Genomic DNA, 54,880 nt, shown 5'->3' with positions numbered 1-54,880 from the left:
GCTTCGAGGCGCTGGCCCACCACGCGCAGCAGCATGTCGCCCATGTCGTGGCCGAGGGCGTCGTTCACGGTCTTGAAGCCGTCGAGGTCGAGGCACAGCACGGCACATTGCTCGCCGGTCTGGCGCACGCTCTCGAGTGCCGTGTCGAGCTCGATGCGGAAGCGGTGGCGGTTGCTGAGGTTGGTGACGCTGTCGAAGTGGGCGAGCTGCCACACGTGCTGCTGCGCCTCGCGCGCCGCAGTGACGTTGGCGACCACGCCGCGCCATCCACCACCATCGACCGGCTTGGCGGTGAGCGACCACCACACCGTGCGCTGGTTCAGCCACACCGGCAGCTCGACATGGCCGAAGGGCGTGCCGTCTTCGAAGTGCTGGGCCAGCTTCTTGAGCGCGGCGGCGCCTTCGCTGGCACTGGCCACCGGCAGGCGGCGCTGGCGGCGCGCCAGCACTTCCACCAGCAGCCGGCCTTCGAGCGCGCTCTGCGAGCGGCTGAAGAGCCGCGCCATGCGGCGCGAGACGCGCACCAGCCGGCCTTCGGCGTCGACCTCCCAGAGCACGTCGGCCGCGTTCTGCTCGAAGTCGCGCAGCAGCAGGCCGATGGTTTCGCGGTGCTCGTCGGCGCGTAGCTCGGCCACCATGCGCGCCTTGAACATGCGCGACCACGACAGCACGCCGTAGAGCATCACCAGCAGGTAGGCCAGCAGCAGCACGGCCAGCGTGCCGGCCGCATCGGAACGGAGCTGGCCCAGTGCGATGGCCGCACCGACCGACACGAGCAGGGGGAACACCGTGCCGGCGCGGCGGATCGGCGCCAGCGCCGTGGCCCCGGCGCAGACGATGCCCACGGTGATGGCGGTGAGCACCAGGAACTGCGAAGGCGAGGCCACCGCGGCGAGAAAGGGCAGGGGCACGGCCCAGAGCAGCCCCAGCACGACGGCGTGCAGCGTGACGCGGTTGGTGGCGCGGCGCGAGGCCTGGGCGGGTGGTTCTCCGGTGCGCCCGCGCAACCAGGCGCGCGCGCCCCAGCCGACGCTCAGCAGCACGAGGCCGACCCAGGTCAGCAGGGCCCAGGGCGGGGCGGTGTCGCGGAAGGTCCAGCTCAGGGTGGTCGCACCGACCAGGTTGGAGACCGCCACCACCGGCGTGAGCGTGAGCACCGCCTGCACCTGCATGGCGCGCAGGCGGCCGCGCAGGTCCTTGGCCGGGGAGCCGGCCAGCTCCGACGGCTCCGCCTCGGTGAGCGGCGAGCTGTCGACGACGGAGGCCAGGGTTTCTCGCACGGTGGGGACGGCAGGGTGGGGCAGCGAAGGGCGAGGATTGCCGCTGCTGCGAGTGCGCGCAAGGGCGCCAGCGCACGCGCGCAAGGCAGCGCGCGAAAAGTGCCGCTTTTCGAGGCGGCGTGTGGCGCCCCCGCAAGCGCGGGGTGAGGCCGTACCCGTGCACTGTTTCACGCCGCTTCCTAGAATCGCCGCCTCCTTCCTCACCACCCTCGGAGACTCGCATGCTCAGCAAGGACCTGGACAGCCTCACCCCGACCCGAGACTTCAACCGCCGCGGCTTCATGCAAACGGCCGTGGGCAGCGGTTTCGCCGCCGCCGTGCTGCCGGTGGCCGCACAGACGATCAAGACCGACACCACCGGCCTCACCGCCGGCGAGGTGACCATCCCCGTCGGCGACTTCAAGATGCCCGCCTACCGCGCGGCGCCGGCCGGCAAGACGGGCCTGCCGGTGATCCTCGTGATCTCCGAGATCTTCGGCGTGCACGAGCACATCGCCGACGTGGCGCGACGCTTCGCCAAGCTCGGCTACCTGGCCATCGCCCCCGAGCTCTTCGTGCGTCAGGGCGACGCCAAGTCGTACACCGAGATCGCCAAGCTGATGAGCGAGGTGATCGCCAAGGTGCCCGACGAACAGGTGATGCGCGACCTCGACGCGACGGTCGCCTGGGCCCAGGGCAATGGGGGCGACACCGCCAAGCTGGGCGTGACCGGCTTCTGCTGGGGCGGCCGCATCACCTGGCTCTACACCGCGCACAACCCGGCCGTGAAGGCGGGCGTGGCCTGGTACGGCCGACTGGTGGGCAACAGCACGCCGCTGACGCCGGCCCACCCGGTCGAGCTGGCTGGCAAGCTCAACGGCCCGGTGCTGGGCCTCTACGGTGCGGCGGACACCGGCATTCCCGTTGACACGGTTGATAAGATGAAAGCCGCCTTGAGCACTGGCAGCGCTGCGGCCAAGAAGTCGGAGTTCGTGGTCTACCCCGACACGCCGCATGCCTTCCACGCCGACTACCGGCCGAGCTACCGCAAGGAAGCCGCCGAAGACGGATGGAAGCGCGCGGTGGCCTGGTTCAAGGCGAACGGCGTGGCCTGAAACCTGCGTCTTTCGAAAACGAGCCGCGCACCTCGCGCGGCTTTTTTTGCGCGGGCCGAGGTTTCTCGCGGCTTTTTTGTGATCCGATGACCCTCCTCTACATCCTCGCGGCCACGCTCGCCGGCGGCCTGCTCTCGGTGCTGATCGCCGCCAGCCTCACGGTGGGCGTGCTCAGCCGCGTGGTGCACCACCTGGTCAGCCTGTCGGCCGGCGTGCTGCTCGCCACCGCCTTGCTCAACGTGCTGCCCGAGGCCTTCGAGAGCAACGCGAGCCCGCAGGCGCTGTTTGCCACGCTGCTGGCGGGGCTGATCTTCTTCTTCCTGCTCGAGAAGGCCGAGCTCTACCGCCACAGCCACCATCACGAGGGCGACGGCCACCACCACCATCACCACTTCGACAAGCATCAGGCCGGCCGCGGCGGCTGGAGCGTGCTGCTCGGCGACAGCATCCACAACTTCTGCGACGGCGTGATCATCGCGGCCGCCTTCCTGACCGACACGCAGGTGGGCATCGTGACGGCGCTGGCGATCATCGCGCACGAGATCCCGCAGGAGGTCGGCGACTACATCGTGCTGCTGAACGCCGGCCTGAGCCGCTCGAAGGCGTTGCTCTACAACGCGATGTCAGGCCTCGCAGCGGTGGCGGGCGGGGTGCTCGGCTACTTCATCGTTGGCCCGTGGGTCGACCTCTTTCCCTACCTGCTGGTGGTCGCGGCGAGCAGCTTCATCTACGTGGCAGTGGCCGACCTCATCCCGCAGCTGCAGCACCGACTGTCGGCACGCGACACCATCGCCCAGCTCGCCTGGCTGGCGGTGGGCATGGTGATCATCGCGCTGGTGGTGCGGGGGATGCACCACCACTGACCCGGGCCTAGCGCACGACCAACACGGGAATGTTGGTGTGCGTGAGGACCTTCTGCGTCTCGCTGCCGAGCAGCAGGGCGGTCACGCCCCGGCGGCCGTGCGAGGCCATCACGATCAGGTCGCACTCGTGGCGCTTGGCGTGCTCGATGATGGCTTCCCACGGGTGCAGGGCTTCCACGGTGTGGCCTTCGCAGGCCAGGCCGCTGGTGCCGGCCAAGTCACGCACCTCCTTGACTCGCGCGGCGGCGATGCGCTCCTGCGCGTCGAAGAACTCCTGCGGCGGCGTGGGCTGCATCTCGGAGATGGCGCTGTAGGGGAAGGGCTCCTTCACGCTCAGCGTGTAAAGCTTCGCGTTCACGGACTTCGCCAGCGTGATGGCGGTGGCCACGGCCTTTTGGGTGATGTCCGAGCCGTCGGTGGGAACCAGGATGCGGTTGAACATGATCAGCTCCAGTGGCGAACGGAGGCGTTCAACGCGAAGGTAGTCCCACCGCGGCGGCGGGTCAACGGGGCCGAAGAGCGGGCTGACGTAGGTCAACCCTTACGGTCGCGGGCCCTTGGAGACTGGCCGGGTTGGTTCACTGCACCACTCGCTCCAGGACCCGGCATACAGGCGCGAACGGCCGAAGCCGGCCACTTCCATCGCCAGCAGGTTGTGGCACGAGGTGACGCCCGAGCCGCAGCTGTGCACGACCTGGCGCTCGTCGGGGAGGAGGGCGTCGAACTCGCGCTTGAGCTGATCGGCCGGCTTGAAGCGGCCATCGGGCTGCAGGTTGTCCTTGAAGAAGCGATTCACGGCGCCGGGAATGTGGCCGGCCACCGGGTCGAGCGGCTCGACGTCGCCGCGGTAGCGCTCGGGGGCGCGGGCGTCGAGCACGAGCACCTCGCTTAGGCGCTGCTGCAACTGCGAGGCATCGATGCGCGGCATGGCGGGCGGCAGCTCGGGGTAGGGCGCCGTTGCACGCGGGGCGGGCACATCGGCCGTGAGCGGTGCGCCGGCCGCGGTCCACGCCTGCAGGCCGCCATCGAGCAGCGCCACCGCGTCATGGCCCATCCAGCGCAGCACCCACCAGGCCCGCACGGCGAACATGCCGGCCTGCCGGTCGTAGACGACGACCGGCAGCCCCGGAGCGATGCCCGTGCGGCCCATCCAGGCCGCGTAGTCGGCACGTTCGCGCAGCGGGTGGCGGCCGTTGCGGCCGGTCTTCGCGCCCGACAGGTCGCGGTCGAGGTGCGCGTAGTGCGCGCCGGGCAGGTGGCCTTCGGCGTAGCTGCGTTCACCGGCGGTGGGGTCTGCGAGGTCGAAGCTGCAATCGAGCAGCACGGTCTCCGGGCGGCGGGCCAGCAGGTCTCGCAGGTCGGTAGCGCTGATCAAGGGGTGCATGGGCTCAGCTTTCGGTGGGGGTGGTGGTGTCCTTGAAGGCGGTGCGGCTGCGCAGCAGCGTGGCGCCCAGGCCCGAGGCGACGATGAAGCACATGCCCAGCACCGCCATCCAGGTGATCTTGTCGTTGAAGAGCAGCGCGCCGTAGAGGAACGAAAACGCGATGCCCAGGTACTGCAGGCTGGCGTTGACGAGTGGCCGGCCCACGCCGTAGGCGCGCGTCATCATCATCTGCGCCACGGTCGCAAGCACGCCCACGGCGAGCAGGAGCACGGGGCCTTGCCAGGTCGTGTGGGTGGACAAGCCGCCGCTTGCGAGCGCCGTGACGAGACCCAGCAGCATGCCGCCCACCGAGAAGTAGAAGACGATGCGGTAGACCGGCTCGCCGGCGCGGCCGAGGGCCGTTACCTGCAGGTAGGCGGTGGCGGCGAGCACGCCCGACATCAGGCCGATGAGGCCGTGCCAGAGCTGGTTCTGCTCGATGGTCGGCCGCAGGATCAGCGCCACGCCGATGAAGCCCAGCAGCACGGTGGCGACCAGCCGGCCGTCGACCTTCGACGTGCCCAGCATCACTGCGCCGCCGATGAGGAAGAGCGCCATCCACACCGACGACATGTAGTTGAGCGTCATCGCGGTGGCGAGCGGGAGGTTGCCGATGGCGTAGAACCACAGGCCCAGCGCAAGCACGCCGCTCACGCTGCGCCAGAAATGCATCGCCGGCACCGGCGTGCGCAGCGTGCCGCCCTGGCGCCTGGCCACCAGGAACAGCACGACCGCGCCCACCATGCCGCGGTAGAAGACGATCTCGGCGGTGTCGTAGAGCTCGCTGGCGAGCTTCACGCACACGCTCATGGTGGCGAAGAGGAAGGACGCCAGCACCATGAGCGCCGGCGCGGAGAGTCTTCCCATCAGCCGCGGTAGTTCATCGCGCGGCGATACCAGGCGTGGAACTCTTCCATGCCGTCTTCCATCGGCGACTGGTAGGGGCCGGCCTCGTTGTCACCGCGCTCCCACAAGGCCTTGCGGCCCGCATCCATGCGCATCGCGATCTCGTCGTCTTCCACGCAGGTCTCCATGTAGGCCGCCTGCTGCGCCTCGACGAACTCGCGCTCGAAGGCGGTGATCTCCTCGGGGTAGAAGAACTCCACCACGTTGAGCGTCTTCTGCGGGCCCTTGGGGTAGAGCGTCGACACCACCAGCACGTGCGGGTACCACTCGACCATGATGTTCGGGTAGTAGGTGAGCCAGATGGCGCCCTGCTTCGGCGGCTGGCCGTCGCGGAACTTCAGCACCGCCTCGTGCCACTTGAGGTAGGTGGCCGAGCCGGCCTTCGCGAAGCCCTTGTTCACGCCCACCGTCTGCACCGAGTGGTGGCGGCCGAATTCCCAGCTCAGGTCGTCGCAGGTGACGAACTGCGAGAGCCCCGGGTGGAAGGGGCCGACGTGGTAATCCTCGAGGTAGACCTCGATGAAGGTCTTCCAGTTGTAGTCGCACTCGTGCATGTGGACCTTGTCCAGCACGTAGCCGCTGAAGTCGAGGTCGGCCCGCGGGCCGAGCGTGGCGAGCTCCGCAGCGACGTCGCGGCCGTTGTCCTCGAAGACCATGCCGTTCCACGTCCGCGTCTTGTAGCGGTTGAGGTGCAGGCAGGGGTCCTGCTGGAAATGCGGGGCGCCGATCAACTGGCCCTTCAGGTCGTAGGTCCAGCGGTGCAGCGGGCAGACGATGTTCTGCCCCGTGTGGCCGCGGCCTTTCATCATCACCGCCTGGCGATGGCGGCAGACGTTGGAGATCAGCTCGATGCCCTGGGCGGTGCGCACCAGGGCCCGGCCTTCCCCTTCCTGGGGCAGGGCGTAGTGGTCGCCGACCTCCGGCACGGCGAGTTCGTGCCCGAGGTAGCGCGGGCCGTGCTGGAAGATCAGCTCCATCTCGCGGCGATGGAGGTCGTCGTCGAAGTAGGAGGAGACGGGGAGCTGGAGGCGAGGTTGCTCCAGGTGAGAGGGCCCCAGAGCGGGGAGAGCAAGGCTCAGGTCAGACATGATCCCGAGGTTTCCTTTTGACCGATGGTGAACGTGCCACCCAGGGCCGCAAGCCTCGGGTGGGGCTCATCGCTGCGCACGGCGCGGACGGGTTCGGTGCGATGCCTAAGCCCGGTCATTCAGCGAGGGACGCGGATTGTACCCAGGGGTGTCGATGGCCCTTTTGGGGGTGCGTGGTTGACCTGCATCACCTCTGGCGCTAGGCGTTTGCCGGGGCCCGCCCGCGGGTGCCGGCTGACTACAATCCCGGCTTTGCGCACCAAGATGGCCAAGACTCCTACCACCCCGCCTGCCAGCCCGGCGCCTCAGAACTACGAAGACGCCCTGGCCGAGCTGGAAGCCCTGGTGGCGGCCATGGAGGGCGGACAACTCCCGCTCGACGCCCTGCTGCAGAACTACCGCCGCGGCGCCGACCTCCTGAACTACTGCCGCGAGCGGCTCGACGCCGTGGAGCAGCAGGTGAAGGTGCTCGAAGAGGGCCAACTCAAGCCTTGGAAAAACGAATGATGGGCGTCGATTTCGAGACGTGGTGCCGGACCCAGCTCGACACGGTCGAGTCGGCACTGTCGGCCTGGGTGCCGCTGCAGGCCCCGGCCGGCCTCGGCCAGGCCATGCGCTATGGCGTGCTCGACGGCGGCAAGCGCCTGCGCCCGCTGCTGGTGATGGCCGCGGCCGAAGCGGTGCATGGCGCGGAAGGCGAGGCCGCCCTGCGCGCGGCCTGCGCAGTGGAACTGATTCACGCCTACTCCCTGATCCACGACGACATGCCCTGCATGGACAACGACGTGCTGCGCCGTGGCAAGCCCACGGTGCACGTGCAGTTCGGCGAAGCGCAGGCCATGCTGGCCGGTGACGCGATGCAGGCCCTCGCCTTCGAGGTGTTGACGCCCGACGAGGGCGTGCCGCCTGCACTGCAGGCCCGGCTGTGCTCCTTGCTGGCGCGTTCGGCGGGCCACGCCGGCATGGCCGGCGGCCAGGCGATCGACCTCGCCAGCATCGGCGTCACGCTCGACGAGCAGTCGCTGCGCGACATGCACCACCGCAAGACCGGCGCGCTGCTGCAGGGCAGCGTGCTGATGGGCGCTGCCTGCGGCCAGGCCAGCCCCGCTGCGTGGCAGGCGCTGTCGGACTATGGCGACGCCATCGGCGTGGCCTTCCAGGTGGTCGACGACATCCTCGACGTGACCCAGGCGTCCGAAACGCTGGGCAAGACCGCTGGCAAAGACCAGAACGCGAACAAACCCACCTACGTGTCGGTGCTGGGCCTCGATGCGGCCCGGCAGCACGCCCGCGAGCTGCGCGAAAAGGCGCTCGCGGCGCTCACCCGCAGCCACCTGCCCGACGTGCAGCGGCTGGCCGACCTCGCCAACAAAGTGGTGGACAGGGACTGCTGAGATGACGACCAACAACCACGCACTGCTCAACACCATCCAGAGCCCGGCCGACCTGCGCAAGCTCTCCCGGCTCGAGCTGAAGCAGCTTGCCGTCGAACTTCGCGACTACGTGCTGCAGAGCGTGTCGCAGACCGGCGGCCACCTGTCGTCGAACCTGGGCACCGTGGAGCTCACGATCGCCCTGCACCACGTCTTCAACACCCCGCACGACCGCATCGTGTGGGACGTCGGCCACCAGACCTACCCGCACAAGATCCTCACCGGCCGCCGGGACCGAATGTCCACGCTGCGCCAGTACGGCGGGCTGTCGGGTTTCCCGCGGCGTGACGAGAGCGAGTACGACACCTTCGGCACCGCCCACTCGTCGACCTCGATCTCGGCCGCGCTCGGCATGGCGGTCGCCGCCAAGATGCGCGGCGAAGACCGCCGCTCGGTGGCGGTGATCGGCGACGGTGCGATGACCGCCGGCATGGCCTTCGAGGCGCTCAACAACGCTGGCGTGGCGGGCGCCAACATGCTCGTGGTGCTGAACGACAACGACATGTCGATCTCGCCGCCGGTCGGCGCCCTCAACCGCTACCTGGCGCGCCTGATGAGCGGCAAGTTCTACGCCGCGGCGCGCGATACGGCCAAGACGGTGCTGAAGAATGCGCCGCCCTTGTTCGAGCTGGCCCGCCGCTTCGAGGAGCACGCCAAGGGCATGGTCGTGCCCGGCACGATCTTCGAAGAGTTCGGCTTCACCTATTTCGGCCCGATCGACGGGCACGACCTCGATTCGCTGATCCCCACGCTCGAGAACCTGCGCGACATGAAGGGCCCCGTGTTCCTGCACGTGGTCACCAAGAAGGGCATGGGTTACAAGCTGGCTGAGGCCGACCCGATCGCCTACCACGGCCCGAGCAAGTTCAACCCGGCCGAAGGCCTGAAGAAACCCGCCACGCCGCCCAAGCCGACCTTCACGCAGGTGTTCGGCCAGTGGCTGTGCGACATGGCGGCGGCCGACGAGCGCCTGGTCGGCATCACGCCCGCCATGCGCGAAGGCTCGGGCATGGTCGAGTTCGAGCAGCGCTTCCCCAAGCGCTACCACGACGTCGGCATCGCCGAGCAGCATGCCGTGACCTTCGCCGCGGGCCTGGCCTGCGAGGGCCTGAAGCCGGTGGTGGCGATCTACTCCACTTTCCTGCAGCGCGCCTACGACCAGCTGATCCACGACGTGGCACTGCAGAACCTGCCGGTGGTCTTCGCGCTCGACCGCGCGGGCCTGGTGGGCGCCGACGGTGCCACGCACGCTGGTGCGTACGACATCTCGTACCTGCGCTGCATTCCCAACATGAGCGTGCTGACGCCGGCCGACGAGAGCGAGACACGCCAGCTGCTGACCTCTGCCTTCAAGCAAAACCATCCGACGGCCGTGCGCTACCCGCGCGGCTCGGGCGCCGGCGTGGCGGTGCAGCCCACGCTCGACACGCTGCCCTGGGGCCAGGGTGAAGTGCGCCGCCGCGGCGAGCGCATCGCGATCCTCGCCTTCGGCACGCTCCTCTACCCGGCGCTGGCTGCGGCGGAAAACCTCGGCGCCACGGTGGCGAACATGCGCTTCGTGAAGCCGCTCGATGTGGCGCTCGTGACCGAGCTCGCGCGCAGCCACGATGCCATCGTGACCGTGGAAGAGGGCTGCGTGATGGGCGGTGCCGGCAGTGCGGTGCAGGAAGCGCTGCAGGCGGCCCGCATCGAAGTGCCGGTGCTCAGCCTCGGCCTGCCCGATGAATTCATCGAGCATGGCGACCCCGCCAAGCTGCTCAGCTTGTGCGGCCTGGACGCCGCCGGCATCGAGCAGTCGATCCTGAAGCGCTTCGGTGCCCGCCCCGCGCTGATCCGCCCCGCTGCCAATCATTGAGAGACCTGTGTCGTCGGGGCCGGGTGGGCCTCGGTTAGCATGCCCGCCCATATGAACTGGCCCTACGAATTGCAGATCGGCTGGCGCTACACGCGAGCGGGCCGTGCCGGCCGCCGCAACGGCTTCATCTCCTTCATCTCCGGTGTCTCGATGCTGGGCATCGGGCTCGGTGTGGCGGCGCTCATCATCGTGCTGTCAGTGATGAACGGCTTCCAGAAGGAGGTGCGCGACCGCATGTTGTCGGTGGTCTCGCACGTGGAGGTGCTCGAAGGGCGCGGAGCCGGGCTGCCCGATTGGCAGGCGACCGCGGCCGAGGCGCGCAAGAACCCGCAGGTCGTCGGTGCTGCACCGTTCGTGTCGGCACAGGCCCTGATCGCGCGCGGCGACGAGATGCGCGGCGCCGTGGTGCGCGGCATCTCGCCGAACGAGGAAGCCACCGTCACCGACCTCGCCGCGCAGCTGAAAGACACCACGCTCGCGAAGCTCGTGTCGGGCCAGTGGGGCATCGTGCTCGGCAGCGAGCTCGCGCGCCTGCTCGGCGTGCGTGAAGGCGACAACGTCACCATCCTCGCCCCCGGGGGCCAGGTCACGCCGGCGGGGGTGGTGCCGCGGCTCAAGCAGATGACGGTCGTCGGCACCTTCGACTCCGGTCACTACGAGTACGACAGCACGCTGGCGCTCATGCACCTCGACGACGCACAGCGGCTCTTCCGCGTCGAAGGCCCGACCGGCGTACAGCTGCGCCTGAAGGACCTGCACGAAGCCCCGACCGTCGCCTACGAGCTGAGCGCTGCGATGGGCGCGCAGTACTACGTGCGCGACTGGACGCGCACCAACCGCAACTGGTTCGCCGCCGTGCAGCTCGAGAAGCGCCTGATGTTCATCATCCTGACGCTGATCGTCGCGGTGGCGGCCTTCAACCTCGTCTCCACCCTGGTGATGACGGTGACCGACAAGCGTGCCGACATCGCCATCCTGCGTACCCTCGGCGCGAGCCCGCGTTCGATCATGGGCGTCTTCATGGTGCAGGGCGCGGCCTCGGGCGTGATCGGCACCTTGGCCGGCGTGGCAGGCGGCCTGTTGATCGCGTTCAACGTGGGCACCATCGTGCCCTTCATCGAGCGGCTGCTGCAGACGAGCTTCCTGCCGGGGAGCGTCTACCTCATCAGCCAGATGCCCAGCGAGCCGCAGTCGGGCGACATCGTGCCCATCACGCTGATCTCGCTGCTGCTGGCCTTCGTGGCCACGCTCTACCCGAGCTGGCGCGCGAGCCGTGTGCAACCGGCCGAGGCGCTGCGCTATGAGTGAATCGGTCATCGAGGCCCGCGGCCTGCACAAGCGCTTCACCGAGGGCGGCCTGGACGTGGCCGTGCTGCAAGGCGTCGACCTCAGCGTGCATCGCGGCGAGACGCTCGCGATCGTGGGCGCATCGGGGTCCGGCAAGAGCACGCTGCTGCACCTGCTGGGCGGCCTGGAGTCGCCGACCCAGGGCCAGGTGAAGCTCGCAGGACGCGACTTCGCCGCCATGGGCGCCAGCGAGCAGGGCGCGTGGCGCAACCAGCACCTGGGCTTCGTCTACCAGTTCCACCACCTGCTGCCGGAGTTCACCGCGCTCGACAACGTGGCGATGCCGCTGCGCATCCGCCGCCTGGGCACCGCCGAGGCGCGCGAACAGGCGCGCGAGGTGCTGGCCCAGGTGGGCCTGGCCGAACGGGTGGACCATCGCCCCTCGCAGCTCTCGGGCGGCGAGCGGCAGCGCGTCGCCATCGCGCGTGCATTGGCCGGCCGCCCGGCCTGCCTGCTGGCCGACGAGCCCACCGGCAACCTCGACCGCCGCACGGCCGACACCGTGTTCGAGCTGATGCTCGGCCTAGCGCGCGACCGGGGCATGGCGCTGGTGATGGTCACGCACGACGAAGCGCTGGCCGGCCGTTGCGGCCGTGCACTGCACCTCACGCTCGGGCAACTCGCGACCTGAGCAGCCGCCGGGGCGGGGAGACCCCACGGCGCACCCGCTGTCGCTAGACTTCCTGCAGGTCCCGGCTCGGGGCCTCCACGGAACACCCCATCGTGCCGACCCTACGCCCGCGCCCGGTCCGTGCCCTGACCCGATGGTTGGTGCTTGCGACCATCGTGCCGGGCTGGGCGCTGGCGTTGGCGCTGGTCGTCTCGGCTTACCAGCGCGAGCGCGACAACCGCCTCGAGGCCACGGTGCAGCGCGCCCGCGCGCTGGTGCAGCAGGTCGATCGCGAGCTGAACACCAACATCGCCGTGCTGCAGACGCTGGCCACCTCGACCCTCATCGACGAGGGTGACGACCGCGGCTTCCATGAGCGTGCGACCGAGGTGCTCAAGATCAGCGGCGGCGACAACATCGTGCTCTTCGACCGCGACCTGAAGGCCCGCGTGAGCGTGGTGCATGCCTTCGGCACACCCCTGCCACCGCAGAAGCAGGATCGCTTTCCGAGCGTGATGGCAACGCGCCGGCCCGCGGTGTCGGACCTGTTCGTCGGCCAGGTGTCCAAGCAGCCCCAGGTGGCCGCGGCGGTGCCGGTGGTGCGCGGCGAGCAGGCCATTGCGCGGCTGGAGATGGTGTTCAAGCCGGCGCGTTTCCAGCAGCTCCTCGACGGGCAGGGCTTCCCGCCGGAGTGGACGGCCGGCGTGTTCGATTCGACCGGCCACATCGTGGCGCGCAACCGCGATGCCGAGCACCACGTCGGCCGCCCCGCGGTGCCGGTCGTGCTGGCGCAGCTGCGCGAGCGCGACCACGGCATCTTCGAGGGGCGCACCAGCGAAGGCATCGACACGATCGCCGGCTTCGTGCGCTCGCCTGTTCACGGCTGGAGCGTGGTGATCGGCATGCCGCTGAGTGCGCTGCATGCAGAGCTCGCGCGGCGCCTCGGCCTGGTGGTGCTGGCGGGCCTCGCCCTGTTGCTCCTCGGCTGGTGGCTGGCCAACCTGATGGCGCGCCGCATCAGCGAGCCGGTGCAGGCCCTGGTGGCCCCGGCACTGGCCATCGGGCGCGGCGAGCCGGCCCTGCCGCCGCCCAGCCCGCTGGCCGAAGCCAACGACGTGGCACAGGCGCTGCAGCAGGCGCAGGCGCTGCTGCAGCAGCGCGAAGACGCCCGCCTGCGGGCCGAAGCCGCGCGGGCCGAAAGCGAGTCGCTGCTGCGCCTGGCCCTTGATGCCAGCGAGATCGGCGACTGGGACATGGATCTGCGCACTGGCGAGATCAAGCACTCGGCGCGCCACGACCGCTCGTTCGGCCACATGGAGCCGCGGGCGCAGTGGACGCTCGACGACTTCTGGCGCCAGGTGCATCCCGACGACCGTGAGCGCGTGAACGGGTACATGGAGGAAGTCCGGCGCAGGCGCATGCCGCGCTGGCGCCAGGAGTTCCGCGTCATCTGGCCCGACGGCAGCGTGCACTGGCTGGCCACGAGCGGCATGCTGGTGATGGACAAGGGCGTGCCGGTGCGGCTGCTCGGCATGGTGATCGACATCACCGACCGTGTGGAGGCCGAAGCGCTGCGCGTGCAGCGTGTGCAGCTGGAGGCCGAGAACCGGCAGATCCTCGAGGCGAGCCGCGTCAAGAGCGAGTTCCTCGCCAACATGTCGCATGAGTTGCGCACGCCCTTGAATGCGGTGATCGGCTTCGCCGACATCCTGCGCTCGCCGCTGCTGCCGGCCGACTCGCCGCGGCGCGACGAATACCTCGGGCACATCGCCAATGGCGGCCGCCACCTGCTGGAACTGATCAACGACGTGCTCGACCTCGCCAAGGTCGAGGCCGGCAAGCTCGAGCTCGTGCCCGAGCCGGTCGACCTCTCCGCGCTGGTGGGCGAGGTGACGGGCATGCTGCACGCCGAGGCCGGGCGAAAGCGCATCACCGTCGAGGTGTCGCTCGCACCTGAGCTCGACGACCTGGTGCTCGATTCGTCGAGGCTCCGGCAGGTGCTCTACAACTTCCTCTCCAACGCGATCAAGTTCACGGATCCCGGCGGCCGCGTGCAGGTGCGTGCAGGGCCGGATGGCGAGGGCTGGTTCCGCATCGAGGTGGAAGACAACGGCATGGGCATCGCACCGGCCGACCAGGGGCGGCTCTTCACGCCTTTCCAGCAGGTGCATGCCGGCCTGACCAAGACCCATGGCGGCACCGGCCTCGGCCTTGCGCTGACCCGTCGCCTAGCCGAGCTGCACGGCGGAAGCGTCGGCCTCCGGAGCGAGCCGGGCGTGGGCAGCGTCTTCCACGTGCGGCTGCCGCGCCGCCTGCCGGTAGTGCCGTCCGCCGAAGGGAGCGCGCCATGAACGAGCCGCGTGTCCTGATCGTCGACGACAACCCGATCAACCTGGAGCTCGCCTCGCTGGTGCTGAAGACCTCGGGCTTCGAGGTCGCCACCGCCGATGGCGCCCAGAGCGCGCTGCGGGCGCTGGCGCAGCGGCGGCCCGACGTGCTCTTGCTCGACATCCAGATGCCGCACGTCGATGGCCTGGCACTGCTCGGCCAGCTGCGCGCCGACGCCTCCATGGCCGGCCTGGTGGTCGTGGCCTTCACCGCCTATGCGATGAAGGGTGACCGCGAGCGACTGCTGGCCGCAGGCTGCGATGGCTACATCAGCAAGCCGATCGAGGTGGCGAACTTCGCCGCGCAGGTGCGCAGTTTCCTCAAGCCCTGAAGCTTCAGGCCACGCGCCCGAACCACCACACCGACAGCCCCGCCGACAGCATCACCAGCAGGGCGGCGCCGGCAGCGAAGAGCGCGGTGATCTCGGTCTCCTTCTTCTCGACGACGAGGCGCGAGCTGAGCGACTGGTAGACCTTCTTCAGGTCGTCGGCGGTGCCGGCGTAGAAGTACTCGGCGCGGGTGAGGTTGGCCACGTTCTTCAGCGTCTCTTCGTCGAGCCGCACGCGCATCGACCAGCCTTCGAAGCCGATCGTCTCGCCTTCCTTGGTGCCGATGCCCACCGAGTAGACCTTGATGCCGCGGTCGGCGGCCATCTTGGCGGCGTCCACCGGGTCGGGGCCGGTGGTGCGCTGGCCGTCGGTGAGCAGCACGATGGCGGCGGAGCTGAAGGAGCCCGGCGCCACTGGCGTGAATTCCTTGGGCGGCTTGTCGCCGGGGCCGACCGGCATGTTGCGCGCGCCGGTGATCTGCGAGAGGTCGATGCCGGCCTCCGGGAAGATGGTGGCGAGCGAGAGCACGATGCCGCTGCCGATGGCCGTGCCACGCTGCAACTGGAAACGGTCGATCGCGGCCACGATGTCTTCACGGTTCAGCGTGGGGGGCTGCACCACGGCGGCGGTGCCGGCGAACGAGACCACGCCCACCCGCACGTTGCTCGGCAGGTCCTTCAGGAAGGCCTTGGCCGCCTCTTGCGCGGCGACCATGCGGTTGGGCTGCACGTCGGTCGCACGCATGCTGCCCGACACGTCCATCGCGAGGATGATGGTCTCCTGTTGCAGGGGCAGCGTCACCACGGCGCGCGGGCGGCTCGCCGCCACCAGCAGCGTGGCCAGTGCCAGCAGCATCAGCACCGGCGGCACGTGGCGGCGCCAGCCTGGGCCCTTGCCGGCCACCTGCTTCACCAGCGCCAGGTTGGCGAACTTGAGGGTCACCTTCTTGCGGCGATTGAGCAGCCACCAGTACAAAAGGATCAGCAGCGGCAGTGCCGCCAGCGACCACAGGAATTCAGGCCACACGAAGCTCATGGCTCCCTCCGGTGGAATTGCCTTTCAGATGTGCGGGCATGCCTGCCCCCGAGTTGAGCCGCATGCGCTGCTTGCGCAGCTCGACGAAGCGCAGCAGCGTGGCCAGCAGCTCTTCGTCGGTTGCGAGCTCGAGCGTGTCGACGCCGGCGCGCGCCAGCGATTCGCGCAGGGCCGTTTCCTGCGCTTCCGCGCCCTTGGCATAGCGCGCGCGAAAGCCGGGGTCGTTGGTGTCGACCATCAATTGCTCGCCGGTCTCGGCGTCCTGCAGCGTGACCATGCCGAGGTCGGGCAGGGCCATTTCGAGCGGGTCGTAGAGGCGCACGGCCAGCACGTCGTGGCGCAGGCTCAGCTGGGCGAGGGCCGAGTCCCACCCTGGCGTGCTGAGGAAATCCGACACGACAAAGACGGTGGAACGCCGCGGGATCAGCGGCGCGGCACGGCGAAGCAGGTCCTGCAGCTGCGTGGTGGTCTTGGCGGTCTTGACCTTGTGCTGCTGCATGCGCTGCAGCAGGTGCAGCACGTGCGAACGCGAGCTGCGCGGGGGCAGCACCTCGCCGAGCGCATCGCCGTAGAGCATGGCGCCGACGCGATTGCCGTGGCGCGTGAGCAGGCGCGCGAGCACGGCCACGAATTCAGCCGACACGCTGCGCTTCGTGCGCGCAGAACCGAAGTCGACGCTGCCCGACAGGTCGAGCAGGAACCAGGCGGTCAGCTCGCGGTCTTCGGTGAACTCGCGCACATAGGGCTGCTGCAGGCGCGCAGTCACGTTCCAGTCGATGTGGCGCACGTCGTCGTGGTGCTGGTACTCGCGCAAGTCGGCCAGGTCGAGCCCCGCGCCGCGGAAGAGCGTGCGGTAATCGCCCTGCAGCACACCATCGAGACGGCGGATCACCGTCCACTCGAGGCGCCGCAGGATGGCGTCAGGCGTTGCTGGCGTCGGGGCGTCCATGGGCCATGGGCTTGTCGGGTTTGGGCAGCTTGGCGGTGATGCGCTGGATGAGCTGGTCGGCGCTCATGCCGTCGGCCAGTGCCTCGTAGCTCAACACCAGGCGGTGGCGCAGCACGTCGCCCACCAGGTCGGACACGTCTTCGGGCAGCGCGTAGCTGCGGCCGCGCAGCATGGCCATGGCGCGGGCGCCTTCGATCAGGCCGATGGTGGCGCGCGGGCTGGCGCCGAAGCTGATGTACTTGGCCAGGTCCTGCAGCCCATGCCGTGCCGGCGTGCGGGTGGCGCCGACGATCTTGACGGCGTATTGCGTGAGCGAAGGGTCGACGTAGACCTTGCGGCACTCGTGCTGCAGCTCGGCCAGCTGGCTGGTGCTGGCGATCGGGTTGATGGTGACCGGGTCGCCCGTGACGCGCTCGACGATCACGAACTCTTCTTCCTCGGTCGGGTAGTCGACCACCACCTTCATCATGAACCGGTCGACCTGGGCTTCCGGCAAGGGGTAGGTGCCTTCTGTCTCGATCGGGTTCTGAGTTGCCATCACGAGGAAGGGCGAGGGCACCTTGTGCGTCTCGCCGGCGATGGTGACCTGCCGCTCCTGCATGACTTCGAGCAGCGCGCTCTGCACCTTGGCCGGCGCACGGTTGATCTCGTCGGCGAGCAGCAGGTTGGCGAACACCGGGCCGAGCGAGGTGCTGAAGTCGCCGCTCTTCTGGTTGTAGATGCGCGTGCCCACCAGGTCGGCGGGCACGAGGTCGGGCGTGAACTGGATGCGCTTGAAGCTGCCGCGCAGGGCGGTGGCCAGCGTCTTCACGGTGAGCGTCTTGGCGAGCCCCGGCACACCCTCGACCAGCAGGTGCCCTTGCGCCAACATCGCCACCATCACGCGCTCGAGAAAACGATCCTGGCCGACGACGACGCGCTTCACCTCGTAGAGGATCTGCTCCATGAGCGTCGCTGTCTTCGCGTGTTCAGTCATGTTGGGCGTTCCTCAGAAAGGTGGCATTCCAGCAGCCGCGGCTGCGTTTTCGATGGGCACTGCAAATCCGATGCCGATGAAGGTGCGCTGCTCCGACGGGTTGAGGATGGCGGTGACGATGCCCACCACGCTGCCGTCCATCGTGACCAGCGGCCCGCCCGAGTTGCCGGGGTTGGCGGCGGCATCGAACTGGATCAGGTTGGTCAGCTTGCGCTGGCCCTGTGGCGAGCGGAACTCGCGCTTGAGCCCCGACACCACGCCGCCCGACACCGAAGGCCCGATGCCGAAGGGAAAGCCCACCGCGATGACCTCGTCACCCGGTTGCAGATCGGCGGTGGACCGCATGGTGGCGGCGACCAGGTCGTCTGGGATGCTGCGGGCGCGCAGCACGGCGAGGTCGTGCTCGGGCTGAGCGCCGACGAGCGTGGCCTCCGATTCGCTGCCGTCGGCGAAGGTCACCTTGAGCCGCTTGGAGCCGGCCACCACGTGCAGGTTGGTGAGGATGGTGCCGTTGTCGACGATGACCACGCCGGTGCCGGTGGCATGGTTGGGCAGGGGCGGGCCGCCGCCTTCGGTGCCGGGCTTCTTCTTCGCGGTCTTGGGGGTGGACTGCGGCTGCGCGGGGGCGTCGTCCGGGCCATCGTCACCCTCCACCCGCACCACCGACGGGGCGATGGCGGCATGGGCCTTGGCGTAGGCCGAGGGCAGGGGGTCCTTCTCGAGCGAGCGGCGCACCGAGGCGTCGATGTCTTTCTGCGTGAGCACCTGGCTACCCGGCGCAAAGGCCCGCTGGCCGACGGCACCGAGCGTCACGAGCAGCAGGCCCACCGTGGCCCAGGCCGCTCGTTCACGCCACGGTGACCTTCGCTTGGCCGGCACCGCGGCGGCCGTGGGGGCGGCCGGTGCAGCGTCTTCGGGGGTGAGCCGCGGCGCAGCGGCGGGCGCAGGCGGCGACGGTTGTCGCGGCGAGCGGCTGTAAAGCGGAGCCTTTCTCATGCCTGCCACCTCCTGCGGGGGCGTTCACGGGGAACTGCTGAAATCCGAACACCTACGCCGTGCACAGGATCGCACCGGCGACATGCACACCGTATCACGCCGAGAGCGTCCGTGCATGCTCAGGGCATCATCCGGATATGCGCTGGATCGATACGCATTGCCATCTTGATGCCGCAGAGTTCGAAGCCGACCGAGACGCGGTGGTCGAGCGTGCCCGCGCGGCCGGCGTGGTGCAGCAGGTGCTGCCCGCGGTCGCGGTGTCGAACTTCGACACCGTGCGCCGCCTGGCCCACCGCCATGGCCTTGCTTATGCGCTCGGCATCCACCCCCTGTGCGTGAACGATGCCGCGGAATCCGACCTCGCCGCCCTGCGTGATGCGCTGCACCAGCACCGTGACGACCCGCGCCTGGTGGCGGTGGGCGAGATCGGGCTCGACCATTTCGTGCCCGGGCTCGACCAGGCCAAGGCGCAGCATTTCTATGGGGAGCAGCTGAAGCTCGCCCATGCCGCCGGCCTGCCGGTGCTGCTGCACGTGCGGCGCTCGGCCGACGCCCTGCTCAAGCACCTGCGCCGCATTCCGGTGCGTGGCATCGCCCATGCCTTCAACGGCAGCGACCAGCAGGCGCAGGTGTTCATCGAGCTGGGTTTCAAGCTGGGCTTCGGCGGCGCGATGACCTTCGACCGCGCCCTGCAGATCCGCCGCCTCGCCGCGCAGGTGCCTGAGGGCAGCATCGTGCTGGAGACCGATGCCCCCGACATCCCGCCGCACTGGCTCTACAAGACCGCTGCCGCGCGGAACGCGGGCGAAACCTCGCGCAACGAGCCGGCGCAGCTGCCGCGCATCGCGCAGTCGCTGGCCGAGTTGCGCGGCTGGACGCTTGCCCAGGCGGCCGACATCACCTGGCGCAATGCCGAGGCCGCACTGCCCCGGCTGGCCGCGCTGGGCGCTCTGGCAGACTGACGGGCCCATGCCCGTCTCCCCGACCGTCTCTTCCACCGCTGCCACCGACCTCCTGCGCGGCCTGCCCCCTGTCATCGACCGCCGCACCCGCTTGCTGGTGCTGGGCAGCTTCCCGAGCGTCGCCTCGCTGCAGGCCGGGCAGTACTACGCCCACCCGCGCAACCACTTCTGGCCGCTGCTCTCGGCCCTGTGGGATTCGGACCTGCGTGCACTTGCGTACCCCCGTCGCCTGCAGGAAGTGCTGAATCGCGGCCTCGGCATCTGGGACGTCTACGCCCACTGCCGACGCGAGGGCAGCCTCGACAGCGCGATCCGCGATGCCGGGTTCAACGACCTCGCAGGCCTGAAATGGCAGGCGCCGCAGCTCGAAGCCGTGGCCCACAACGGCGGCGAGTCGGCCCGTGCCATGCGTTTCACCCAGACGCTCGGCATCCGCGTGTGGCGCCTGCCGTCGACCAGCCCGGCCAACGCGTCGTGGAGCTTCCAGCGCAAGCTCGCGGCCTGGCGCGAGGCCTTTCTGGCCCACGGGGTTGCATGAAGGGTGGCATGAAGACCGGCACGACAAGCGCCCGACGGGCCGAGATGGCGCCGGCGACCCTCTCCGAATTCGAGGGCGTGCGCTACCTGCACCTCGGCACGCCCTGGGTGCAGGGCGCCATGCGCGTGCGCAAGCCCCACGCGCTGGAGCTCGAGTACGTGCAGCGCATGATGGTGTGGCTGCTGTTTCGCAACCCGGCCTATGTGAGCAAGGCGCATGCCGTGCAGCTCGGCCTCGGGGCCGGGTCGATCACGCGCTTCTGCCACCGCAACTTGCGCATGAAGACGACCGCGGTCGAACTCAACCCGACGGTCATCACCGCCTGCCGCATGTGGTTCAACCTGCCGGCCGACGACAGGAAGCTCACCGTGCTGAACCAGGATGCCGCCGACTATGCGGCCGACCCGGCCCACATCGGCACCGCCGACGTGCTCAACGTCGACCTCTACGACCACGATGCCGCCAGCCCCGTGCTCGACGACCAGGCCTTCTACGACGCGTGCCATCGCCTGCTCGCCGACGAGGGCGTGATGACGGTCAACCTCTTTGGCCGCGACGCGAGCTTCGAGCGCAGCGCATCGCGCATCGCGCAGGCCTTCGGTGCCGACGCCGTGCGCAGCCTGCGGCCGACGAAGGAGGGCAACACCATCGTGGTCGCCTTGAAGGGCATGCCCATGCCCGACCGTGACACGCTTGCCGCACGGGCGGAAACCATTGAAACTCGGACCGCATTGCCGGCGCGCAAGTGGCTGCGCATGATCCGCGCACTGCCCACCGCTGGCGAGACCGCAGAAGACCCCACATGAGCACTGCTCCCACCCAGACCGCCAAGCCCACCAAGCCCGTCAAGCATGCGTCGCACCCGGCGGGCCGGCTCGACTGGCGCCGCCTGCTGCGCTGGCTGCACGAAGACGGGATCATCAGCTCGGCGATGCACGAGCAGACCGCACAGCGCTTCGCCGCCGGCGACAGCGTGCAGCACCCGCTGGTGCGCCTGGCCAATGCGCAGCTGCTGCACGCCAAGAACGGCCGGCCGCTCGACCTCGACATGCTCACCGAGTGGCTGGCCGGCCACATCGGCATGCCCCATGTTCGCATTGACCCGCTGAAGGTCGACGTGGGCCGCGTGGCCGACGTGATGTCGATCACCTACGCCGAGCGGCGTCGCGCGCTGCCGCTGCAGTTCGGGCTGAACGAGGTGACGGTGGCGACGAGCGAGCCTTTCGACCTGGCCTGGGTGCCCGAGATCGAGGCCCACACCAAGAAGACGCTGCGCATCGTGGTGGCCAACCCGATCGACGTGGCCAAGTTCACCACCGAGTTCTACACGCTGCAGCGCTCAGTGCGCGCGGCCATCAAGACCGGCGAGACGGCGGCCGCGGCGAGCTTCGAGCAGCTGGTGGAACTGGGCAAAACCAACAAGCAGCTCGACGCCAACGACCAGGGCGTGGTGCAGGTCGTCGACTGGCTGTGGCAATACGCCTTCGACCAGCGTGCGAGCGACATCCACCTCGAGCCGCGCCGCGAGCTGAGCGTGATCCGCTTCCGCATCGACGGCGTGATGCACACCGTCTACCAGCTGCCGCCGGGCGTGATGAACGCGATGGTCGCTCGCATCAAGCTGCTCGGTCGCATGGACGTGGTGGAGAAACGCCGCCCGCTCGATGGCCGCATCAAGACACGCAACCCGCAGGGCGACGAGGTCGAGATGCGATTGTCGACGCTCCCCACCGCCTTCGGCGAGAAGCTGGTGATGCGGATCTTCGACCCCGACACCACGGTGAAGAACCTCGATGCGCTCGGCTTTGGTGCGCACGATGCGCAGCGCTGGGAGCAGCTCACGGCGCGCCCGCACGGCATCATCCTTGTGACCGGCCCCACCGGCTCGGGCAAGACGACCACGCTCTATTCCACGCTGCGCCGGCTGGCCACCGACGAGGTCAATGTCTGCACGGTCGAAGACCCGATCGAAATGATCCAGCCGGCCTTCAACCAGACGCAGGTGCAGCCGGCCATCGACCTCAACTTCGCCGAAGGCCTGCGTGCCCTGATGCGCCAGGACCCCGACATCATCATGGTCGGCGAAATCCGCGACCTCGAGACCGCCGAGATGGCGATCCAAGCCTCGCTCACCGGCCACCTCGTCTTCAGCACGCTGCACACCAACGACTCGGCCTCGGCCATCACCCGCCTCACCGACCTCGGCGTGCCGCCGTACCTCATCGGCGCCACGGTGATCGGCGTGCTCGCGCAGCGCCTGGTGCGCACCCTGTGCGTGGCCTGCAAGCAGCCCGACCCCACCACCACGGCGGAAACCATCGACGAAGTGATCAAGCCCTGGCGCATCAACGGTCGCGTCGCGGCCTACAAGCCGGTGGGCTGCCTCGAGTGCCGCATGACCGGCTATCGGGGCCGCGCCGGCTTGTACGAGCTGTTGACCGTCAGCGAAGCCGCCAATGCGTTCATCCATCCCAACACCGACATCGCCAAGCTGCGCAAGCAGTCGATCGCAGAAGGCCTGCGGCCGCTGCGCCTGGCCGGTGCGATGAAGGTGGCCGAAGGCGTCACGTCGCTCGACGAAGTGCTGCGCTCCACGCCCGTGTGGGAGGTGTGAGCGAGAGGTGTTGTTCCACGCAGCGAGACTGAGGGATCGGTACGTGTAAACCACACACGGCCGCCGGGGTCTCGCTGCCTAAAATCCTTCGATTCGATACTGCGAGGAGCGGGCGTTGAAGATCAAGAGCGAAAAGGATTTCTGGTCCGGGATCATGTTCATGGTCGTCGGCATCACCTTCGCGGTGGGCGCGACCAACTACAGCATGGGCACCTCGGCGCGCCCGGGTCCCGGTTACTTCCCGCTGATGCTGAGCATCATCCTCGCCATCCTCGGCGCGATCGTGCTCTTCAAGTCGCTCACCATCGAGACCGAAGGCGGCGACAAGATCGGCCACATCGCCTGGCGCCCGCTGCTGGTGGTGGTGGGCTCGATTGCGCTGTTTGCGATCCTGCTGCCGCGCCTGGGCATGTTCATCTCGATTCCCATCCTGATCGTCACGGTCAGCTTCGCAGGCGATGAGTTCAAGTGGAAGGGCGTGGTCATTGCGGCCATCGTCCTCACGATCTTCTCGTGGGCGGTCTTCGTCAAGGGCCTGGGCCTGACGATCCCCGTGGCGCCCAGCTTCATGGCCACCTGATCGACAACCGCACAACAACAGACAGTCGCACGAGGGGATAGGCAAATGGGTGAACTTCTCAGCAATCTGGCGTTGGGCTTCGGTGTCGCGTTCACCGCGCAGAACCTGCTCTACGCATTGGGCGGGTGCCTGCTCGGCACGCTGGTCGGCGTGCTGCCCGGGCTCGGCCCGGTGGCCACCATCGCGATGCTGCTGCCGTCGATCTACGGCCTCGACCCGACGCCGGCGCTCATCATGCTGGCCGGCATCTACTACGGCTCGCAGTACGGCGGCTCCACGACGGCCATCCTGATCAACGTGCCGGGCGAGTCGGCTTCGGTCGTGACCGCGATCGACGGCTACCAGATGGCCCGCCAGGGCCGCGCCGGTGCGGCCCTCGCGGCGGCCGGCCTGGGCTCCTTCTTTGCCGGTTGCGTGGGCACGGTTGTCATCGCCGCCTTCGCGCCGCCGCTCACCGAGCTGGCCTTCAAGTTCGGCCCACAGGAGTACTTCTCGCTGATGGTGCTCGGCCTGATCGGTGCCGTGGTGCTGGCCTCGGGCTCGCTGCTCAAGGCCATCGCGATGATCATCCTCGGCCTCACGCTCGCCCAGATCAACACCGACGTGATCTCGGGCACCGCGCGCTACAGCTTCGACATCCCCGAGCTCACCGACGGCATCGGCTTCGTGGTGATCGCGATGGGCATCTTCGGCTTCGGCGAAATCATCGCCAACCTCGGCCAGCCGGCCGAGAAGCGCGAAGTGTTCACCAAGGACGTGAAGGGCCTGTGGCCCACCAAGCAGGACTTCAAGGACGCCGCCCCCGCCGTGCTGCGCGGCACCGCGCTCGGCTCCATCCTGGGCGTGCTGCCCGGTGGCGGTGCGCTGCTGTCGTCGTTCGCGGCGTACACGATGGAGAAGAAGATAGCCGGGCCGAACGGCCGCTTCGGCAAGGGCGACATTCGTGGCGTGGCGGGCCCCGAGTCGGCCAACAATGCCGGCGCGCAGACCTCGTTCATCCCCATGCTGACGCTCGGCATCCCGCCCAACGCGGTGATGGCGCTGATGGTCGGCGCGATGACGATCAAGGGCATCCAGCCCGGCCCGCAGGTGATGACGAGCAACCCGCAGCTCTTCTGGGGCCTGATCGCCTCGATGTGGATCGGCAACCTGATGCTCGTGATCCTCAACCTGCCGCTGATCGGCATGTGGATCAAGCTGCTGACCGTGCCCTACCGCTTCCTGTTCCCGGCGATCACGCTCTTCTGCTGCATTGGCGTGTTCACCCTCAACAACAACAACTGGGACGTGTACCTCACGGCCGTGTTCGCGGTGATCGGCTACCTGTTCTATAAGCTGGGCTGCGAGGGGGCGCCGCTGCTCCTGGGCTTCATCCTCGGGCCGATGATGGAAGAGAACCTGCGGCGTGCGCTGTTGCTGTCGCGCGGCGACTGGAGCACCTTCATCGTGCGCCCGTTGTCGGCCGGCCTGCTGATTGCCGCGGCGCTGATGATCGTGGTGGTGATGCTGCCCTCGATCAAGAAGAAGCGCGAAGAGGCCTTCGTCGAAGACTGACCTGCCCAAGCTTGAATGCCACAAGCCGCCCACCCGGGCGGCTTGTTTTCTTGTGGCCCTGCAACCGTCCCTGAATCCGACTACCCTTCAGGCCCGCACGTGACACGGAGGACCGACCCATGACGACACACGACTTCGACTGGACCAGTGGTTACCCCACGCAGCGCCTGCCGGTCTTCGGCCGCAACGTCGTGTCGACCTCCCACCCGGTCGCTGCACAGGCGGGGCTGCGCATGCTGATGAAGGGCGGCAACGCGGTCGACGCCGCCATCGCAGCCGCCGCGGCCATGACCATCGTCGAGCCGGTGAGCAACGGCCTCGGCTCCGATTCCTTCTGCATCCTCTGGGACGGCCAGCAACTGCACGGCCTCAATGCCTCGGGCCGTGCGCCGCAGGCGTGGACCCGTGCCTACTTCAAGGCCAAGTACGGTGACGGCGCGAAGAACCCGCCGCAGCGCGGCTGGGACAGCGTGACCGTGCCCGGTGCCGTCGGCTCGTGGGTGGCCTTGAGCGAGCGCTTCGGCAAGCTGCCCTTTGCCGACCTGTTGGAGCCCGCGATCGACATCGCCGAGCGCGGCTATGCGGTGCCCGTCGTCGTGCAGCAGAAGTGGGCCGCGGCCGTGCCGCTTCTGAGCGAGCTGCCCGGCTTCGCCCAGGCCTTCATGCCGAAAGGCCGTGCGCCCGAGGTCGGCGAGCTGTTCCGCTTTCCGGTGGCGGCGAAGTCGCTCAAGCTCATTGCCGAGAGCAAGGGCGCGGCCTACTACGGCGGCGAGATCGCCGAGGCCGCGGCACGCCATGCGCGGGAAAACGGTGGCTCGATCACCGTCGAAGACTTTGCCGCCTACAAGCCCGAGTGGGTCACGCCGATCGGCAAGACCTACGGTGGCCACACGCTGCACGAGATCCCGCCGAACGGGCAGGGCATCGCGGCGCTGATCGCGCTCGGCATCCTCGCGCACTTCGACCTGGCCTCGCTGAAGGTCGACAGCGCGGAGTCGCAGCACTTGCAGATCGAGGCGATGAAGCTCGCCTTTGCCGACGTCTACCGCTATGTGGCCGAGCCCGGGAGCATGGCGGTCACCGCCGAGCAGATGCTCGACGACGCCTACCTCGCCTCGCGTGCCAAGCTCATCGACATGAAGCGCGCGCAGGACTTCGGCGCCGGCAACCCGGTGAAGGGCGGCACCATCTACCTCACCGCGGCCGACGAAGGCGGCATGATGGTGAGCTTCATCCAGAGCAACTTCCAGGGCTTCGGCTCGGGCGTGGTGGTGCCGGAGTACGGCCTGTCGATGCAGAACCGCGGCCATGCCTTTAGCCTCGATGCGAAGAGCCCCAACGTGGTGTCGCCGGGCAAGCGGCCCTTCCACACGATCATCCCGGCCTTCCTGACGAAGGAGGGCAAGCCGCTGATGAGCTTCGGCGTGATGGGCGCCAACATGCAGCCGCAGGGTCACCTGCAGACGCTGGTGCGCATGCTCGACTACCGCCAGCACCCGCAGGCTGCCTGTGACGCGCCGCGCTGGCGCTTCAACGCGGGCCTGGAGATCAACGTCGAGAGTGCGATGAACCCGGCCACGGTGCAGGGCCTCGCCGATCGCGGCCACCAGATGGAAGTCATCAACGACTCGTACCAGGACTTCGGTGCCGGCCAGTTCATCTGGCGCCTGGGCGACCCGGCGGTGGAAGGTTATGTGGCCGCGAGCGACCCGCGCCGCGACGGGCAGGCGGTGGCGTACTGAGCATGGTGTCCGGCACCCTGGCGGCCGGTCCGGCGCACAAGGCCTTGTGGCCCGGCTTCGTCTTCGCCGTGCTCGGGGCCATCGCCTTCTCGGGCAAGGCGATCATCGTGAAGCTTGCCTACCGACACGGTGTGGACGCGGTCACGCTCATCATGTACCGCATGCTGTTCGCGCTGCCGATGTTCCTGGTGCTGTCGTGGTGGGCCGGGCGCGGCAAGGCCGCGCTCACGCGGCGCGACTGGTCGGCCGTCTCCGGGCTCGGCTTCAGCGGCTACTACCTGGCGAGCTTTCTCGACTTTGCCGGCCTGCAGTACATCACCGCGAGCCTCGAGCGGCTGATCCTCTACCTCAACCCGACGCTGGTGCTCTTCCTCGGCGTGCTGCTCTTCAAGCAGAAGGTGACAAAGCGGCAGCTCGTCTCGCTCGCGGTGAGCTACTGCGGCGTGCTGCTGGTGTTCGGCCACGAGGTCACGCTGCTCGGCAGCAACGTGGCGCTGGGTGCGGCACTCGTGTTCGGCAGCGTGGTGAGCTATGCGCTCTACCTCGTCTACAGCGGCGAGGAGGTCAAGCGCCTCGGCGCGCTGAGGCTGACCGGCCTCGCCACGTCGATCGCCTGCGTGCTGTGCATCGCGCAGTTCTTCCTGCTGCGGCCGGTGGGCGCGATGGCGGTGGCGCCCGAGGTGATCTGGCTCAGCGTGCTGAACGCGGTGGCCTGCACCTTCTGCCCGGTGCTGCTGATGATGCTGGCCATCGAGCGCATCGGCGCGCCGATGGCCTCGCAGGTGGGCATGTTCGGGCCGCTGTCGACCATCCTGATGGGCGTGCTGATCCTTGGCGAGCCATTCACGATGTGGATCGCGGCGGGCACGATTCTGGTTCTGGCGGGCATCTGGTTGCTCGCGAAATGGAGGTAGTTCATGGATCTCGGTATTGCAGGCAAGTGGGCGCTGGTGTGTGCGGCCAGCAAGGGGCTCGGCAAGGGGTGTGCGCAGGCGCTGGTCCAGGATGGCGTGAATGTGGTGATCACGGCACGCGGCGCCGAGGCGCTGGAGGCGACGGCCAATGAGCTGCGCGCGTTGAAGCGCGGCGAGGTGCGCACGGTCGCGGGCGACATCACCACGCCCGAGGGCCGTGCTGCGGCACTCGCGGCGTGCCCGCAGGTCGACATCCTCATCAACAACGCGGGCGGCCCGCCGCCCGGCGATTTCCGCGACTGGGACCGCGAGGCCTGGATCAAGGCGCTCGACGCGAACATGCTGACGCCGATCGAGCTGATGAAGGCGATGGTCGACCCGATGATGTCGCGCGGCTTCGGGCGCATCGTCAACATCACCTCCGCGGCGGTGAAGGCGCCGATCGACATCCTCGGCTTGTCGAATGGTGCGCGCTCGGGCCTCACCGGCTTCACGGCAGGCCTTGCTCGCAAGACGGTGGCCAAGGGCGTCACCATCAATGGCTTGCTGCCGGGGCCCTTCGATACCGATCGCCTGCGGGTGACGATGGAAGGCGCGGCGAAGGCAGGGGGCGTGAGCGTCGATGCAATCGCTGATCAGCGGCGCAAGCAGAACCCTTCCGGCCGCTTCGGCACGCCTGAGGAGTTTGGGGCGATGTGTGCCTTCTTGTGCAGCGTGCATGCGGGGTTCATCACGGGGCAGAACATCCTGATGGATGGGGGGGCGTATCCGGGGACGTTCTGAGCGCGCGACATCTGAGTGACGTCTGAGCGGCGCCTCGGGCACGGGGTGAGGGCTCCGTTCATGTCCCCCGACGAGGATCGCTCCCGCGAGCCTCGTCTCCTCCTTGACTTCACTGCGCCCCTCACCCCGTGCCCGAGGCGCGAACTGCGGAGGACTACGAAGCCAAGGGATTCATGAGCTCAGCGTGCTTGTTCGGAACTCACGACGAGGGCCGCGAATTCACGACGATCCCCGCCCCGATCAAGACGAATGCGGCCACGTGGTACCAGCGCGGCGGTTCCCCGAGCCAGAGCGCCGACATCAACGCCGCAAACACCGGCGTGAGGTTGCTGAAGAAGGCCGCAATCGCCGGCCCCACGGTCGACACGCCCTCGCCCCAGAAGCGATAGGCGAGGAGCGACGGCCCGATGGCCACGTACGCCAGGGCCAGCACGACCATCGGAGACCAGTGGATCGGTGCCGGGCTCACCACCGCCTCGACGCCGGCTGCAAGGCCTGCCCATGCCGTGCCGAAGATCATCTGCACCACCAGCAGCTCGGCCCAGCCCCAGTCGGGCCGCTTCTCGCCCCGCATGTGCTCCGGCGGCCGTGCGAGCAGCCAGCTGTACCAGGCCCACAGCGCAATGGCCACGAGCATCAGCACGTCGCCCGGCAGCAGGTGCAGGTTCATCAGCACCGCGGGGTCGCCGCGTGAGATCACGAGCGCCACGCCGGCGAGCGAGAGCAGGGCGCCGATGATCTGCTGGCGGGTCGGGTGCTCGCGGTAGAAGACCGCGCCCACCGCCAGCATCCACAGCGGCATGCTCGAGATGATGAGCGTGACGTTGATCGGCGTGGACGTCTGCAGCGCCAGGTACTGCAGCGAGTTGTAGCTGCCGACGCCGAGGATGCCGATGAGCGCAAGGTAGCGCCAGCGCGCGGTGATGTCCTGCGGGCGGCGCCACAGCTTGGCGGCCAGCGGGAGCAGCAGCACCAGCGCGATGGCCCAGCGCATGGCGCTCAGGGCCATCGGCGGCACCGTGCCGACCAGCAGCCGGCCGACGACGGCGTTGCCCGCCCAGAGCAAGGGCGGCAGGGTGAGAAAGAAGGCGATGCGAGGGGTGAGGTGGTGCTGCTGCGACGACATCCCCCGAGTGTCTCAGGGCTTCGGCAGCGTGCCCGTCACCCCGTCGACAAACCAGTTCATCTTGGCGAGCGTGGCGTCGTCCATCACGCCGCGCTCCTGGCGCACGGTGCCCTGGCTGTCGACCAGCCGGCCGGCGAACGGGTGCAGCTTGCCTTGCACGATCTCGGCCTCGCGGGTCTTGACGAGCTTCACCACGTCGGCCGGCACCGAGGCCGCGAAGGGCGCGAGGGCGATGAAACCGTCCTTCATGCCGCCCCACACGGGCAAGGCCCGCCAGGTGCCCTTGCGCACCGACTCGGCCACGCGCGTGTAGTACGCGCCCCACTGGTGGGTGATCGCGGTGAGCTGTGCGTCGGGTGCATGGCGGCTCATGTCGCTCTGGTAGGCGATCACGCGCACGCCCTTGGCCGCGTGGGCCTGGGCGGTCTGCGGCACGGCGGGCGAGCCGCTGTGGTTGGTCAGCACGTCGGCACCCTGATGGATCAGCGAGGTGGCGGCCTCGCGCTCGCGCGGCGGGTCGAACCAGGTGTTGAGCCACACCACCTTGACCTGCGCCTTGGGGTTGGCCGCGCGCATGCCGAGCGCGAAGGCGTTGATGCCCTGCACGACCTCGGGCACCGGGAAGCCCGCCACGTAGCCGGCGATGCCGCTCTTGCTCGTCTTGCCGGCGAGAAGGCCGGCGAGGTAGCGGGCTTCGTAGAAGCGGGCGTTGTAGGTGTTGACGTTCTTCGCGGTCTTGAAGCCGCCGGCGTGCTCGAAGACCACGTCCGGGTGGTCGGCGGCCACGCGCAAGGCGGGCTCGAGGTAGCCGAAGCTCGTGGCGAAGATGAGCTTGTGGCCCTGGGCGACGAGGTCGCGCATCACGCGCTCGGAGTCGGCCCCTTCGGCCACGGCCTCGACGGCGGTGGTGCTGACCTGCGCGCCGAGAGCCTTCTCCATCGCGAGGCGGCCCTGGTTGTGCTGGAAGGTCCAGCCGGCATCGCCGATCGGGCTCACGTAGACGAAGCCGACCTTGAGCGGTGCGGTGGTCTGCGCGGAGGCGGGGAGCGAGGTGAGGGTGGCGGCTGCAACGGCAGCGAGCATCGCGGCCGTGAGGCCGCGGGCGAGGTTTTTGAACATGGTGTTCCTCTACATGGCCCCGGGTTGAAAGCGAAAACCGCCTGCGGGGGCACGCAGGCGGCTCGAGGCCGGGATTGTCGCAGACGCACGCTTGTGGGGCGCCGGGAAGGCCGCTCTCCCTAAGGCTTGGGACAGGGCAGGCCCTGAGTGCCATTCGAGAACTAATCAACAAAATGTGCGTGAGCTTGGCGGTATGCAGCCATGTGTGTGGAACTTTTCCATTGCGCAAGGCGAGGGCACGCTTCAAGAATGAGCCGAACGCCACTTCGTGGAGACAGCGCATGAAACAAGCCGGTCGTCGGATGGTGATGGGCCTGCTGGCAACAGCGGCGCTGTTGCAAGGCTCCTCGGTCTGGGCCCAGACCGCTGCGGCAGCTGCGCCAGCCGCAGCACCTGTCTTCAACGGCGCCGACACGGCGTGGATGCTCATCTCCACCGTGCTCGTCATGCTGATGACGATGCCGGGCATCATGCTCTTCTACGGCGGCATGCTGCGCTCGAAGAACGCACTGTCGATCGTGGCGCACACCGTCGCCGGCGCATCGGTCATCACGGTGCTGTGGGCGATGTTCGGCTACACCATCGCGTTCTCGGCCGGCGGCCCGTGGTTCGGTGACCTGTCGCGCATGTTTGCCGAAGGGCTGATCGGCGCGAAGGTCGGCGCCCATGTGTCGGCACCCACGCTGCCGGAGCCGGTGTTCTTCCTGTTCCAGCTCTCGTTCGCGATCATCACCTTCGCGCTCGTGCTCGGCGCCACCGCCGAGCGCATGCGCCTGGGCGTGACGATCGCCTTCGCCGCGTTCTGGAGCGTGCTCGTCTACGCCCCCATCGCGCACTGGATCTGGCACCCCAACGGCTGGCTCGCCAAGATGGGCCACATGGACTTCGCCGGCGGCACCGTGGTGCACATCGCCTCGGGCGTGACCGGCCTCGTGGCCGCCGTCGTGCTCGGGCCGCGTCGCGGCTTCGGCAAGGAGCCGATGGTGCCGCACAACCTCATGCTGACCGTGCTCGGCGCGGGCCTTCTGTGGGCGGGCTGGTTCGGCTTCAACGCCGGCTCGGCCTTCGAAGCCGGCCCGCGTGCGGCCGGTGCGCTGCTTGCCACGCAGGTGGCGGCCTGTGCCGGCGCGATGCTGTGGGGCTTCTGCGAATACATCCGCCGCGGCCAGTGGAGCGTGCTGGGCATGATGACCGGCGCCATCGCCGGCCTCATCGCCGTCACGCCGGCCTCGGGCTACGTGGGCATCAACGGCGCGCTGTGCATCGGCTCGGTGGCGGGCGTGGTGTGCTTTTTCGCCGTCGTCTACTTCAAGTCGCTCACCGGCATCGACGATTCGCTCGACGTCTTTGCCCTGCACGGCGTGGGGGGCCTGATCGGCACGCTGCTGACGCCGGTCTTCGCCCTGCAATCCGTCGCGCCGGTGACGGCCACGGTCTGGACCAACGCCGTCGGCGCACTCGCGGTCATGGCCTACGCCGGCGTGGCCACCTGGGTCATCCTGAAGGGGTTGTCGCTCTTCATGAAGCTGCGAGTCGGTGCTGCCCAGGAAAACGTGGGCCTGGACATCTCGGAGCATGGCGAGATGCTGGCGCCCACGGCCTCGCCCCAAGCCTGATCGGCCTTGACGCACGATGAGCACGACGACCATGGGCAGCGGCGGCAACGACAGCCAGTTGATGAACTACCTGGTGCGCATGATCGTGCCCATGCGGCGCGAGTTCGGGCGCAGCGTCGACGTGCAGCAGTTCTTGCACGACTTTGCCTATGCCAAGGAAGTCATCGACCAGGCGCTCGGCAGCCAGGATGCTCGCCTGCGCGAGTACGCCAACTACGTGCAGCAGCGCTACCACGGCGCCCGGGTGGCCGACTCGCCACCGCCCGCTGCGGTGGGTGCCGACGCTGCGGTCGAGCCCAAGGCCCCGCCCACGGCCAGCAGCACTGCGGCCGACGAGGCCGAGCTGAGGGCACGCATGCTGAAGAAGTACACGAGCGGCCTGCGCTGAAAGGCCCGGCCGCCGGGCCGTCGGTCAGAAGCGGCTGGCGTCGGGCTGCAGGGCCGAGCGGGCGGCGGCCAGCTCGCGCACGGTGGACACGTGCGCTCGGCCGGCGGCCTTCTGGCGCGCGAGTTCCGCTTCGCTGGGCTTCACCGCTCGGGGTTTGATGATGGCCGGCACGCCGACCGCGATCGAGTTCGGCGGCACGTCGGTGATGACCACCGCGTTGGCGCCGATCATGACGTTGTCACCGATGGTGATGGGGCCGAGGATCTTGGCGCCCGCGCCGATGTCGACGTTGTTGCCAAAGACCGGGGCGGCGGGCTCGTCGGTGTGGCGCAGGCCGATGCACACATCGTGGCGCAGCCGGCAGTTGTCGCCGAACTTTGCATAGCCGCTGACGATGATGCCGCCGAAGTGATCGATGATGAAGTTGCGCCCGACCTCCACTTCACATGGCAAGTCGATGCCCGTGATGATCTGGATGAACTTGTACGCAATCTTGTAGAGAAGCGACAGGGGCTTGCGGACCAGCGCCGGCTTGATGCCGTAGCGCCAGCGACCGAAGCGGTACACGAGCATGACCCAGAAGCCCTGCTCCCACCAGCGGCCTCGGTAATTGCGCAAGTCTGCGCGGATGTGTTCGAACATGGTCGCGAAGGGTAGGGCCGCCCGATGACGGCTGTCTGTAGGACGGCGCCGACATCTGCATGGCGCGCCCTTAGGAGAAAACCCCGGCGAGTTGATGTCGCCAGGCATGCTTGTCGACGGCTGGCGCAAAGCTGGCGTCGATGCTGTTGAGTGCGAGCTGGTAAGCCTCATGGGCGCCCAGCGACGGCAATGACTCGAAAGTCTCCAGAAAGTTCTGGTTGATGTAGCCCCCGAAGTACGCAGGGTCATCGGAATTCACCGTCACGCACAGCCCAGCGGCCAGGAGGTTAGCGAGGTTGTGCTGGTCCAGCGTGTCGAATACACAAAGTTTCACGTTCGACAGCGGGCACACGGTGAGCGGCACGCGCTCGGCTGCCAAGCGCTGCACGAGCTTCGGGTCTTCGACGCAACGTACGCCGTGGTCGATGCGCTCGACCTTGAGCACGTCGAGCGCATTCCAGATGTACTCGGCCGGCCCCTCCTCGCCGGCATGGGCGACCAGGCGCAGGCCGAGCTCGCGGCACCTGGCGTAGACACGGGCGAACTTCTCCGGCGGGTTGCCCCGCTCGCCGCTGTCGAGCCCCACGCCGACGAAATGCGAGCGCCAGGGCAGCGCATCTTCCAGCGTGGCGAAGGCGGCTTCTTCGCTCAGGTGGCGCAGGAAGCACATGATGAGCAACGAGCTCACCCCGAGTCCGCGCTTGGCCGTCTCGCAGGCGCGGGTCAGGCCCTTGATGACGGTCTCGAAGCTCACGCCACGCTCGGTGTGCGTCTGCGGGTCGAAGAAGAGCTCGGCGTGCACGACGTTGTCGGCCTTGGCGCGGCGGAAGTAGGCCATGCCCATGTCGAAGAAGTCTTCTTCCTTCAACAGCACGCTGGCGCCGGCGTAGTAGATGTCGAGAAAGCTCTGCAGGTCGGTGAAGGCGTAGGCCTTTCGCAAGGCTTCGACGCTCGGGTAGGCGAGCTTCACGCCGTTGCGCTGTGCCAGCTGGAAGATCAGCTCGGGCTCGAGCGAGCCTTCGATGTGCAGGTGCAGCTCGGTCTTGGGCATGGTGCGCAGTAGCTCGGGCAGGCGCTCTCGCGGAATCTTGCTGAAGTCTGGTGTCGCGGTGGTGGTCATCAGCACACTCCAAAGGTGATGCCGCGTTCGCTGAGGAAGCGGCGGTAGGCAGCGGAACTGCGGTCGGCGGCGCAATGCACCTCGCCACCTGTCAGGGGCAGGCGCTTGGGTTGCTGCGATTCCAGCACGGGCTGGTCCTGCTGGAAGATGGTGTCCTGGAAACTGCGCAGTTGGGCCTCGTCCGAGTCGAAGTCGGTCACCGCCAGGCGGAACCAGACCCGGCTGTGCTCCGGGTCGATCGGGCAGACGAAGAGCCCGATCACGTCTTCGTAACCCGCTTGTGCCTGCGGCAGCTTGCTGAGCAGCGCACTGTAGGGGCCGGTCAGCTCGTAGCGGTATTCGACCTGGCTGCCCTGGGTCGACAGGCGGTTGCTCTGCGGTTGCCAGGCCGTGCAGCCATGGGCGATGAAGCCCTGCGGAGTGGTCTCGATGCGGTAGGCATCGAGCACCGTGTGATGCCGGTCGCCGAGCAGCCCGTCGTGGACGAAGCCGAAGTGGGAGAGGTCGAGGAAGTTCTCGACGATGCGCGGCGCGCTCGCCTGCACCTCGTAGGGGCCGCAGAGCAGCTTGCGCAGGCGCGTGTCGAGCTCGGCCTCGAAGGCCGGCGGTGGCGTGTCGCCGGCCTGCAGGCGCAACCACACGAGGCCGTGCCGTTCCTCGATCTGATGCGTGCATACCGCGTGGGTGGCCGGTGGCGTGAACGCCGGCAGGGCGGGGATGCGCCGGCATTGCCCGCCGGCATCGAATTGCCAGCCGTGGTACGGGCATTCCAGCCGGGAGCCGGCCTCGCCGTGCAGCACACGCCCGAGCGACAGGCGCGTGCCGCGGTGCGGGCACTTGTCGGGAAAGGCGTGCGCCGTGCCGGTCGCGTCGCGCCAGAGCGCGAAGTCCTGCGACAGCAGGCGCACGGGCAGGGGCACATCGGCCACGAGCGTTTCGCTCGCGGCCACCGGGTGCCAAAGGGTCGAGTCGATCATCTTGAACAGAGAAGGCCGCACTCGGGCGGCCTTCGTCAGGGGTTGCAGGCCGAGGCTTACTTCGCGCCCGGTACCTTGCCTTCCACGCCCTTCACGTAGAAGTTGACGCCGCTCAGGAACTTGTCGTCGGCGGCTTCGTCCTTCTTGACCACTTCCTTGCCGTCCTGGCCGAGGATCGGGCCCTTCCAGATCACGAAGCTGCCATCTTTCAGGCCGGCCTTCACCGTCTCGACCTTGGTCTTGATCTCGGCGGGCACCTTGTCGGAGATCGACACGATGTCGATGGCACCTTCCTTCACGCCCCACCACACGCTGCCGGTCTGCCAGGTGCCTTCGAGCGCATCCTTGGTGGCCTTGATGTAGTACGGCGCCCAGTTGATGATCGACGAGGCCAGGTGAGCCTCAGGCGAGTACGACGACATGTCGCTGTCCCATCCGAAGGCGAGCTTGCCGGCCTTGCCGGCGGTCTTGAGCACGGCGGACGAGTCGGTGTTCTGGAACAGCACGTCGGCACCGCCGTTGAGCAGCGACTGCGCGGCTTCGGTTTCCTTCGGGGGGTCGAACCACTTGTTGACCCAGACCACCTTGGTCTTGATCTTCGGGTTCACCGACTGCGCGCCCAGCGTGAAGCTGTTGATGTTGCGGATCACCTCGGGGATGGGCACCGAGCCCACGATGCCCAGCGTGTTGGTCTTGGTCATCGCGCCGGCGATGATGCCGGCCATGTAGGCGCCTTCGTACGTGCGGCTGTCGTAGGTGCGCATGTTCTCGGCGGTCTTGAAGCCGGTGGCGTGCTCGAACTTCACGTCCTTGGCTTCGGGGGCGACCTTGAGCATGGAATCCATGTAGCCGAAGGTCGTGCCGAAGATGAGCTTGTTGCCCTGGCTCACCATGTCGCGGAACACGCGCTCGGCGTCGGCCGCCTCGGGCACGTTCTCGACGAAGCTCGTCTGCACCCTGTCGCCGAACTCCTTCTCGATCGCCTTGCGACCGTTGTCGTGGGCGAAGGTCCAGCCGCCATCGCCCACCGGGCCGATGTAGGCGAAGGCGATCTTCAGCGGCGCCGGCTTGGCCGGTGCCGAAGCGGCCACGGGCGCCGAAGCCGCGGGCGCTGCCGCTTCTTCCTTCTTGCCGCAGCCCACCAGTGCAGCAGCGGCTGCCAGGGTGCTCCACCCTGCGATCTTCAGCAGGGAACGTTTTGTGGATGAGGTCATGTCTTCTCCAGATGAAGGACAGCGCTTTTGGCGCGAGCAACGATGGGTGCGAACAGCACTTGGAATTATCAGCTCCCAGGAAAGAACGGCTTGCCCAGCGAGGCCGGCATGTTCACGCGGATCCAGGTGGCGTTGCGCGAGATCAGCACCAGCACCACGATGGTGGCGAGGTAGGGCAGCATGGTCAGCAACTGGCTCGAGATCTGAACGCCTTCGCCTTGCAGGTGGAACTGCAGCATGGTCACACCGCCGAACAGGTAGGCGCCGAGCAATACCCGTGCCGGACGCCAGGTCGCAAAGGTGGTGAGGGCCAGCGCGATCCAGCCCTTGCCGGCCACCATGCCCTCGACCCACAGCGGCGTGTAGACCGTCGAGATGTAGGCGCCCGAGATGCCGCACAGCGCGCCACCGACCATCACCGCCAGCAGGCGGATGCGCCGCACCGGGTAGCCGAGCGCATGGGCGGACTCGGGTGACTCGCCCACCGCCCGCAGCACCAGCCCCGAGCGCGAGCGGTAGAGGAACCAGGCCAGCGCGACCGTGAGCGCGATGGCGATGTAGACCATCGCATGCTGGCGGAAGAGAGCCGGCCCGATGAACGGGATGTCGCCGACCAGCGGGATGTGCATCGGCGGCCGCTCGGGCAGCCGCTCCTGCGTGTAGCGGATGCCGATGAAGGCGGAGAAGCCGGCGCCGAAGAGGCTCAGCGCCAGGCCGGTGGCGTACTGGTTGGTGTTGAGCCAGATCACGAGCAGGCCGAAGAGCGCGGCGAGCAGCGCGCCCGCCAGCGCGCCGGCGGCGAGGCCGAGCCACGGGTTGCCGGTGTGCACCGCGACCGCGAAGCCGGCGATGGCGGCCACCAGCATCATCCCTTCGGCGCCGAGGTTGACGATCCCGGCCCGCTCGTTGATGAGCAGGCCGAGCGCGGCGAACGCGATCACGGTGCCCGCATTGAGCGTGGCGGCGATGAGCAGGGCGAAGGCGTCCATCAGGCGGCCCGGGCGGTGGCGTGGCGCGAGACCCAGCGCACGCGGTAGTGGATGAGGGTGTCGCAGGCCAGCAGCGTGAAGAGCAGCAGGCCCTGGAACACACCGGTCAGCGACTTGGGCAGGCCCAGGCGCGACTGCGCGAGCTCGCCGCCGATGTAGAACATGCTCATGAGGATCGCCGAGAACACAATGCCCACGGGGTGCAGCCGCCCGACGAAGGCCACGATGATGGCCGCGAAGCCGTAGCCGGCCGGCACGTGCGGCGTGAGCTGGCCGAGCGGCCCGGCCGCTTCGAGTGCCCCGGCGAGGCCGGCCATGCCGCCCGAGAGTAGCAGCGCCGTCCACAGCGCCTTGCGCGACGAGAAGCCGGCGTAACGCGCGGCGGCGGGCGCAAGGCCACCGACTTGCAACTGATACCCCGCGTAGCTGCGGAAGAGGAACAGCCAGAAGAGCGCCACGCAGGCGAGTGCGATCAGGAGCCCGATGTTCACGCGGAAGCCCGTCGCGAGCTTCGGGATCTGCGTGACCGGCAGGAAGTTGATCGTCTGCGGGAAGTTGTAGCCGGCCGGGTCCTTCCACGGGCCGTAGACCAGGTAGCTCAGCACCATGTCGGCCACGTAGACGAGCATGAGGCTCACCAGGATCTCGCTCGCGTTGGCCTTGTCGCGCAGGAAGGCGACGATGCCGGCCCACAGCATGCCGCCGAGCACGCCGGCCAGCAGGATGGCGACCACGATGAAGCGGCTCGTCTCCTTGCCGGCCATCATCGCCACGCCGCTCGCGAAGATGGCGCCGAGGATGAACTGCCCCTCGGCACCGATGTTCCACACGTTCGAGCGGAAGCACACCGCGAGGCCGAGCGCGATCAGCAGCAACGGGGTGGCCTTCATCGCCAGCTCGGTGAGCGCATAGACGCTCTTGATCGGCTCGACGAAGAAGGCCTGCAGGCCGCGGATCGGGTCCTTGCCGAGTACGGCAAAGAGCACGATGCCGATCAGCACGGTGATGGCCAGCGCCAGCACCGGCGACAGCACCGACATCCACCGGCTCGGTTCGGGTTTGGTCTCAAGCTTCAGCATGCGAGGCCTCTTGTGTCCACAGCCCCGACATCCAGGCACCGATCTGCGGAATGGTGGCGTCGCGCGTGGCGATGGACGGCGACACCCGCCCCTGCGCGATGACAAGCAGCCGGTCGCTGATCTCGAAGAGCTCGTCCAGCTCTTCGCTCACCACCAGCAGGGCGCAGCCGGCATCCCGCAGCTTCAGCAGCTCGCCGCGGATCTGCGCCGCGGCGCCCACGTCCACGCCCCAGGTGGGTTGCGACACGATCAGGAGCTTCGGCTGGGCATCGATCTCCCGGCCGACCAGGAACTTCTGCAGGTTGCCGCCCGACAGGCTCTTGGCCGCGGCGTGCGGGCCACCCGCCTTGACGTTGAAGCGCGCGATCAGCGATTGGGCCAGCGCCTGGACCTGCGCGGTGCGCAGCCAGCCGCCCTTGCCGACCGCTTCGGTGCGGGTGAGCAGGGTGTTCTGCGCCAGCGAGAGCGTGGGCACGGCGCCGCGGCCGAGTCGTTCCTCGGGCACGAAGTTCAGGCCCGCAGCGCGGCGCACCTGCGGCGGCTTGTGCGCGATCGGCTGGCCGAAGAGCTGGATGCTCGCTGCGGCGGCCCGCGTGTCTTCGCCCGAGAGGGCGGCCATCAGCTCCTGCTGGCCATTGCCCGAGACGCCCGCGATGCCGACGATCTCGCCGGCTCGCACCTCGAAGCCGATGTTGCTCAGGTTCATGCCGAACTGGTCGAGCTTGGGCAGCGTGAGGTCTTTCACCGCGAGCACCACGTCGCCTGGCGCGCGCGGCTCGTGCTTGAGCTGGGGCGGCTCGGCGCCGATCATCAGACGCGACAGGCTCGCGTTCGTCTCTTTTGTCGGGTCGACTTCGCCGGTCACGCGGCCGCCGCGCAGCACGGTGCAGTGGTGGCACAGCGCGCGGATCTCGTCGAGCTTGTGGCTGATGTAGAGGATGCTGCAGCCCTCGCTCGCGAGCTTGCGCAGCGTGACGAAGAGCGTCTCCACCGCCTGGGGCGTGAGCACCGAGGTGGGCTCGTCGAGGATGAGCAGCTTGGGCGAGGTCATCAGCGCGCGCACGATCTCGACCCGCTGGCGTTCGCCGACCGAGAGCGTGTGCACCGGGCGCAGCGGCTCGACGTCGAGGCCGTAGTCCTTGGAGACCTTGGTGATGCGCTCGGTCACCTCGGCGAGCGTGAGCGACTTGTCGAGCCCCAGCCACACGTTCTCGGCCGCGGTGAGCGTGTCGAAGAGGCTGAAGTGCTGGAACACCATGCTGATGCCCAAGGCGCGCGCCTCGGCCGGCGTGCGGACCTGCACCGCCTCGCCGTTCCAGCGGATCTCGCCTTCGTCGGGCCGCACCGCGCCGTAGATCATCTTCATCAGCGTGGACTTGCCCGCGCCGTTCTCGCCCAGCACCGCGTGGATCTCGCCTGGCTTCACGCGCAGGCTCACCTGGTCATTGGCTTTGACCGCTGGGTAGGTCTTGCTGAGCTTGATCAGTTCAAGTCGGAGCATCGTCAGCTCAACAGGTCGTAGAGGGTGCGCGCCACCACCTTGGTGGCGCGGCGCAGGTCTTCGAGCACGAGATGTTCGTCGGCGCGCTTGGCATTCGACTCCAGCACGGTACGCGGCCCCGCCCCGTAGATGACAGCGGGGATTCCTTGAGCGCAGTAGAGGCGCACGTCGGTGTAGAGCGGCGTGCCCATCGCGGGAATCGCTTCGCCGAACACGGCCTGCGCATTCTTCTGCAAGGCCTCCACCAGCGGCTTGTTGCCGGGCAGGGGCTTGAGCGAGTGGGCCAGCAGCAGGCGCTTGATGTCGACCGTGATCCCGGGGAAGGAAGCCGCGGCGTCGGCGATCACCTGGCGGATGCTGGCTTCGACCGTGACCGGGTCTTCCTCGGGGATCATGCGGCGGTCGAGCTTGAGCACCACCTTGCCCGGCACGACGTTGGTGTTGGTGCCGCCTTCGATGCGGCCGACGTTGAGGTAGGGGTGGGTGATGCCCGGCACCTTCGACGTGGTCTGCCGGTAGAGCGTGTTCTGGGCGTAGAGTGCGTTGAGGATGGCGACCGCGCCTTGCAACGCGTCGACGCCGGTGGTCGGGATGGCGGCGTGCGCCATCTTGCCGTGCACCGTCACTTCCATCTGCAGGCAGCCGTTGTGTGCGGTGACGACCTCGTAGCTGAAGCCGGCGGCGATCAGGTAGTCGGGCTTCGTCAGCTTGTGCTTCAGCAGCCAGCCGGGGCCGAGCTCGCCGCCGAACTCTTCGTCGTAGGTGAAGTGCAGCTCCACGCCGCCCTTGAGCGGCGCGCCCAGCGATTCGAGCGCGCGCACCGCGAAGGTGAAGGTGGCGAAATCGCTCTTGCTCACCGCGGCGGCGCGGCCGTATAGCTTGCCGTCTTCGACTTCGCCGCCATAGGGGTCGTGCACCCAGCCTTCGCCGGGTGGCACCACGTCGCCGTGGGCGTTGAGGGCGATGGTCGTGCCCTCGCCGTATTGGCGGCGCACGATCAGGTTGGTGACCGACTGCAGGCCGTGGGCGCGCACCTCGCTCTCGGGTACCGGATGGCGTTCGGCTTCCATGTCGAAGCCGAGCAACAGCTCGGCGGTGCGCTCGGCATGCGGGGCGTTGTTGCCCGGTGGCGTGTCAGTGGGAACTTGAACCAGCGCCTGGAGAAACCGCACTTGCTCGTTGAAGTGCTGGTCGATCCAGGTGTCGAGATCGTGATGGCGGCTCATGAGCGTTCCTCCGCCAGTTGAGTAAGCAGGGTCTGGAAGGCCTCGACGCACAGCTGCGCGTCGTCGCTCGTGATGGTCTCGAGGGGGTTGTGGCTGATGCCGGAATTGCCGCCGCGCAGGAAGAGCATGGCCTGCGGCATCACCTCGTGCATCTTCATCGCGTCGTGGCCGGCGCCACTGGGCATGCGGTACACGGGCAGGCCGAGGGACTCGACGGCGCGTTCCCAGCGCTGCTGCCACTCGGGCGCGCTCGGGGCGGCCGGGGCGCGCAGCGACTCCTCGAGCGTGCAATGCAGGCCGCGGCGCTCGGTGATCTTGCGCACTTCGGCGAGCACGTCGTGGACCATCGCATCGCGCACCTCGTCGGTGGTCGCGCGGATGTCGAGGCTGAACATGCAGCGGCCCGGCACCACGTTGATCGAGCCAGCAGGCACTTCCAGCATGCCGACCGTGCCGACGAGGTTGGGGACCTGTTGCGCCCGCTTCTCGACGAAGAGCACCAGCTCGGCCACCGCTGCTGCCGCATCGCGCCGGCGGTCCATCGGCGTGGTGCCGGCGTGGCTCGCGGTGCCGATCATCTCGCCCAGCATGCGCACGCTGCCGTTGATCGAGGTGACGACGCCCAGCGGCAGGTCGATCTCGTTGAGCACCGGCCCCTGCTCGATGTGCACCTCGACGAAACCGAGGTAGCGCGAGGGGTGGCGCTCCATCCACGCGATGCGCTTGGGGTCGAGGCCGGCGGTGGCCATGGCGTCGCGCATGGTGATGCCCTCGGCATCGCGCTGGTCGAGCCAGCCTTGGTCGAAGCGGCCGATCACCGCGCCCGAGCCGAGGAAGGTCGCCTTGTAGCGCTGGCCTTCCTCTTCGGCGAAGCCGATGACTTCGATGCCAAAGGGCAGGCGCTTCTGCTGCAGGTGCAGCTCGCGTACACAGACCATCGGCACGAAGATGCCGAGCCGGCCGTCGTACTTGCCGCCGTTGCGCACGGTGTCGAAGTGGCTGCCGGTGAGCAGGCGCGGCGCGTCGGGCGTGCTGCCGTGGTAGACGCCCACCACGTTGCCCACCGCATCGACCTCCACCTCGTCGAATCCGCAGTCCTTCATCCAGCGCACCAGCTGGTGCTGGCAGGCGATGTGCGCAGGGGTGAGGTAGGTGACGGTGAGGGCGTCATCGACGTCGCTGTGCTGCGCGAGCAGTTCGGCGCAGTCCCACACCTGGTTCCCGAGCGTGGGCTCGACGCCGAACTTGTCGTTCAGGCGGATCTCGGCGATGCGGTGGATGTTGCGCAGGCACTCGGCACGCTCGAAATCGGCATGGCCCTCGAGGCGGCGTGCGAAGGTGGAAATGATCTGCTGCCGGGTCAGGCCGGTGCCGCGTGGGCCGCGCACGGCCAGGATGAAGGGCCAGCCGAACTTAGCGCTGTACTCCGCGTTGAGGCGCTGGATCGCGGCCAGCTCTTCTGGCGAGCAAGCCTTGAGGCCGGCGGTCTGCTGCTCGTGCGACGACTCTGCCGTGAGCTGGCCTTGCTCGGCAAGCTTGCCGGCCAGCTCGGGGTGAGCCTTGATGAGCGCCAGCTGCTGGTCGGGCTCTGCCTCACGCACCGTTTGCGCCAGGGCGTACTTCAACGCGGCGAGCGACTTGAACGGCCGTTGGCTCAGCGCCTTCCTCGCGATCCACGGCGAATGCTCGTAGACCCCTGCGAGCATCTGCACCGCCTCGTCGGCGGGTGCCGCGTTGAGCAGGTCGAGGGTGAGTCTCATACCGGCGCCGGGTGAACTTGCTTCCAGTGCCGCGCGATGTCGATGCGGCGGCAGACCCACACCTTGTCGTGCGCGAGCACGTGGTCGAGGAACCGCTGCAAGGAGCCGATGCGTCCCGGCTTGCCCAGCAACCGGCAGTGCATGCCGATGCTCATCATCTTCGGGGCAGTGTCACCTTCCGCATAGAGCGCATCGAAGCTGTCGCGCAGGTAGGTGAAGAAATGGTCGCCGGTGTTGAAGCCCTGTGTCTGCACGAAGCGCATGTCGTTGCAGTCGAGCGAGTAGGGCACGACGAGCTGCTGGGCGACGCTGCCATCGCTCTTGGTGACCGGCATCCAGAAGGGCAGGTCATCACCGTAGTAGTCGCTGTCGTACTCGTAGCCGCCGTGGTCGGCGACGAGCCGGCGCGTGTTGGGGCTGTCACGGCCGGTGTACCAGCCGAGCGGCCAGGCGCCGCCGGTCATGTCCTTCAACACGTGCGTGCCCAGCTCGATGTGGCGCCGTTCGGTGGCCTCGGGCAGGTTTTGATAATGGATCCAGCGCAGGCCGTGGTTGGCGATCTCGTAGCCGTTGTCCATGAAGCACGACAGCAGCTCGGGGTAGCGCTGCATCGCCATGCCGACGGCGAAGATCGTCATTGGCAACTTGCGCTTCTCGAACTCGCGCAGGATGCGCCACACCCCCGCCCGCGAGCCGTACTCGTACATCGACTCGATGGTCATGTGCCGGCCTTCGTAGGCCTGCGCGGTGATCAGCTCGGAGAGGAAGGTCTCGGAGGTCGGGTCGCCGTGCAGCGGGTTGTTCTCGCCGCCCTCTTCGTAGTTGAGGACGAACTGCACGGCGATCTTGGCGCCATTGGGCCATTGGGCATGCGGCACGTTGCGGCCGTAGCCCTTCAAGTCTCTGGGGTAGGTCTGTTCGCTGGTCATGAGGGGTCTCCGGCATGCAGCACCGACGGCAAGTCCGGCACCCGGGGGTTCAGGCGCAGGTTGCGCTCGACATTGTGCAAGTGGCTTTGCATCAGCTTGACGGCGGCGCGGGCATCACGCGCTTCGATGGCGTCGACGATGGCGACGTGCTCTGCAAAGGAATGTTCGGCCGAGTGGGCGGATTGGTACATCAACGAGATCAGCGAGCTCCTCGACACCAGCTCTCGCAAGATGTCGGCCAGCGCCTCGTTGCCGAGCATGCGCGCGAGCACCACGTGGAAGTCGGCCAGCAGGTGGGTGCGGCCGGGCACGTCGGTGCGCTGCACGGCCGCTTCTTCGTCGCGCAGGTGCCGGCGCAGCTGTGCGATCTGCGGCTCGCTCAGCTCGGCGGCGGCGCGCTTGATCATGGCGGCCTCGAGCATCTGCCGCACCTCGAAGACCTGGCGCGCTTCCTCCACGCTCGGCTGGGCGACACGCGCGCCGCGCGCCTGCGTGAGGGTCACGAGCTTGTCGCGGCTCAACTGGTGCAAGGCCTGCCGCACGATGGTGCGCGAGACCTTGAAGATGTCGGCAATCTTCTGCTCGGCGAGCTTGGTGCCGGGCATGAGCCTGCGCTCGACGATGGCGGCGGTGATGGCCTCGGCGATGCGGCGCGTGGTGTCTTGAAGCTCCGCCTCGGGCACGGCAGGGCGCGACACGGCCTGCTTCTTGCCTGCAGCGCCTTTGCCTCGGGCCACCGGGCGGATGGCAGTCAGGTTGGCGGGGGAGCGCGGCATGTGCGTGTGACTAGGCGTTGTGCTGCAAACTGTATACACTTTTCCGCGTCTTGCAACCTGCATTCCAACGAGAGGCCGACATGGGCAAGCTCACCACCCACGTGCTCGACACCATGAATGGCTGCCCTGCGGCGGGCATGCTGGTGGCGCTGTACCGTGTCGACGGCGGCCAGCCGACCTTGATCAAGCAGCTCGCGCTGAACCACGACGGCCGCGCCGACGCACCGCTGCTCGACGACACGACGTTCAAGACCGGCACCTACCGCCTAGTCTTCGAGGTGGCGGCCTATTTCAAGGGGCGCGGCGTGAGCCTGCCCGAGCCGCCCTTCGTCGACGCCGTGCCCATCGACTTCGGCCTCGCCAACCCCCTGCAGCACTACCACGTGCCGCTGCTCGCGAGCCCCTGGGCCTACTCCACCTACCGGGGAAGCTGAGGCGTGGACTCGCACCTGCTCGACTGGCTCAACCTGCTGCTGCGCTGGGCCCACGTCATCACGGGCGTGGCCTGGATCGGCGCGTCGTTCTACTTCGTCGCGCTCGACAACAGCCTCACGCCACCTGCCGATCCGAAGGAGCGCGAGAAGGGCATCGGCGGCGAGCTCTGGGCCGTGCACGGCGGCGGCTTCTACCACCAGCAGAAGTACCCGGTGTCGCCCGCGGTGCTGCCTGAACGGCTGCACTGGTCGATGTGGGAGAGCTACTCGACCTGGCTCACCGGCTTTGCGCTCTTCACGGTGCTGTACCTCTTCAACGCGAGCACCTTCCTCATCGACAAGAGCGTGCACGACTGGTCTCCGGCCGCCGCCATCAGCGCGGCGCTCGGCTTCTTCGTCGGCTTCTGGCTGATCTACGACGGCATCTGCCGCGTCTTCGGCCAGCGAAAGAACGGCGATGCCATCGTGGGCGTGCTGGTGTTTGCCTTCGTCATCTTTGCGTCATGGCTGTCGTGCCAGCTCTTCGCGGGGCGCGCGGCCTTCCTGCTGGTGGGCGCGATGCTCGCCACGACCATGAGCGGCAACGTCTTCTTCTGGATCATCCCCGGCCAGCGCAAGGTGGTGGCCGCGCTGCGCGCCGGCGAGCCGGTCGACCCCATCCACGGCAAGCGCGGCAAGCAGCGCAGCGTGCACAACACGTACTTCACGCTGCCGGTGCTGCTCACGATGATCAGCAACCACTACGGCTTTCTCTACACCGGCCCCAACAACTGGGTCACGCTGGTGGTGATGATGCTGGCGGGCGCGCTGATCCGCCAATCGTTCGTGATGCGCCACCGGGCGCATGCGACCGGTCAGCCGGTGCCGTGGTGGTATGCGATGGTGGGCGTGGTGCTGCTGGCCGGCGTCTTCACCGCCACGATGCCGGCCCCCTCGAAGACGCCGGCGGGCGCGCCGCCGGTCGCGTTTGCCGATGTGCAGAAGGTCATCAACGAGCGCTGCGTGATGTGCCACAGCGAGCAGGTGGTGAACAAGGCCATCCAGCTGCACACACCAGAGCTGATCGTGCGCAATGCGCAGGCGGTCTATCAGCAGTCGTCGGTGTTGAAGCTCATGCCGCTCAACAACGCGACGCAGATGACCGATGGCGAGCGTGCGCTGCTGAAGCGCTGGTACGAAGCCGGCGCGAAACCCTAGGCCTTCGCGCGGCGGGTGCTGCGGCCCGGCGGTCCGTCGGGGAGGATGCGGCCGAGCAGCCAGCGCAGCGTGCGCCGCACCGTGGCCACATCGCGCCCCTCCTGCAGATCGAGTGCCGCACGGTCGAAAGCCGCCGAGAGCCAGCCGGTCAGCACATCGAGGTCGACGCCCTTGACGCCCGCCGCCACCAGCCCGGCGCGCAGGGTGCCCTCGGCATTCGCGGCGTCCAGCGCCTGCATCGCTTCGCGGCCCAGTGCGGCCGGTCCTTCCACGAGAAGCAGCCTCGCGCGCCCCGGCACGGCCATCGCCGCCAGGTAGGCATCGCCCCCCGCAAGCAGGGCCTGATCGGCAGGCAGGTCGGCGGGCGACGCGGCGTCGATCTCCGCCGCCACGGCTTCGGCCTCACGCGCCACCACGGCGTGGAAGAGGTCGCGCTTGTCGACGAAATGGTGGTAGAGCGCACCTCGCGTCATGCCGGCGGCGGCACAGACGGCCGGCGTGGCGGTGTCGCCATAGCCGTGTGCCACGAAGAGGGCACGCGCGGCATCGAGCAAGGCGGTTCGAGTGGCCTCGCTGCGTTCAGGGTTGGTGCGGGCGGGTTGCATACGTACAGACTGTATGTTAATTTAAACAAACATACAGCACGTATGTGTATTGGGCGCCAGCCTTTTGCCACCACCCCACAGGAGAACCCGCCATGGCCATCACCAGCTATTACCCCGTCCTCATGACCCGCAACGTCGCCGCCACCGCCAGCTTCTACATGCGGCACTTCGGCTTCGAGGCGCTCTTCACGGCCGACTGGTACGTGCACCTGCAATCGCGCGAAGCCGGCGCGCCCGTGAGCCTGGCCATCCTCGACGCCCGCCACGAGACCATTCCCGCGGCAGGACGCGGTGCCGCCGGCGCCGGGATCCTGCTGAACTTCGAAGTGGACGATGTCGACGCCGAATACGCGCGACTCACCGCCGCCGGCCTGGAGGTGCTGCTGCCCGTGCGCGACGAGGCCTTCGGCCAGCGCCACTTCATCGTGCAGGCACCCGATGGCGTGATGGTCGACGTCATCAAGCCCATACCGCCGAGCGGCGAGTTCGTGCAGCAGTACGCCGAGGCGGCGCTGCCCGGCTGAACAGGCCTAGACGACCACCGGCTCGGGCTCGAGCCGGATGCCGAAGCGGCCGTACACGCTCTCCTGGATTGCCCGGGCGAGCGTCATCACCTCCGAGCCGATCGCGCCGCCACGGTTCACGAGCACCAGCGCCTGCTTCTCGTAGACGCCGGCGCGGCCGACCGTCTTGCCCTTCCAGCCGCAGGCGTCGATCATCCAGCCGGCCGCGAGCTTCATCGTGCCGTCGGGCATGGGGTAGTGCACGATCTCCGGGTCGCGGCCGATGATGTCGCGGCACTGCTCGGGCGTGACCACCGGGTTCTTGAAGAAGCTGCCGGCGTTGCCCACCACCGCCGGGTCGGGCAGCTTGGCACGGCGGATGGCGATGATCCAGTCGTAGACCTGCTGCGGCGTGGGGCGGCCAATGCCGGTCTCGTTCATCTTGCGCTCGATCTCCAGGTAGCCGAGCACCGGCTGCCAGGGCTTGGGCAGCCGGAAGCGCACGCGGGTGATGAGCACCCGGCCGGCCAGCGAGTGCTTGAACTCGCTGTCGCGGTAGCCGAACTTGCACATTTCGGCGCCGAGGGTGACGCTGCGGCCGGTGAGGAGGTCCACGCCGTCGAGCGACTCGAAGCGGTCTTTCACCTCGATGCCGTAGGCGCCGATGTTCTGCACCGGCGAGGCACCGACCGTGCCCGGGATCAGCGCCAGGTTTTCGAGGCCGGGGCAGCCTTGCGCCAGCGTCCAGGTGACGAAGTCGTGCCAGTTCTCGCCCGCGCCAGCCTCGACGATCCAGGCGTTGGCACGTTCCTCGACGATGCGCCGGCCCATCACCTCGACCTTCAGCACCACCTGCGGCATGTCGCGCGTGAGCACGATGTTGCTTCCGCCACCGAGGATGAACTTCGGTGCCGTGCCGAGCTCGGCATGGTCGACCACGCGGCGCACGTCAGCATCGCCGGTGATGCGCACCAGCGTCTGCGCCACGGCCGGAAGGCCGAAGCTGTTGTACGGTTTCAGGCTCACGCCCGATTCGATTTGCATGAGAGAATTTTCACCGATCCTGCCTTCAAGAAGACCCTTGACATGCCAAGCTTTGACGCCGTTCTGGAACCCAATCTTGTCGAGGTCCGCAATGCGGTCGACCAGACCTCCAAGGAAATCGGCACGCGCTTCGATTTCAAGGGCTCGTCGGCCAAGGTCGAGCTGAAGGAAGAGGAACTGACGGTCTACGCCGACAGCGACTTCCAGATCAACCAGGTGCTCGACATCCTGCTGGCCAAGATGACCAAGCGCAACGTCGACATCCGTTTCCTCGACCGCAGCGCCAAGATCGAGAAGATCGGCGGCGACAAGGTGAAACAGAAGATCACGGTCAAGAGTGGCATCGATTCCGACACGGCAAAAAAGATCCAGACCGTCGTCAAACAAAGCAAGATGAAGGTGCAGGCTGCGATCCAGGGCGACACCGTCCGGGTGACCGGCGGCAAGCGCGACGACCTCCAGGCGGCGATCGCGCTCATCCGCAAGGAGATCGCCGATGCGCCGTTGTCGTTCAACAATTTCCGTGACTGAGATGAACCGTTGCTTGGCAGCGCTCGTGCTGCTGTGCGCGGGCGTCGCTTCGGCGCAGACCGTCTCGATGAGCGGGCGTCTCGGCGACAAGGCCTTGCTGATGATCGACGGCAGCCCGCGCACGGTGGCGGTCGGCGCCACGGTGCAGGGCGTGAAGCTGGCGTCGCTCACCTCCGAGGGCGCGGTGGTCGAACTGGCGGGCAAGCGCTACACGGTGCCGATGGGCGGAACGCCGGTGAGCCTGGGCGCCGGTGGCGGGGGAAGCGACGGCGGTACGCGCGTGGTGCTCACCGCGGGCTCGGGTGGGCACTTCATGAGCACCGGCGCCATCAACGGCAAGCCCGTGGAATTCATGGTCGACACGGGTGCCACGACGGTCGCCCTGAGTGCGGTCGACGCCGACCGCATCGGGCTCAAGTACAAGGACGGCCAGCGCGGCCTGGCCAGCACGGCCGGTGGCGTGGTGCCGGTCTACCGGGTGAACCTCACCTCGGTGCGGGTGGGCGAGGTCACGGTCTATGGTGTCGACGCCACCGTCGTCCAGGCCCAGATGCCCTTCGTGCTGCTGGGCAACAGCTTCCTCAGCCGTTTCCAGATGACGCGCGTCAACGACATGATGACGCTCGAGAAGCGGCCCTGAGCCGCGGCGCCACCCTCAGGCGAGCTTCACCCACACCGGCGCATGGTCGCTGGCCTTCTCCTTGCCACGGGTCTCGCGGTCGACATTGGCGTCGACCAGCCGCCTGGCGAGGTCGGGCGTGAGCAGCAGGTGGTCGATGCGAAAGCCCGCATTGCGTTGCCAGCGCTGGCGCATGTAGTCCCAGAAGGTGTAGACCGGCTCGGTCGGGCGTACCTGGCGGATGGCGTCCGTCCAGCCCTGCTCGAGCATCTTGAAGTAGGCCGCGCGGCTCTCGGGCTGGGTGAGCGCGTCCTTGGTCCATGAGGCGGGCGAGTAGATGTCTTTTTTCTCGTCGGTCGGGATCACGTTGTAGTCGCCGCAGAGCACGGTGGGCTTGCCTTCGGCGAGCAGGGTGGCCGAATGGGCGATGAGGCGGTCGAACCACTTCAGCTTGTAGTCGAACTTCGGGCCCGGTTGGGGGTTGCCGTTGGGGAGGTAGAGGCAGCCGACCACGATGCCGTGGACCTCGGCCTCGATGTAGCGGCTGTGGCTGTCGTCGGGGTCGCCGGGCAGGCCGCGGCGGCGTTCCACCGGCTTGGTGCCCTTGGCGAGGATGGCCACGCCGTTGAAGGACTTCTGGCCGTGCCAGATGGCCTCGTAGCCGGCCTCGCGCAGGGCCTCGGCCGGGAACTTGTCGTCCGGCGTCTTCAGCTCCTGCAGGCAGGCCACGTCGGGCGAGGTCTCGGCCAGCCACTCCAGCAGGCGGGGCTGGCGGGCGTTCATGCCGTTGATGTTGAAGGTGGCGATCTTCATGGGCGAGGCCAGGGTCCGGGGAGTGTGGAAGAGGGCGCATTGTGGCCTCTTGAAGCTGGCCACGTTGCCACCATGTCCGTGTCATGAATGCTGTCACCCGCACCCTTCCCGAGAGTTTCCGCGTTCTGCTGACCCTGGCCCAGTTGCTGGAGCGCATGGAACGCAAGCTCGTTCCCATGGCCGCCGACCAGTACCGCTCGGTGGTCGACCACCTGTCGAAGGAACTGGCCGAGGTGCCGCCCGGCGAAGACCTCGACTTCTTGCTGCAGGCCTTCCCGGCCACGGCGGAGCTGTACGAGAACCTCCAGTACGCCCATGCCGGGCTGTGCCGGTCGTCGCTCGACGCCTCGCTGGCGGCGGAATTGCAGGCGCGCGATATCCTCAAGCGGCTCTGAGCCGCAAGGTGCGCGCGCACCGACAATCCGCGCATGAAACTGAGTCAGGTGCTGTACACGCAGGGCTTCGGCGCCCGGCGTGAATGCGAAGGTCTTGTCGCCACCGGCCACGTGCGCATCGGCGGCGTGGTGCACGACGACCCGTTCGAAGACGTCGAAACCGAAGGCCTGGTCTTCAGCGTGCGGGGCGAGGAGTGGGCGTACCACGCCAAGGCCCTGCTGATGATGCACAAGCCGAAGAACGTGGAGTGCTCGCAGAAGCCCAAGCACCACCTGAGCGTCTACAGCCTGCTGCCCGCGCCGCTGCGCAGGCGCGACGTGCAGAGCATCGGCAGGCTCGACGAAGACACGACCGGCCTCTTGCTCTTCACCGACGATGGGGCGCTGATCCACCGCCTCACCTCGCCCAAGAAGCACGTGCCCAAGGTCTACGAGGTGACGTGCAAGCACCCCGTCACGCCCGAGCAGGTGCAGCGCCTGCTGGAAGGCGTGAAGCTCGTTGACGACCCCGCCACCGTGCAGGCCGCCGCTGCCGAGGCCACGGGCGAAACCACGCTGCGCCTCACGCTCACCGAAGGCAAGTACCACCAGGTCAAGCGCATGCTGGCGGCCGTGGGCAACCGCGTCGAAGGCCTGCACCGCAGCGCCTTCGGCAAGCTCGTGCTGCCGGCCGACCTGGCGCCCGGGCAGTGGCGCTGGCTGAGCAGCCCGGACCTGATCTGATGCGCGACAAACTGCCCGCCGAAGGTGACAGCAGCGCGGCGATCACCGCCTGATAATCCCGGCCCATGCAAGTTTTTCGAGGCATTCACCACCCCGGCATCGCACCGGCCTGCGCGCTGACCATCGGCAACTTCGACGGCGTGCACCGCGGCCACCAGGCCATGCTCGCACTGCTGCGCTCCGAGGCCCAGCACCGAGGCCTGCCCTCGTGCGTGATGACCTTCGAGCCGCACCCGCGCGACTACTTCGCTCACCTGGCCGGCAAGCCCGAGCTCGCGCCCACGCGCATCGCCACGCTGCGCGACAAGCTCTCCGAGCTCGAGCGCTGCGGCATCGACCAGGTGGTCGTGCTGCGCTTCGACAAGCCGCTCGCCACGCAGCCCGCGCAATCCTTCATCGACGACATGCTGGTGCGTGGCCTCGGCGTGCGCTACGTGCTGGTCGGCGACGATTTCCGCTTCGGCGCCAAGCGTGCGGGTGACTACGCGATGCTCGACGCGGCCGGCAGCGCGCAGGGCTTCGACGTGGCGCGCATGAACAGCTACGAGGTGCACGGGCTGCGCGTGTCCAGCTCCGCGGTGCGCGAGGCGCTGGCCGCGGGCGACATGGGCAAGGCGGCCGAGCTGCTGGGCCGGCCCTACTGCATCAGCGGCCACGTGGTGCATGGCAAGAAGCTCGGGCGCGACCTGGGCTTTCGCACGCTCAACGTGCGCTTCCGTCACCCCAAGCCGGCGGCGATGGGCATCTTCGCCGTGCGGGTGAAGGGGCTGGTCGGCCAACCGGTGAACGGGGTCGCGAGCCTGGGCGTGCGCCCGACCGTCGACGACTCCGGCCGCGTGCTGCTGGAAGTGCACTGCCTGGATTGGCCCGACAGCCTGGGCCTCGAAGGCGGCTACGGCCGCTGCGTGCAGGTGGAGCTCTTGCACAAGCTGCACGACGAGCGGCGCTACGACTCGCTCGACGCGCTGCGTGCGGGGATCGCACAGGACGAGACGGACGCCCGCACCTGGCTCGCCGCGCACGGCGGTTGAGCTGCTTCAGGCCGGCTGACGTTCGTGCCGGCTCTGGTGCCGGAAGTCGCTGGGCGTGAGCCCGGTGTGTGCGCGGAACACGCGGCTGAAATGCGCCGCGTTCGAGAACCCGAAGGCGAGCGCGATCTCGGTGATGGAGCGGCCCGCCAGCTGCGGGTCGGCAAAGGCGGCACGGCAGGCGTCGATGCGGCGTGCGAGCACGAAGCCGGCGATGCCGTCGGGCTCGTCTGAAAACGCGTTGTAGAGCTGGCGACGGCTCGCGCCCAGGGCGAGCGCGATGCGGTCGACCGAGAGCGACGGATCGCCCAGGTGGCGCAGCACGTGCTGCTTGATGCGCTCGCGCAGCGCCTCGCGTTGCGTCACCGCGGTCGCGCGGCCCGACAGGTCGAGCAGGGACAGGTGCACGCACTGCGTGATCACGTCGCCCAGGTGATGCGCCGCTTCGTCCGACATGCCGGGCAGCTCGCGCCAGGCGCTGCGCATGGTCTCGAGCGCCACGCGCGCGATGCCGCCTTGTGCGCCGAGCCGGCGAGCCATCAGCTCGTCGATCGCGAGGCCCCGCTCGGCCAGGTGCGACTTCGGCACCATCACGATCAGGTGTTCCACCGGCACCGGGTTGGAGACGGCGTAGGTGTCGGTCGTGTCGTAGATGCTCCACTCGCCCGGCGACACCCAGGCCTCACGGCCCTTCTGCTCGACGCCCGCGCAGCCGTGGAAGGGCGCCACGATCTTGAGGTAGCCCATCTCGCTGCCGCGCACCTGGGCCGACGAGCGCATCACACGGTGGCGGTTGGATTCCAGTCTTGTCAGGATCACGTCGCCGGCGCGCGCGCTGGCGATGTGGCCTTCGAAGTCGGTGTCGCCGTAGAGGTCGGAGCGCAGGCCGTGGAAGAGGCGGTTGATCCAGTCCGTCCAATAGGGCACGCGCTCGCGTGCCGAGACCTCGTCGGTGCTCATGGAGGAGGGGGCGGCGGTCATGGGGCGGATTATGGGAAGCAGGGTGCCGGCGTGGTGCGCTCGAGGCGCGCCGCTAGGGAAACTCCGGGGCACACTTGCACGAATCGTCAAGCGCGCCGGCATGGCTGGCAAAGCACCGGGCAGGGTCTCTTCCTACGATCCCGGTCACACGATGGGCTGCGTTCGACGGCTCGCGTCCACACCGCAAGGAGACACCCATGCGCCACGATCCGCCCCTCGCCCACGCGTCCACCGAAGAGTCCACGCCCACATCCGTCCGGCCGACACGCCGCCGTGTCGTGCAGGGCCTCGCCGCCGGTGCTGGCGCGCTGGCCTTCCCCGCGCTCGCGCAGCCGAAGGACGGCCCGGTGCGCATCGGCTACGCGATCGCCCGCACCGGCCCCTGGGCTGGCGGCGCGCAGGTGAGCCAGGAGCCCAACTACCTGCTCTGGGCCGAGCAGCAAAACGCCGCAGGCGGCCTGAGCGTGAAGGGCACCAAGCGCCCGATCGAGCTCATCTCCTTCGACGACCGCAGCGAGATCGAGACCTGCGTGCGCACCTACGAGAAGCTCATGGGCAGCGACAAGGTCGACCTCGTGCTGCCGCCCTGGGGCAGCAACGCCAACTTCGCCGTCGCACCGCTGGCCAACCGCTTCAGCTACCCCTTCCTCGCACCCACCGCGTTATCCAAGCGCCTGGTCGAGATGAAGCTGCCGTACTTCTTCCTGCTGCTGCAGCAGCCCGGGCCGATGACGGTGGCGCTGGTCGACATGCTCAAGGCGAGCGGCGTGAAGTCCATCGCCTGCATCTACGTCGACGACCTCTTCGGCCTGGAGAACTACGCCGCGCTCAAGGTGGCGCTCAGCGGCAGCGGCATCTCGCTGGTGGAAGACAAGAGCTACCCCGCCGGCGTGAAGGACCTGGGGCCGGTGCTGCGGAGCATCAAGGACAAGAACCCCGACGCCTTCGTCGGCTTCACCTACCCGCCCGACACCATCCTCGCGAGCAAGCAGGCCAAGGAGATCGGCTTCAACCCGAAGTTCTTCTACGCCTCGGTGGGCACGGCCTTCCAGCTCTACCGCAACGTGATCACCGCGCCGGGGGCCGAGGGCGTGCTGGGCATGGGCTCGTGGAACGCCAAGACCAGCCCCGGCGCCAAGGCCTACTTCGACGCGCACACAAAGAAGTTCAACGGCAAGGAGCCCGACCGCTGGGCCAGCGGCCACTGCTGGGCGGGCCTGGAGATCCTCACGCAGGCGGTGGCCAAGGTGGGCCTGGACCGCAAGGCCATCCGCGACCACGTGGC

Annotated in this window: 55 protein-coding genes (2 of these 55 running past the window's edge); 29 read left to right on the top strand and 26 right to left on the bottom strand. The window is 68.2% G+C overall.

Annotated features, from left to right (window positions below; genetic code table 11):
- On the bottom strand, positions 1-1,280 hold the 5' portion of the coding sequence (locus tag JI745_RS07435; RefSeq protein WP_201805077.1) for a bifunctional diguanylate cyclase/phosphodiesterase. The gene continues 1,117 nt to the left of window position 1, outside the view; the window shows 1,280 of its 2,397 coding nt (coding positions 1-1,280); the start codon lies at positions 1,278-1,280; the stop codon falls past the left edge of the window.
- Between the two features lie 221 nt (positions 1,281-1,501).
- Between JI745_RS07435 and JI745_RS07430 the strand changes: the two genes are divergently transcribed.
- Together JI745_RS07430 and JI745_RS07425 are read left to right on the top strand one after the other, a co-directional pair.
- Complete coding sequence (locus tag JI745_RS07430; protein WP_201805075.1) at positions 1,502-2,374, top strand: dienelactone hydrolase family protein; 873 nt, start codon at positions 1,502-1,504, stop codon at positions 2,372-2,374.
- 86 nt (positions 2,375-2,460) lie between these two features.
- Positions 2,461-3,237, top strand: coding sequence for a ZIP family metal transporter (locus JI745_RS07425; protein ID WP_201805074.1), 777 nt, complete (start codon positions 2,461-2,463; stop codon positions 3,235-3,237).
- 7 nt (positions 3,238-3,244) lie between these two features.
- Here JI745_RS07425 and JI745_RS07420 read toward each other — a convergent pair whose 3' ends face one another.
- From JI745_RS07420 to JI745_RS07405, 4 genes are all read right to left on the bottom strand, one after another.
- Positions 3,245-3,679, bottom strand: a complete 435-nt coding sequence (locus JI745_RS07420; RefSeq protein WP_201805073.1) for a universal stress protein — start codon at positions 3,677-3,679, stop codon at positions 3,245-3,247.
- A 99-nt stretch (positions 3,680-3,778) separates the two neighbouring features.
- Positions 3,779-4,621: a sulfurtransferase gene (locus tag JI745_RS07415; protein ID WP_201805071.1), complete on the bottom strand. Its 843-nt coding sequence runs from the start codon at positions 4,619-4,621 to the stop codon at positions 3,779-3,781.
- A 4-nt stretch (positions 4,622-4,625) separates the two neighbouring features.
- On the bottom strand, positions 4,626-5,528 hold the full coding sequence (locus tag JI745_RS07410) for a DMT family transporter (RefSeq protein ID WP_236674931.1): 903 nt from the start codon (positions 5,526-5,528) through the stop codon (positions 4,626-4,628).
- Positions 5,528-6,655: an aromatic ring-hydroxylating dioxygenase subunit alpha gene (locus tag JI745_RS07405; protein ID WP_201805070.1), complete on the bottom strand. Its 1,128-nt coding sequence runs from the start codon at positions 6,653-6,655 to the stop codon at positions 5,528-5,530. Before JI745_RS07405 ends, JI745_RS07410 begins: the two co-directional genes overlap by 1 nt.
- A 264-nt stretch (positions 6,656-6,919) precedes the next feature.
- Here JI745_RS07405 and JI745_RS07400 point away from each other — a divergent pair, with 264 nt between their 5' ends.
- The 7 genes from JI745_RS07400 (at position 6,920) to JI745_RS07370 (ending at position 14,619) form a co-directional block, all read left to right on the top strand.
- Positions 6,920-7,162, top strand: coding sequence for an exodeoxyribonuclease VII small subunit (locus JI745_RS07400; RefSeq protein WP_201805069.1), 243 nt, complete (start codon positions 6,920-6,922; stop codon positions 7,160-7,162).
- Entirely contained in the window at positions 7,159-8,049 is an 891-nt protein-coding gene (locus JI745_RS07395; RefSeq protein ID WP_201805067.1) for a polyprenyl synthetase family protein, read from the top strand. Before JI745_RS07400 ends, JI745_RS07395 begins: the two co-directional genes overlap by 4 nt.
- Position 8,050: 1 nt before the next feature.
- Positions 8,051-9,943 carry a 1-deoxy-D-xylulose-5-phosphate synthase gene (gene dxs / locus JI745_RS07390; protein WP_201805065.1) on the top strand — a complete coding sequence of 631 codons (1,893 nt, stop codon included), beginning with the start codon at positions 8,051-8,053 and terminating at the stop codon, positions 9,941-9,943.
- Positions 9,944-9,994: 51 nt separating this feature from the next.
- On the top strand, positions 9,995-11,251 hold the full coding sequence (locus tag JI745_RS07385) for a lipoprotein-releasing ABC transporter permease subunit (RefSeq protein WP_201805064.1): 1,257 nt from the start codon (positions 9,995-9,997) through the stop codon (positions 11,249-11,251).
- The gene (locus JI745_RS07380) at positions 11,244-11,921 is read left to right on the top strand and encodes an ABC transporter ATP-binding protein (protein ID WP_201805060.1); all 678 of its coding nucleotides are present in this window, start codon (positions 11,244-11,246) and stop codon (positions 11,919-11,921) included. Before JI745_RS07385 ends, JI745_RS07380 begins: the two co-directional genes overlap by 8 nt.
- Positions 11,922-12,013: 92 nt before the next feature.
- The gene (locus JI745_RS26740; protein WP_201805057.1) at positions 12,014-14,251 is read left to right on the top strand and encodes a hybrid sensor histidine kinase/response regulator; all 2,238 of its coding nucleotides are present in this window, start codon (positions 12,014-12,016) and stop codon (positions 14,249-14,251) included.
- Positions 14,248-14,619, top strand: a complete 372-nt coding sequence (locus tag JI745_RS07370; protein ID WP_201805053.1) for a response regulator — start codon at positions 14,248-14,250, stop codon at positions 14,617-14,619. Before JI745_RS26740 ends, JI745_RS07370 begins: the two co-directional genes overlap by 4 nt.
- Before the next feature lie 4 nt (positions 14,620-14,623).
- On the opposite strand, the gene JI745_RS07365 is transcribed toward JI745_RS07370, so the two are convergent.
- Genes JI745_RS07365 through JI745_RS07350 form a run of 4 tightly spaced genes read right to left on the bottom strand, consistent with a single transcriptional unit; the run spans position 14,624 to position 18,573 of the window.
- A complete protein-coding gene (locus JI745_RS07365; protein WP_201805052.1) occupies positions 14,624-15,652 on the bottom strand; it encodes a VWA domain-containing protein in 1,029 nt (342 codons plus the stop codon).
- Positions 15,633-16,601: a DUF58 domain-containing protein gene (locus JI745_RS07360; RefSeq protein WP_201805051.1), complete on the bottom strand. Its 969-nt coding sequence runs from the start codon at positions 16,599-16,601 to the stop codon at positions 15,633-15,635. Before JI745_RS07360 ends, JI745_RS07365 begins: the two co-directional genes overlap by 20 nt.
- On the bottom strand, positions 16,573-17,577 hold the full coding sequence (locus tag JI745_RS07355) for a MoxR family ATPase (protein ID WP_201805049.1): 1,005 nt from the start codon (positions 17,575-17,577) through the stop codon (positions 16,573-16,575). The genes JI745_RS07360 and JI745_RS07355 overlap by 29 nt, the downstream gene beginning before the upstream one ends.
- A 12-nt stretch (positions 17,578-17,589) precedes the next feature.
- A complete protein-coding gene (locus tag JI745_RS07350; RefSeq protein ID WP_201805048.1) occupies positions 17,590-18,573 on the bottom strand; it encodes a S1C family serine protease in 984 nt (327 codons plus the stop codon).
- A gap of 137 nt (positions 18,574-18,710) precedes the next feature.
- Between JI745_RS07350 and JI745_RS07345 the strand changes: the two genes are divergently transcribed.
- The 9 genes from JI745_RS07345 (at position 18,711) to JI745_RS07305 (ending at position 28,260) form a co-directional block, all read left to right on the top strand.
- Positions 18,711-19,535 carry a TatD family hydrolase gene (locus tag JI745_RS07345; RefSeq protein ID WP_201805046.1) on the top strand — a complete coding sequence of 275 codons (825 nt, stop codon included), beginning with the start codon at positions 18,711-18,713 and terminating at the stop codon, positions 19,533-19,535.
- A gap of 7 nt (positions 19,536-19,542) precedes the next feature.
- Complete coding sequence (locus JI745_RS07340) at positions 19,543-20,073, top strand: DNA-deoxyinosine glycosylase (RefSeq protein WP_201805044.1); 531 nt, start codon at positions 19,543-19,545, stop codon at positions 20,071-20,073.
- A gap of 8 nt (positions 20,074-20,081) precedes the next feature.
- Complete coding sequence (locus JI745_RS07335) at positions 20,082-20,879, top strand: spermidine synthase (RefSeq protein WP_201805042.1); 798 nt, start codon at positions 20,082-20,084, stop codon at positions 20,877-20,879.
- The gene (locus JI745_RS07330) at positions 20,876-22,687 is read left to right on the top strand and encodes a GspE/PulE family protein (protein WP_201805041.1); all 1,812 of its coding nucleotides are present in this window, start codon (positions 20,876-20,878) and stop codon (positions 22,685-22,687) included. Before JI745_RS07335 ends, JI745_RS07330 begins: the two co-directional genes overlap by 4 nt.
- A gap of 115 nt (positions 22,688-22,802) precedes the next feature.
- Positions 22,803-23,267 (top strand): tripartite tricarboxylate transporter TctB family protein, encoded by a 465-nt coding sequence (locus tag JI745_RS07325; RefSeq protein WP_201805040.1) that lies wholly within the window; start codon positions 22,803-22,805, stop codon positions 23,265-23,267.
- A 45-nt stretch (positions 23,268-23,312) separates the two neighbouring features.
- Positions 23,313-24,821, top strand: a complete 1,509-nt coding sequence (locus tag JI745_RS07320) for a tripartite tricarboxylate transporter permease (protein ID WP_201805039.1) — start codon at positions 23,313-23,315, stop codon at positions 24,819-24,821.
- Between the two features lie 119 nt (positions 24,822-24,940).
- The gene (locus JI745_RS07315) at positions 24,941-26,563 is read left to right on the top strand and encodes a gamma-glutamyltransferase family protein (protein ID WP_201805037.1); all 1,623 of its coding nucleotides are present in this window, start codon (positions 24,941-24,943) and stop codon (positions 26,561-26,563) included.
- 2 nt (positions 26,564-26,565) lie between these two features.
- Positions 26,566-27,477 carry a DMT family transporter gene (locus JI745_RS07310; protein WP_201805035.1) on the top strand — a complete coding sequence of 304 codons (912 nt, stop codon included), beginning with the start codon at positions 26,566-26,568 and terminating at the stop codon, positions 27,475-27,477.
- Between the two features lie 3 nt (positions 27,478-27,480).
- Complete coding sequence (locus tag JI745_RS07305) at positions 27,481-28,260, top strand: SDR family oxidoreductase (RefSeq protein ID WP_201805033.1); 780 nt, start codon at positions 27,481-27,483, stop codon at positions 28,258-28,260.
- Between the two features lie 199 nt (positions 28,261-28,459).
- On the opposite strand, the gene JI745_RS07300 is transcribed toward JI745_RS07305, so the two are convergent.
- Together JI745_RS07300 and JI745_RS07295 are read right to left on the bottom strand one after the other, a co-directional pair.
- The gene (locus JI745_RS07300) at positions 28,460-29,386 is read right to left on the bottom strand and encodes a DMT family transporter (RefSeq protein WP_201805031.1); all 927 of its coding nucleotides are present in this window, start codon (positions 29,384-29,386) and stop codon (positions 28,460-28,462) included.
- Between the two features lie 12 nt (positions 29,387-29,398).
- Positions 29,399-30,505: a BMP family ABC transporter substrate-binding protein gene (locus tag JI745_RS07295; RefSeq protein ID WP_201805029.1), complete on the bottom strand. Its 1,107-nt coding sequence runs from the start codon at positions 30,503-30,505 to the stop codon at positions 29,399-29,401.
- Positions 30,506-30,786: 281 nt separating this feature from the next.
- Here JI745_RS07295 and JI745_RS07290 point away from each other — a divergent pair, with 281 nt between their 5' ends.
- A complete protein-coding gene (locus JI745_RS07290; RefSeq protein WP_236674930.1) occupies positions 30,787-32,121 on the top strand; it encodes an ammonium transporter in 1,335 nt (444 codons plus the stop codon).
- 16 nt (positions 32,122-32,137) lie between these two features.
- The gene (locus JI745_RS07285) at positions 32,138-32,509 is read left to right on the top strand and encodes a hypothetical protein (protein WP_201805027.1); all 372 of its coding nucleotides are present in this window, start codon (positions 32,138-32,140) and stop codon (positions 32,507-32,509) included.
- Positions 32,510-32,533: 24 nt separating this feature from the next.
- Here the strand turns inward: JI745_RS07285 and JI745_RS07280 are convergent, their stop codons facing one another.
- From JI745_RS07280 to JI745_RS07230, 11 genes are all read right to left on the bottom strand, one after another.
- Entirely contained in the window at positions 32,534-33,151 is a 618-nt protein-coding gene (locus JI745_RS07280) for a serine O-acetyltransferase (protein ID WP_201805025.1), read from the bottom strand.
- Between the two features lie 70 nt (positions 33,152-33,221).
- Positions 33,222-34,271, bottom strand: coding sequence for an adenosine deaminase (locus tag JI745_RS07275; protein WP_201805023.1), 1,050 nt, complete (start codon positions 34,269-34,271; stop codon positions 33,222-33,224).
- Positions 34,271-35,248 (bottom strand): aromatic ring-hydroxylating dioxygenase subunit alpha, encoded by a 978-nt coding sequence (locus tag JI745_RS07270; RefSeq protein ID WP_201805021.1) that lies wholly within the window; start codon positions 35,246-35,248, stop codon positions 34,271-34,273. Before JI745_RS07270 ends, JI745_RS07275 begins: the two co-directional genes overlap by 1 nt.
- Positions 35,249-35,304: 56 nt before the next feature.
- Positions 35,305-36,462, bottom strand: coding sequence for a BMP family ABC transporter substrate-binding protein (locus JI745_RS07265; protein ID WP_201805020.1), 1,158 nt, complete (start codon positions 36,460-36,462; stop codon positions 35,305-35,307).
- Between the two features lie 68 nt (positions 36,463-36,530).
- A complete protein-coding gene (locus JI745_RS07260; protein WP_201805018.1) occupies positions 36,531-37,451 on the bottom strand; it encodes an ABC transporter permease in 921 nt (306 codons plus the stop codon).
- Positions 37,451-38,530, bottom strand: coding sequence for an ABC transporter permease (locus JI745_RS07255; protein ID WP_201805016.1), 1,080 nt, complete (start codon positions 38,528-38,530; stop codon positions 37,451-37,453). The genes JI745_RS07260 and JI745_RS07255 overlap by 1 nt, the downstream gene beginning before the upstream one ends.
- Entirely contained in the window at positions 38,517-40,031 is a 1,515-nt protein-coding gene (locus tag JI745_RS07250) for an ABC transporter ATP-binding protein (RefSeq protein WP_201805014.1), read from the bottom strand. Before JI745_RS07250 ends, JI745_RS07255 begins: the two co-directional genes overlap by 14 nt.
- A gap of 2 nt (positions 40,032-40,033) precedes the next feature.
- Entirely contained in the window at positions 40,034-41,257 is a 1,224-nt protein-coding gene (locus JI745_RS07245; RefSeq protein ID WP_201805012.1) for a M20/M25/M40 family metallo-hydrolase, read from the bottom strand.
- On the bottom strand, positions 41,254-43,017 hold the full coding sequence (locus JI745_RS07240) for an allantoate amidohydrolase (RefSeq protein ID WP_201805010.1): 1,764 nt from the start codon (positions 43,015-43,017) through the stop codon (positions 41,254-41,256). The genes JI745_RS07245 and JI745_RS07240 overlap by 4 nt, the downstream gene beginning before the upstream one ends.
- Positions 43,014-43,946 carry an allantoinase PuuE gene (puuE, locus tag JI745_RS07235; protein WP_201805009.1) on the bottom strand — a complete coding sequence of 311 codons (933 nt, stop codon included), beginning with the start codon at positions 43,944-43,946 and terminating at the stop codon, positions 43,014-43,016. The genes JI745_RS07240 and puuE overlap by 4 nt, the downstream gene beginning before the upstream one ends.
- On the bottom strand, positions 43,943-44,722 hold the full coding sequence (locus JI745_RS07230; RefSeq protein ID WP_201805005.1) for a GntR family transcriptional regulator: 780 nt from the start codon (positions 44,720-44,722) through the stop codon (positions 43,943-43,945). The genes puuE and JI745_RS07230 overlap by 4 nt, the downstream gene beginning before the upstream one ends.
- 80 nt (positions 44,723-44,802) lie before the next feature.
- Here JI745_RS07230 and uraH point away from each other — a divergent pair, with 80 nt between their 5' ends.
- Both uraH and JI745_RS07220 read left to right on the top strand, forming a co-directional pair.
- A complete protein-coding gene (uraH, locus tag JI745_RS07225) occupies positions 44,803-45,156 on the top strand; it encodes a hydroxyisourate hydrolase (RefSeq protein ID WP_201805003.1) in 354 nt (117 codons plus the stop codon).
- Between the two features lie 3 nt (positions 45,157-45,159).
- On the top strand, positions 45,160-46,353 hold the full coding sequence (locus JI745_RS07220; RefSeq protein WP_201804996.1) for a urate hydroxylase PuuD: 1,194 nt from the start codon (positions 45,160-45,162) through the stop codon (positions 46,351-46,353).
- On the opposite strand, the gene JI745_RS07215 is transcribed toward JI745_RS07220, so the two are convergent.
- Positions 46,350-46,958 carry a TetR/AcrR family transcriptional regulator gene (locus JI745_RS07215; RefSeq protein ID WP_201804994.1) on the bottom strand — a complete coding sequence of 203 codons (609 nt, stop codon included), beginning with the start codon at positions 46,956-46,958 and terminating at the stop codon, positions 46,350-46,352. The two genes, JI745_RS07220 and JI745_RS07215, sit on opposite strands and share 4 nt — an antisense overlap.
- 92 nt (positions 46,959-47,050) lie before the next feature.
- Here JI745_RS07215 and JI745_RS07210 point away from each other — a divergent pair, with 92 nt between their 5' ends.
- A complete protein-coding gene (locus JI745_RS07210) occupies positions 47,051-47,482 on the top strand; it encodes a VOC family protein (RefSeq protein WP_201804992.1) in 432 nt (143 codons plus the stop codon).
- A 6-nt stretch (positions 47,483-47,488) separates the two neighbouring features.
- Here the strand turns inward: JI745_RS07210 and murB are convergent, their stop codons facing one another.
- Positions 47,489-48,505 (bottom strand): UDP-N-acetylmuramate dehydrogenase, encoded by a 1,017-nt coding sequence (gene murB, locus JI745_RS07205; protein WP_201804986.1) that lies wholly within the window; start codon positions 48,503-48,505, stop codon positions 47,489-47,491.
- Positions 48,506-48,547: 42 nt separating this feature from the next.
- Here murB and JI745_RS07200 point away from each other — a divergent pair, with 42 nt between their 5' ends.
- Both JI745_RS07200 and JI745_RS07195 read left to right on the top strand, forming a co-directional pair.
- Positions 48,548-49,036 carry a YajQ family cyclic di-GMP-binding protein gene (locus JI745_RS07200; protein WP_201804983.1) on the top strand — a complete coding sequence of 163 codons (489 nt, stop codon included), beginning with the start codon at positions 48,548-48,550 and terminating at the stop codon, positions 49,034-49,036.
- A gap of 1 nt (position 49,037) precedes the next feature.
- Entirely contained in the window at positions 49,038-49,676 is a 639-nt protein-coding gene (locus JI745_RS07195) for a TIGR02281 family clan AA aspartic protease (RefSeq protein ID WP_201804981.1), read from the top strand.
- A gap of 15 nt (positions 49,677-49,691) precedes the next feature.
- Here the strand turns inward: JI745_RS07195 and xth are convergent, their stop codons facing one another.
- Positions 49,692-50,468, bottom strand: a complete 777-nt coding sequence (xth, locus tag JI745_RS07190) for an exodeoxyribonuclease III (RefSeq protein WP_201804979.1) — start codon at positions 50,466-50,468, stop codon at positions 49,692-49,694.
- 83 nt (positions 50,469-50,551) lie between these two features.
- On the opposite strand from xth, the gene JI745_RS07185 reads away from it, so the two are divergent.
- From JI745_RS07185 to JI745_RS07175, 3 genes are all read left to right on the top strand, one after another.
- Positions 50,552-50,863: a hypothetical protein gene (locus tag JI745_RS07185; protein ID WP_201804978.1), complete on the top strand. Its 312-nt coding sequence runs from the start codon at positions 50,552-50,554 to the stop codon at positions 50,861-50,863.
- Between the two features lie 33 nt (positions 50,864-50,896).
- Positions 50,897-51,586, top strand: a complete 690-nt coding sequence (locus JI745_RS07180) for a pseudouridine synthase (protein ID WP_201804976.1) — start codon at positions 50,897-50,899, stop codon at positions 51,584-51,586.
- Positions 51,587-51,651: 65 nt separating this feature from the next.
- Positions 51,652-52,617: a bifunctional riboflavin kinase/FAD synthetase gene (locus JI745_RS07175; protein WP_201804974.1), complete on the top strand. Its 966-nt coding sequence runs from the start codon at positions 51,652-51,654 to the stop codon at positions 52,615-52,617.
- Positions 52,618-52,623: 6 nt separating this feature from the next.
- Here JI745_RS07175 and JI745_RS07170 read toward each other — a convergent pair whose 3' ends face one another.
- Positions 52,624-53,595 (bottom strand): helix-turn-helix domain-containing protein, encoded by a 972-nt coding sequence (locus JI745_RS07170; protein WP_201804972.1) that lies wholly within the window; start codon positions 53,593-53,595, stop codon positions 52,624-52,626.
- A 197-nt stretch (positions 53,596-53,792) separates the two neighbouring features.
- On the opposite strand from JI745_RS07170, the gene JI745_RS07165 reads away from it, so the two are divergent.
- Positions 53,793-54,880 carry the 5' portion of an amino acid ABC transporter substrate-binding protein gene (locus JI745_RS07165; RefSeq protein WP_201804971.1) on the top strand. Its footprint extends 166 nt past the window's final position, so 1,088 of the gene's 1,254 nt are visible here — the first part of the coding sequence; the start codon lies at positions 53,793-53,795; the stop codon falls past the right edge of the window.

Source organism: Piscinibacter sp. HJYY11, from assembly GCF_016735515.1.
Lineage (GTDB): Bacteria > Pseudomonadota > Gammaproteobacteria > Burkholderiales > Burkholderiaceae_C > Rhizobacter.
The sequence above is the reverse complement of the archived record's forward strand: the minus strand, read 5'-3'. Positions and strand labels throughout refer to the sequence as shown.

What these genes read in the sequence shown, in the direction of transcription:
- JI745_RS07270 (WP_201805021.1), bottom strand. Translation starts at nt 35,248, where the DNA reads ATGATCGACTCGACCCTTTGGCACCCGGTGGCCGCGAGCGAAACGCTC.
- JI745_RS07425 (WP_201805074.1), top strand. Translation starts at nt 2,461, where the DNA reads ATGACCCTCCTCTACATCCTCGCGGCCACGCTCGCCGGCGGCCTGCTC.
- JI745_RS07415 (WP_201805071.1), bottom strand. Translation starts at nt 4,621, where the DNA reads ATGCACCCCTTGATCAGCGCTACCGACCTGCGAGACCTGCTGGCCCGC.
- JI745_RS07360 (WP_201805051.1), bottom strand. Translation starts at nt 16,601, where the DNA reads ATGGACGCCCCGACGCCAGCAACGCCTGACGCCATCCTGCGGCGCCTC.
- JI745_RS07315 (WP_201805037.1), top strand. Translation starts at nt 24,941, where the DNA reads ATGACGACACACGACTTCGACTGGACCAGTGGTTACCCCACGCAGCGC.
- JI745_RS07345 (WP_201805046.1), top strand. Translation starts at nt 18,711, where the DNA reads ATGCGCTGGATCGATACGCATTGCCATCTTGATGCCGCAGAGTTCGAA.
- JI745_RS07255 (WP_201805016.1), bottom strand. Translation starts at nt 38,530, where the DNA reads ATGCTGAAGCTTGAGACCAAACCCGAACCGAGCCGGTGGATGTCGGTG.
- JI745_RS07280 (WP_201805025.1), bottom strand. Translation starts at nt 33,151, where the DNA reads ATGTTCGAACACATCCGCGCAGACTTGCGCAATTACCGAGGCCGCTGG.
- JI745_RS07395 (WP_201805067.1), top strand. Translation starts at nt 7,159, where the DNA reads ATGATGGGCGTCGATTTCGAGACGTGGTGCCGGACCCAGCTCGACACG.
- uraH (WP_201805003.1), top strand. Translation starts at nt 44,803, where the DNA reads ATGGGCAAGCTCACCACCCACGTGCTCGACACCATGAATGGCTGCCCT.
- murB (WP_201804986.1), bottom strand. Translation starts at nt 48,505, where the DNA reads ATGCAAATCGAATCGGGCGTGAGCCTGAAACCGTACAACAGCTTCGGC.
- JI745_RS07265 (WP_201805020.1), bottom strand. Translation starts at nt 36,462, where the DNA reads ATGACCTCATCCACAAAACGTTCCCTGCTGAAGATCGCAGGGTGGAGC.
- JI745_RS07350 (WP_201805048.1), bottom strand. Translation starts at nt 18,573, where the DNA reads ATGAGAAAGGCTCCGCTTTACAGCCGCTCGCCGCGACAACCGTCGCCG.
- JI745_RS07180 (WP_201804976.1), top strand. Translation starts at nt 50,897, where the DNA reads ATGAAACTGAGTCAGGTGCTGTACACGCAGGGCTTCGGCGCCCGGCGT.
- JI745_RS07320 (WP_201805039.1), top strand. Translation starts at nt 23,313, where the DNA reads ATGGGTGAACTTCTCAGCAATCTGGCGTTGGGCTTCGGTGTCGCGTTC.
- JI745_RS07230 (WP_201805005.1), bottom strand. Translation starts at nt 44,722, where the DNA reads ATGCCGCGCTCCCCCGCCAACCTGACTGCCATCCGCCCGGTGGCCCGA.
- JI745_RS07370 (WP_201805053.1), top strand. Translation starts at nt 14,248, where the DNA reads ATGAACGAGCCGCGTGTCCTGATCGTCGACGACAACCCGATCAACCTG.
- JI745_RS07400 (WP_201805069.1), top strand. Translation starts at nt 6,920, where the DNA reads ATGGCCAAGACTCCTACCACCCCGCCTGCCAGCCCGGCGCCTCAGAAC.
- JI745_RS07365 (WP_201805052.1), bottom strand. Translation starts at nt 15,652, where the DNA reads ATGAGCTTCGTGTGGCCTGAATTCCTGTGGTCGCTGGCGGCACTGCCG.
- JI745_RS07210 (WP_201804992.1), top strand. Translation starts at nt 47,051, where the DNA reads ATGGCCATCACCAGCTATTACCCCGTCCTCATGACCCGCAACGTCGCC.
- JI745_RS07430 (WP_201805075.1), top strand. Translation starts at nt 1,502, where the DNA reads ATGCTCAGCAAGGACCTGGACAGCCTCACCCCGACCCGAGACTTCAAC.
- dxs (WP_201805065.1), top strand. Translation starts at nt 8,051, where the DNA reads ATGACGACCAACAACCACGCACTGCTCAACACCATCCAGAGCCCGGCC.
- puuE (WP_201805009.1), bottom strand. Translation starts at nt 43,946, where the DNA reads ATGACCAGCGAACAGACCTACCCCAGAGACTTGAAGGGCTACGGCCGC.
- JI745_RS07405 (WP_201805070.1), bottom strand. Translation starts at nt 6,655, where the DNA reads ATGTCTGACCTGAGCCTTGCTCTCCCCGCTCTGGGGCCCTCTCACCTG.
- JI745_RS07310 (WP_201805035.1), top strand. Translation starts at nt 26,566, where the DNA reads ATGGTGTCCGGCACCCTGGCGGCCGGTCCGGCGCACAAGGCCTTGTGG.
- JI745_RS07420 (WP_201805073.1), bottom strand. Translation starts at nt 3,679, where the DNA reads ATGTTCAACCGCATCCTGGTTCCCACCGACGGCTCGGACATCACCCAA.
- JI745_RS07170 (WP_201804972.1), bottom strand. Translation starts at nt 53,595, where the DNA reads ATGACCGCCGCCCCCTCCTCCATGAGCACCGACGAGGTCTCGGCACGC.
- JI745_RS07240 (WP_201805010.1), bottom strand. Translation starts at nt 43,017, where the DNA reads ATGAGACTCACCCTCGACCTGCTCAACGCGGCACCCGCCGACGAGGCG.
- JI745_RS07215 (WP_201804994.1), bottom strand. Translation starts at nt 46,958, where the DNA reads ATGCAACCCGCCCGCACCAACCCTGAACGCAGCGAGGCCACTCGAACC.
- JI745_RS07285 (WP_201805027.1), top strand. Translation starts at nt 32,138, where the DNA reads ATGAGCACGACGACCATGGGCAGCGGCGGCAACGACAGCCAGTTGATG.
- JI745_RS07250 (WP_201805014.1), bottom strand. Translation starts at nt 40,031, where the DNA reads ATGCTCCGACTTGAACTGATCAAGCTCAGCAAGACCTACCCAGCGGTC.
- JI745_RS07385 (WP_201805064.1), top strand. Translation starts at nt 9,995, where the DNA reads ATGAACTGGCCCTACGAATTGCAGATCGGCTGGCGCTACACGCGAGCG.
- xth (WP_201804979.1), bottom strand. Translation starts at nt 50,468, where the DNA reads ATGAAGATCGCCACCTTCAACATCAACGGCATGAACGCCCGCCAGCCC.
- JI745_RS07185 (WP_201804978.1), top strand. Translation starts at nt 50,552, where the DNA reads ATGAATGCTGTCACCCGCACCCTTCCCGAGAGTTTCCGCGTTCTGCTG.
- JI745_RS07305 (WP_201805033.1), top strand. Translation starts at nt 27,481, where the DNA reads ATGGATCTCGGTATTGCAGGCAAGTGGGCGCTGGTGTGTGCGGCCAGC.
- JI745_RS07340 (WP_201805044.1), top strand. Translation starts at nt 19,543, where the DNA reads ATGCCCGTCTCCCCGACCGTCTCTTCCACCGCTGCCACCGACCTCCTG.
- JI745_RS07290 (WP_236674930.1), top strand. Translation starts at nt 30,787, where the DNA reads ATGAAACAAGCCGGTCGTCGGATGGTGATGGGCCTGCTGGCAACAGCG.
- JI745_RS07195 (WP_201804981.1), top strand. Translation starts at nt 49,038, where the DNA reads ATGAACCGTTGCTTGGCAGCGCTCGTGCTGCTGTGCGCGGGCGTCGCT.
- JI745_RS07380 (WP_201805060.1), top strand. Translation starts at nt 11,244, where the DNA reads ATGAGTGAATCGGTCATCGAGGCCCGCGGCCTGCACAAGCGCTTCACC.
- JI745_RS07330 (WP_201805041.1), top strand. Translation starts at nt 20,876, where the DNA reads ATGAGCACTGCTCCCACCCAGACCGCCAAGCCCACCAAGCCCGTCAAG.
- JI745_RS07260 (WP_201805018.1), bottom strand. Translation starts at nt 37,451, where the DNA reads ATGGACGCCTTCGCCCTGCTCATCGCCGCCACGCTCAATGCGGGCACC.
- JI745_RS07335 (WP_201805042.1), top strand. Translation starts at nt 20,082, where the DNA reads ATGAAGACCGGCACGACAAGCGCCCGACGGGCCGAGATGGCGCCGGCG.
- JI745_RS07175 (WP_201804974.1), top strand. Translation starts at nt 51,652, where the DNA reads ATGCAAGTTTTTCGAGGCATTCACCACCCCGGCATCGCACCGGCCTGC.
- JI745_RS07200 (WP_201804983.1), top strand. Translation starts at nt 48,548, where the DNA reads ATGCCAAGCTTTGACGCCGTTCTGGAACCCAATCTTGTCGAGGTCCGC.
- JI745_RS07275 (WP_201805023.1), bottom strand. Translation starts at nt 34,271, where the DNA reads ATGACCACCACCGCGACACCAGACTTCAGCAAGATTCCGCGAGAGCGC.
- JI745_RS07245 (WP_201805012.1), bottom strand. Translation starts at nt 41,257, where the DNA reads ATGAGCCGCCATCACGATCTCGACACCTGGATCGACCAGCACTTCAAC.
- JI745_RS07355 (WP_201805049.1), bottom strand. Translation starts at nt 17,577, where the DNA reads ATGACTGAACACGCGAAGACAGCGACGCTCATGGAGCAGATCCTCTAC.
- JI745_RS07300 (WP_201805031.1), bottom strand. Translation starts at nt 29,386, where the DNA reads ATGTCGTCGCAGCAGCACCACCTCACCCCTCGCATCGCCTTCTTTCTC.
- JI745_RS07410 (WP_236674931.1), bottom strand. Translation starts at nt 5,528, where the DNA reads ATGGGAAGACTCTCCGCGCCGGCGCTCATGGTGCTGGCGTCCTTCCTC.
- JI745_RS07295 (WP_201805029.1), bottom strand. Translation starts at nt 30,505, where the DNA reads ATGTTCAAAAACCTCGCCCGCGGCCTCACGGCCGCGATGCTCGCTGCC.